Genomic DNA, 57671 nt, shown 5'->3' on the forward strand with positions numbered 1-57671 from the left:
AGCTCCTGCCTCGCTAAGCGTTGCTGTCTGCCGTCTCAGTGGGGTCGCATTATAGGGCGCGGCGAATTTTACGCAAGCGTTTTTTAAAGAAAACTTGAAATAAAGTACTGTTCGTTCAATTTACACGCTAAACAGCTCAAAAGTGCTAGTTTAGTATACAGCACAGATCCTAGCTGGCCATTTTATAGGCTCTACTGCTACACTATTTACCTCTTACTGTTGAACTTATTCTTAATTTATTAGGTGTTTTATGGCAATCCGTTCTTATAAAGGAATTACTCCTCGTTTTAACCAATCTGTTTATATAGATGAGTCGGCTGTTTTAGTTGGTGATATCACATTAGGTGAAGATAGTAGTGTTTGGCCATTAGTAGCAGCACGAGGGGACGTTAACTATATACGCATTGGTAAACGTACTAACGTGCAAGACGGCAGCGTGTTACATCTAACGCGTGCCAGTAAAAGTAACCCAGATGGTTATCCATTAATTATTGGTGATGATGTTACCGTTGGTCACAAGGTTATGTTGCACGGCTGTTGTTTGGGTAATCGTATTTTAGTCGGCATGGGCGCGATTGTAATGGATAATGCCATTGTTGAAGATGATGTGATAATTGGTGGCGGTTCATTAGTTCCACCAAACAAGCGCTTGGAATCGGGCTTTCTCTATGTGGGTAGTCCAGTAAAGCAGGCGCGCCCTTTAACCGAGCAAGAGCTGAGTTTTTTAAAAATATCAGCAACTAATTATGTTGAGCTTAAAGATGAGTATCTAGCTGAGGATTAACTCAGCACTGAAACAATGATTTGTCCTGCCGAGTTATATTCTTCATTCTCGATTAGTTGCTCGGCTATATCTTCATAGTCAAAACGCGCCTGTTCAAAATGTAACTTTGCAGCTTGTTGGTCTGCCAATGCTAGCGTGTGTGTGTCAATGACACATTCAACCATTAAGCCACTTACTTGAGCAAAAAACGTTAACTGCTGGGATTGTACGTTAAATTCAAATCGGTCGATAAATTGGATTGCTTGGTTCATGCAAGCTCTCCGGTTTTTAATGCCCGAACAACAGGGAGTATTTCAGGCATATTATTGCGCCACACAAAATAGGCTTGTGCAGCTTGCCCTACTAGCATGCCACTTCCATCAAGTACGTTAATATTAGCCTTATAGCCCTGAGCCCATTGCATAAACAGCGTATTTTGCTGTGAATAAAACATATCATAAACATGTTCACAGCCATCAAGGTGTTTTTTATCAAGTGCAGGCAATTCACCAAGCATACTGCTAGATGTAGAGTTTACAATTAGCGAGTAATCACTTACTGGTAAATCATCAAAACCATAGCCAGTTACATTACCGTATTGGGCAAATAATTCAGCCAGTTCCTTAGCTTTTGCTGCCGTACGATTAACTATGATGATTTCACTCGGCTGTTGTGCCAATAGCGGCAAAACCACGCCACGTGCAGCGCCTCCTGCACCTATTAGTAAGACCCGTTTATCTTTAATGGTAACCTGATTCGCAAGCAGATCGTTCACAAAACCGATGCCATCGGTGTTGTCACCTAGTAAGCGCCCATCATCTAATAACTTAATAGTATTTACTGCTCCGGCAATGGTTGCCAATTCAGTTCGCTCATCAACTAGCGCAAATGCTTGCTCTTTAAATGGCACTGTAACATTAGCCCCTTTACCGCCTGTGGCAAAAAAATCGGCCACGGCTTTTTTAAAACCATCAATCGGTGCTAATATTGCGCTGTATTCGATTTGTTCGCCCAATGAGGTTGCAAATTGCTGATGTATCGCAGGGGATTTTGAGTGTTTAATAGGATTTCCAAAAACTGCATATTTGTCCATATTTGAGCAACCTCTTTGTGCAGTAACATTACCTCGTAACTTACTGCTAATTAATGATGATAAAACTATGATTAAACGATTATTTTCAAAATCGAAACCACCAGAACAACAGCAAGCACCAACGCCAGAAAAAACACCTTATCAACTGATGGGTGGAGAAGCTGGTGCTTTAGCACTTGCGAATCGATTCTACGACATTATGGCCAGCGATGAATACGCTAAACCGTTATATGATATGCATCCTCAACCATTAGACCGTATTCGCCAAGTGTTTTTTGAGTTTTTATCAGGGTGGTTAGGCGGCCCAGACTTGTTTGTTGAAAAACATGGTCACCCTATGCTACGTAAACGCCATATGCCTTTTCCAATTGATCAAGATTTACGAGATCAATGGATGTATTGCATGAATAAAGCGTTAGACGCGGAAATTGATAATCCCTTATTACGAGAAGGGTTACGTAAATCTTTGGCACAACTTGCCAGTCATATGATTAATCAGCACTAGCACTGCTCTTTAACTGCACGTTATTTGCGCCAAGTCAAAACGGCCTTTTTTTTAATATAGATAATACGTGATCAAATATTTAGAAAAAGCGTCGTGCGTGTGAAATCAATCCAACATAAGATTTATGCCTTATTGGCCCTAACAGGTATTATTGTGTTAATTGCCAGTATTCTTAGTAGCTCAAGCCAACAACGAACGCTTGCGCAAGACACTGTTGCAGAAAATATTAAGCTTCTTGCTGATAACTACTTTGACTCTATCAATACTTTGATGATCACAGGCACCATGGCAAATAGAGAGCTATTAAGCCAAAAACTACGCAAACACCCAAATATTGAAGATGCGCATATTATTCGCTCCCCAATTGTTAATAAACTTTATGGGCCGGGCAATAAAAATCAAGCGCCGAGCAACGATATTGAACGTGAGGCTTTAAAAGGCAAGGAAACATTGCTAATTGATCAGCAAAATAATAGTCGCAGTATGACTTTTCTGCGCCCTATGTTTGCCAGTAGCGATTATAAAGGCACTAATTGCCTTGGCTGTCATCAAGCACAAGAAGGTGATGTACTCGGCGTAGTTAAAATTAGTTACTCATTAGCTGATATTGATAATGCGGTGACTTACAACACCCTAGTAAATACCGCATTACTCTCTATAATTTTTATTATTGCCTTTGTATTACTGGGCATTATGTTTAGACAAATTTTTATTGTACGCCTTAAAAAACTTGGTCATGCTATGCATTTAGCTACAACCAACAAAGATTTAAGCCTGCGAATTGACGATAGCGCTGAAGATGAACTGGGTTGGCTCGCCACCAGCTTTAATAAGATGATCGCCACCTTTAAAGATAATATTGCTCAAGTATCTCATTCATCAAGAGTATTGATCCACTCAGCAGAAAAAATTTATACCTCAGCGGATACTACTGAGCGCGCTATTTTAGAGCAAAAGAAAAATACCGACTCCGTGGCAGCTGCTATAAACGAACTAGAGAGCTCCTCTAATGAAGTAAAAAACACCACTCACTTTGCCTCTGAAAAATCAGAGAACAGTAATGAACTGGCACAACAAAGTATGCATGTTGCTGAACAAACAGAACTCAGTATTAATCAATTGGCAGACGATGTTCGCCAAGCTGCAGCACAAGTAAGTCAACTACAAGTACAAACACTTGAGGTAGGAAAAGTACTCGAAGTGATTAGCAGTATTGCTGAACAGACTAACTTGTTAGCTCTTAATGCTGCGATTGAAGCCGCACGTGCAGGTGAAGCTGGTCGGGGCTTTGCTGTGGTGGCTGATGAAGTACGTACGTTGGCAACTCGTACTCATGCATCCACCGATGAAATTCGTCGCACAATCGACAAACTACAATCCGAAGCAGCGCAAACAGTTAAAACCATGGGTGAATCGTGTGAGGAGGCTGATGCTAGAGCGCAACAAGTAAAAAATGTTGCTCAAGCTTTAAAAGATATTTCTATGCAGATGAATGAAATAAATCAACTTAATATTCAAATAGCCGACGCGACAGAACAACAAAACTTAGCCGCAGAGGAAATAAATAGGAGTGTTATTGGTATTAGTGATAACGCTGAGCGGTCATTAGTGGATGCTAACGATAACCAAAAAGTAAGTGAGGAGCTGTTAAATCTAGCGCGCTCACTGGATGAGCAAGTAAGAAGCTTTAAATTGATGTAATACTTAAAGTTGCCAATCAATAAAGCAGATATTGACTGGCAGCCTGCTTACTATGCTAGCCCTAACCAGTCTCTTGGTTTTAAAAAGTCAGCGTATAGCTTATTTTCAGCACTGCCTTCTTCGGGTGTATAGTTATATTCCCAACGCGCTAGCGGCGGCATCGACATTAATATTGATTCTGTACGTCCGCCACTTTGCAAGCCAAATAAAGTGCCACGATCCCACACTAAGTTAAACTCAACATAACGGCCACGACGATAAAGTTGGAAGTCTCGTTGCTGCTCAGTAAATGGGGTTGCTTTTCTACGTTCAATAATAGGTAAATAAGCACCTAAAAAGCCATTGCCTACTGCTTGCATAAAGGCAAAGCTTTGCTCAAACCCTTGCTCATTTAAGTCATCAAAGAACAAACCGCCGACACCGCGCGTTTCATCGCGATGTTTAAGGTAAAAATACTCGTCACACCATTTTTTATATTTAGGGTAAACCTCATCTCCAAACGGCACACATAAATCATGCGCGACCTGATGCCAATGTTGAACATCTTCAAGCTCAGGATAAAATGGCGTTAAGTCAAAACCACCACCAAACCACCAAATAGGCTCCTCACCTTGCTTTTCTGCAATGAAAAAGCGTACGTTAGCATGGCTCGTTGGAATATGTGGATTGTTTGGGTGGATCACTAGCGAGACACCACAGGCATGGAAGCTACGACCAGCAAGTTCTGGACGATGCGCAGTTGCCGATGCCGGCATTGAAGCACCAAACACATGCGAGTAGTTCACCCCACCTTGCTCGATCACATTGCCACCACGAATAACACGAGTTCGCCCACCACCGCCTTCTTCGCGCTGCCAACTGTCTTCTACAAACTTGGCTTGGCCATCAGCTTGCTCTAAACCTTGGCAAATTGTGTCTTGCAATGCCATCAGGTAGGTTTTTACTTGTTCGAGTAAATTGCTGTGCATGGTTATCCTCTAAATACTTTGCCGGTCATTACATCTTTAATAGTGCTAGGCTGCGTGTTACCACCAAGTGGTTCATCTACATAAAATGTCACCAGCTCGCCAAACTCACATTTAGCCATTGCAATACTAGTGAGCGTATCATGTCCTGATAAGTTAGCACTAGTAGACACTAGAGGTTTGCCTAATTCTTGGCATAAGCGCTTTACTGTTGGGTGATTAGTTACACGCACAGCAATACTATCAAATTGCCCTGTTAACCATTTAGGCGTACCTTTAGCTGCAGGCATAACCCAAGTAATTGCGCCGGGCCAGCTGGAAAAAATGTCAGCGCGTTTATCCATCGGAATTTTTGCATCATCAACATACTTTAATAATTGCCCATAATTATCGGCAATTAAAATTAAGCCTTTCTCAACGGGCCGCTGCTTTATTGCCAGTAAGCGCTCTACAGCTTGCTGATTATCGGGGTCACAGCCTAAGCCATAAACAGCTTCGGTTGGGTAAACAATAACCCCGCCTTGCGACACAGCAGCAAGGGCAGTTAAAGGAACTGAGGTAGTATCAGTCACTGAAAATCTCCAAATACAATAAAATTAAAGCCGGTAATTATTCGCTCACCGTGAATTTATGCGAGCAACTTTTCTGAGGGCATTGTAGCACAACACTATTGGTCATTTGCTTTTGCATCATTACTGGCCATTGGCACGCGGGGCAGATATGGCTAACTGGTTTGTGATTGAGTGTGTATTTACAACTTGGATAGCTATTACATGAATAAAATGTTTTACCAAATTTATTACTACGCGCCACTAACTGGCCTTTTTTACACTTAGGGCAAGCAGGTAAAACTTCTTCATTTGGCTCAGGCTCATCATGAGCAATATAGTGACACTCAGGATAACCCGTACAGCCAATAAACATACCATAGCGGCCATTCTTCACTACTAGCGGATTACCACACTCTGGACAAGGGCTATCATCAAGTACTTTGATTTGTTGAGTATCATGTTGAGCAAGCGAGCGAATAAAATCACATTCGGGGTAACTCGCACAGCCAAGGAAAGGACCTGATTTACTGTTGCGGATCACAAGCTCCGAACCGCATTTAGGGCACACTTCGTATTCTTTTTCTAAGGCATGTTGATTTGCAGAAAAAAGCGATTGGTCGATTTTACTCATGTGTTCCCTAAGCAGCTGACTAATTTTCGCCTAATATACCCAAACTAATTAAAGATACAAGCGCAGCACTTGCTTAATGTAGTACCTCTGCCGGCTCATCAAAAATAAGTTCTTCCATTTGTGCATAAGCTTGCTCTGAGCCTGGCACATTAAACAACACCATAAGTACCACCCATTTTAAATCATCAAGTGATATATAAGATTTATCTAATGCGAACAAACGATCCATAACCATTTCACGCGTTGCGCTGTTGATCACTCCGACTTGTTCAACAAACATTAAAAAGCCCCGACACTCTACGCTCAGCATTTGGCATTCACTGTCGGTAAAAATACGTATCGCATGTTGTGGGAGGCGGTTTAAATAAGGGAATTCATCACTGTGCTGCAAATCAGCAAGCTGCTCAAGCCAATCAAGTGCTTTGTATATTTCGGGCTTATTGAAGCCAGCACGTAATAATTCATCAGTGAGTTCATTATGCTCAACAAAGACTTCAGCTTCGCTGTGAATATAGTTTTCAAACAGATACATGAGGATATCGAACATGTTACTTTCCTCCACACTAAAGCTTATCGAACTCTAATATAGCCATCTAATACACGCTCGACTCTATCTTCTAATTCAAGATCAAGTAAACGCGCTTGTACTTTGTCTATTGGCCACTGACTACGCTGAGCAATTATATCCACCGCAGTTACTTCAAAACCAACACTATTTAGTATTTCGCAGGCAGGTTCATCAACTGTTGCTTCTTCTATAGTATATAGACTGTTTTCGCAGAAAAAGCTCACTTCGTCGAGAATATCACTAACATTTCCCACCAGCTTTGCACCTTGTTTAATTAAAAAGTGACTGGCTTCGGAGAGCGGATTTTTAATTGAACCCGGCACTGCAAAAACTTCTTTATTTTGCTCCAGCGCATAACGCACGGTGATAAGCGAGCCGCTTTTTATTTCAGCCTCGACAATCAGCACACCTAATGACAAACCGGATATTATACGGTTACGCCTTGGGAAGTTATTAGCATTAGCGGCTGTACCGGGTAAAAACTCGCTCACCAATAGTCCCTGTTCAGATACTTGATCGGTAAGTAACTTATGTCGTTTAGGATAATAAACATCCACTCCAGTACCAAGCACTCCAATGGTTTTACCATTGCCCGCCAGTGCTCCTTTGTGGGCAGCACCATCGATACCTAGTGCCATTCCGGAAGTTACCGTTAATCCCGCTAAAGTGAGTTGATAAGCAAATTCAGCAGCGATCTCTAAGCCGATTGGCGTGGCATTGCGGCTTCCAACAATAGCAATTTGCGGACTGTTCAATAACTCCATATTACCTCGGCAAAATAGCAACAAAGGCGCACTAGCTATTTCTTTTAATAATGGTGGATAGTGAGGATCGAAGTAATCAATTGTGGTTATCTGTAGGTCGCTTAGTACCTTTTGATAGTAATCGACTTGCTGCCAATCGGTTGCCAGTAAATTAGTGGCTACCTGCTGGCTCAAACCGTGTTTTGTGAGCTGTTCATGAGTTAGCTCAAACAAATCATCTAATGGCAGTTTTTGTGCCAATGCTAATAAGCTTTTAACACCTAAGCCTTTACATAAATAAAAGGCAAGCCAATGGGTTAGCTTGCCTGATGAATCTTTCATGCTCCCTCCTTAGAGCGCTCAAACCTGAATTAATTTATAACTGCAAAATCACCGACTCGGATTGGGTGCTGGTTTTTTACGATTAAGGCATAACTAACGTTTTTATAAACTTTAAACACCATTAGTTGCCCAACCTGTTCTTTTGGCATATGCCACACAGTAGTGTCGGCATCGGCCTCAACGCCAAAAAATTCGCTAGCGTTTGTTATTAACTTTTCGAGACTATTTGAATCTTCTTTGTACCGTGGGCCATTGCGACCATCAAAAACAGTCGGTGATTGGCGCTCAATATCTAAAATGTGGCCTTCTTTAACTTGCTGCTCTGACCCTAAGTTTAGCACTACTATATCCATTGTGCTGAATTCTCGTAACCCTGTCACTGATGCGATGATTTCACCCTGCACTGGCTGCTCAGAACGATGCATATTAAAGTACGCAGGTAATAGCTGACCTTCTATCGCAGGCATTAAAAAATCACCCGCTTTGATCTCTCTCTTTACCTGTTCAATTTTAACTGAAGCAGGTATACCATTCGTAATATCACCTTTTCTAAATACACGCCCCACCGCCACTAATTGTGCTTTATTAGCCAACTCTTCGTTCGTTTGCGGATCAACGTATGCATCCCCTTTGCGGTAAATAGCGTATGACTCGTGTAATTTCAGCTCACCTTTAACATAAACTATATGACCTTCAGTATTCATTTTAGTATTAACATTGGCACCTAAAATATAGGGTTTATCGGCAATGTCATCAACATTTAGTGCTTGCTCAAAGGTTAAGTAAGGGCGCAGCAGCTCAAGGGGTAAAGTAGGGATCGCATTTTTACCTTTTGACGTAATACGACCATATGGAGAAAGCTTTTTATAACCCTGATTAATCACCAAGCGTGGATTACCGTACTCATCATAGATTAAAGACAGCGCATCCCCAGGATAAATTAGGTGTGGATTATTAATTTGCGGGTTCATTTTCCAAAGTTCTGGCCACTGCCAAGGCTCTTGCAAATAAATCCCAGAAATATCCCAAAGTGTATCGCCTTTTTTTACAACGTATTGTTTAGGAGCATCTTTTTTTATTGTCAATACATCAGCTAACGATGGAAAAGTTGCACTTAATGCCAACATTGCCGCGAATAATGGGTATCTCATTGAGCTTCCTTTTGGTGTTTTTTCATTATTATCAACCAAAACCTGTTAAAGGTGAACGCGAATGGCTAAAATAAGAGCATACAATACCCTAAATTAAGCACAAGTGAAAAAGGTTACTATGGCTAGGTTAGAAGTTTTAAGATTTCCAGATGAGCGTTTACGTACAATAGCAAAAGAAGTGATGCAAGTTGACGACCAAATTCGCCAAATTGTAAAAGACATGCTGGAAACTATGTATGATGAAAACGGCATTGGATTAGCTGCGACTCAAGTCGATATTCATCAACGTATTGTGGTCATTGACGTATCAGAAGAACGTGATGAACCGTTAGTGTTGATCAACCCAACAATCACTAAACAAGATGGCACCACGGTAAGTGAGGAAGGCTGTTTATCTGTGCCACACTCTTATGCAAAAGTTGACCGCGCAGAAACAGTCACAGTGAACGCATTAAACGAAAATGGCGAAGAGTTTAGCTTAGATGCCGATGAGTTATTAGCAATTTGTATTCAACACGAATTAGATCACTTAAAAGGCAAATTATTTATCGATTATTTATCGCCACTAAAGCGCCAACGTATTCGTAAAAAGCTTGAAAAAGAAGCTAAGTTATCAGCACAATAATAAGCACCTTAGGAAAACTCAGTGACACAACCATTACGCATTATTTTTGCCGGTACGCCAGACTTTGCAGCGCGCCATTTACAAGCTCTTATCGACTCTGAGCATCAAATTGTTGGCGTGTATAGCCAACCCGACCGTCCAGCAGGACGCGGTAAAAAACTCAAAGCCAGTGAAGTGAAAGAGCTCGCACTGGCCAATGAGTTAGCAGTGTTTCAACCTGCCTCATTAAAAAGTGACGACGCTCTGGCTGAACTAAGCAGCTTAAATGCTGACCTTATGATCGTGGTCGCTTATGGATTACTGTTACCAAAAGCAATTTTAGAGGCGCCACGGTTTGGTTGTTTAAATGTACACGGCTCAATTTTACCGCGCTGGCGTGGTGCTGCGCCAATTCAACGCGCTATCTGGGCCGGCGATGAAGAAACTGGCGTGACCATAATGCAAATGGATGAAGGCCTAGATACCGGCGACATGCTACATATTAGCCGCTGCCCTATTACCGCCACTGAAACAAGTGCAAGTTTATACGCTAAGCTTGCCGATTTAGGCCCAAGCGCACTAATAGACACCATTACTAAGTTAGCTAATGGCGAAATTACCCCGCAAGTACAAAATGACGAACTTGCCAATTACGCTAAAAAACTATCGAAAGACGAAGCAAATATTGATTGGTCGATGGACGCAGCGCAAATAGAGCGTAATATCCGCTCATTCAATCCATGGCCGGTCTGTTTTACCCAAATGGGCGAACACACTGTAAAAGTTTATCAAGCCAATGTTGTTGAGCAGCAAGGCACGGCCGGCACGGTATTACAAAGCGATAAACACGGTATTATGATTGCCTGTGGTACTAACGCACTTAATATCACTCAAGTACAACCACAAGGTAAAAAGCCAATGGCCATTACTGACTTTTTAAATGGTCGAGCAGACTGGGTAACTCCTGGCACACGAATAGGCGAACACAATGAGTAATGTCAGGGCGCTTGCCGCCGAAACTTTATATAACGTGGTTGATAAAGGCGCCTCATTAAATCAAGAGCTACCTTTTGCCAGCCAAGGTTTACCACCTAAAGATAAAGCGTTATTGCAGCAAATTTGTTACGGCGTACTGCGTTATTTACCAAGTTTAGAAAATTATTGTCAACATTTAGTTGAGCAGCCACTTAAAGGTAAGCGCCGCATATTCCAGTTCTTGCTGTATGTGGGCATTTACCAACTACAACATATGCGGGTTCCACCGCATGCAGCCATTAGCGAAACGGTTAATGCATTAGAGCAACTGCGTGCACTGGGTTTAAAAGGCTTGATCAACGCTATTTTACGCAGCTTTCAGCGCCAGCAAGCAGAGCTTGAAGAAAAAGCCAAACAAATACCTGTGTGTTTATACAACCACCCAAACTGGTTTATCAAACAAGTAACAGAAGCTTACCCTGACTCTTGGCAAGCTCTACTAGCAGCGAACCAGCAGCAAGCACCAATGTGGTTGCGTGTTAACCAAGCGCAATATAGCACCGCTGAATATAGCGAAATGCTCACTGCTAATGACATTGAACATACACTCAATCCTGATTTCCCTGATGGTATTAAGCTGGATAAACCCCGCGATGTGTTTTCCTTGCCAGAATTCGACACCGGCGCATGTTCAGTACAAGATGCAGCAGCACAGCTTGCGGCACGCTTGTTAGATCCAAAAGCTGACGAGCATATTTTAGATGCCTGCGCAGCACCCGGTGGTAAAACCTGTCACATTCTAGAACTCGCAGATGCTGATGTGCTGGCACTTGATAGCGATGCCACCCGCCTTGAACGTGTAAAGCAAAACCTTGAAAGAATTGGTTTAGGTGCCGACTTACAATGTGCCGATGCTTCGCAGCCACACAAATGGTGGGATGAGCAACAGTTTGACCGCATTCTATTAGACGTTCCTTGCTCTGCAACGGGTGTTATTCGTCGTCACCCAGATATCAAATGGCTACGTCGAGCATCAGATATCAATGATCTGGCGACACTCCAAGGCGATATCCTCAATAGCATTTGGCCATTATTGAAACTAGGTGGCACGCTAATTTATGCAACCTGCTCGGTATTACCACAAGAGAACCAACAGCAAGTCGCTAAGTTTTTAGCAAATAATAATGATGTTGAACATATCCCGCTACATGATAACGATACCCCAAGCAACCCTGGGCTGCAGTTACTGCCTGGTGAGAGTGACGGATTTTATTATGCCAAGCTTATAAAAACACACTCATAAGAAGCTTTTAGTAAATCATGAAAATAATCATACTCGGTGCAGGACAAGTAGGCGGTACACTCGCTGAAAATCTGGTAGGTGAACAAAACGAAATCACGGTTGTTGATATTGATGGCAACCGATTACGTGAGTTACAAGATAAATACGATCTACAGGGTGTTACAGGTCATAGTGCCCACCCTGATGTATTACGCCGCGCCGGTGCAGAAGACGCCGATATGATCATCGCAGTGACCAGTTCAGATGAAGTGAACATGGTCGCTTGCCAAGTCGCGTATAGTATTTTTAATACTCCGACTAAAATTGCTCGGATCCGCTCAGAACAATACTTAAAATACCGAGAGAAGCTATTTCAAAACAACGACCTACCAGTTGATCACTACATTGCTCCAGAGCAACTAGTGACCAAATATATCCGTCGTTTAATTGATTACCCTGGTGCGTTGCAAGTTTTAGAGTTTGGCGATGGCATGCTCTCGCTGGTTGCAGTAAAGGCTTATTATGGCGGCCTATTGGTAGGGTATGCGCTATCAGCATTAAAAGAACACATACCCAACGTTGAAACCCGTGTTGCTGCAATTTACCGCCAAGGTAAAGCCATCAAGCCGCTTGGCACAACGGTTATTGAAGCGGATGATGAGGTATTCTTCCTTGCGGCCACCAAACATATTCGCGCAGTAATGAATGAGCTACAAAAATTAGAGCGTTCATACAAAAAGATTATGATTGCTGGTGGCGGTAACATTGGCTCTGGACTCGCCCGCTCCCTTGAAAAAAACCACAGTGTAAAATTACTTGAACGTAATAAAGAGCGTGCCGAACAATTATCAGAAATGCTTGATAATACAGTGGTGTTTTGTGGTGATGCATCTGATCAAGAGTTGTTATCAGAAGAACATATCGAGCAAGTTGATGTATTCATCGCAGTAACTAATGATGATGAAGCCAATATTATGTCAGCCATGCTTGCCAAACGCATGGGTGCACAAAAAACCATGGTGCTTATTCAGCGCGGTGCATATGTTGATTTAGTACAAGGTGGCGAAATTGATATTGCCATTTCACCACAGCAAGCAACTATTTCAGCCTTACTTACCCATGTTCGCCGCGGCGACATTGTTAATGTGTATTCATTACGTAAAGGTGCAGCAGAAGCCATTGAGGCGGTAGCCCATGGCGACGAACACACCTCAAAAGTGGTTGGCCGTGCAATTGCTGATATTAAGCTGCCGGCTGGTACTACCATAGGCGCGATTGTTCGTAACGATGACGTGCTCATTGCTCACGACGATACCATTATCCACTCTGGCGACCACGTTATTATGTTTTTGATTGATAAAAAACATATCAATGTAGTTGAAAAACTATTCCAAGTTAGTGCAATCTTTCTCTAAATCACTCCTCACCTTTCGAAACAAACCAAATGTATCGAAAGGTGAATTTCACATCCATATATGCAAACGCCGAAGAAAAAAGCAGCTTAATTAAGCTGCTTTTTGTATAACCATATAATTTATATAAGCTTATTGCACTCTGGCAAACTCTTCTTTTGATAACTCACCATTTTGATCGGTATCTAAGTCAGCAAAAATTTCAACTAACTGTGCATTTACTGACGCTTCTTGTTGGCTGATCACGCCATCGCCATTGGTATCAAAGGTGTCAAAATTAACTGCTGCAAACGCAGTTGATGAAGCCGCCAAGGCAAAAATAGCAAGTGCTGTATTAATATGTTTCATAGTGTTATTCCTAATAATTTAAAAGAAAGAAATCCTTTTCAGAGATCCCTGTTTGTGGAAACTGAAATTACGCTTTTGAAAACTCTTCTTTTGATAACTCACCGTTTTGATCAGTATCAAGCTCTGCAAACTGGCTCATCAGCTTAGCATCAACGGCCGCTTCACTTTGGCTTATAGTGCCACTACCATCAACGTCTAACGTATCAAAATCAGTGCCAGCGAATGCTGCAGAAGAAGATGCTAATGCGATAAGTGCTAATGTTTTATTTAATGTGTTCATAATAAATATTCCTTCAAAGTTTATGGTGGTGAACGTTGTAGTGATAATCACCTTTTCGTTAAATACAACTAGAGTACTACAACTTCGATGCCAACATTTTATTATTAATATAAATCAATGCCTTACAGTGTTTGCTGGTGGTTTTTTGAAATTCCTGCGGCTTTACTTGTTGCAATTTAGCAACGCAGATTTCATGAGGATTAATAAACAATTTAAAATCAAATAGTTAAAATTAATTAAAATGACACATAAACAGCGGTACTAGCAAAAACAGTTGAATTTTCTACCCCAGCGACCCAAACCACAACTGAACAGCAAATTTAGTTGATAAAAAATAAATATTTTTAATTTATAACCAATTGAAAGATAATAAAAATAAAATGAATTTCGCGAAACAAATAAGAAAAGCAGGCTTTTTATTTAAAAAGTGGGAATTGTTGCCATTATGCGAAAACAATAGCAACGATATGACAGGAGTTAGTTAAGGTTGGACAATTTCAATCACAATAGCGGTTTTCACTGAATTGGCGATAAAACACAATTCATGAGCCTGATGATGCATGGCCTCCAAATTCACTATGCTAGGTTGCTCATTATTAGCAAATTGCACACAGGGTTTTAAAGTGATTTGCGTCATCGACATACGGCCATCACTAGTGTGCTGCATTAAACCAACCGCGTCATCCTGATAGCTATCAACCGTAAGTTTATTTTTCGCTGCAATAGATAAAAAGAACAACATATGACAACTGGATAGCGAAGCAATAAACGCTTCTTCTGGATCAACATTTTCTGCAACCGAATACGGCAATGGCACTATATCTGGAGCAGAAGATGCATCAATCCTTGCCCCACCATCAAATTGCCACTGGTGAGCTCGGCTATATTTATTATCGATAAACAACTCTTCCGCTTGGCGAGACCAGACAACACTTGCTACATATTCAGACATTGAAATTTTTCATCCTAAGTAAATTTACACAGCCCAGAGCTTTATCCGGCCTACTTAAATATCCGTAACGAGCATAAAAAGATTCTTTACCTTTAGCTGAGAGCAGTCCGATGGTTGCATCTTTTTTGCTGCCCCAGCCAAATATATTTCTATATTATCCATAATCAACGCACCAATACCTTGACTTTGAAAGTCAGGATCGACAACAACTGCACACCATAAGATAATCGTGATAAGCCTGCACTGCCTTTTTGCTTAAATGCTTGCGTCAACAAAACTAAAAGTAGCAGGTAATACACACAAAATTGAAAAAAGCCGAAATGAAATACTGGTATATGAACTTACAGCAATAAGAATTGCCGCTAATAAGCGGGGATAGTTTTACCGCGGGACTGTCAGCAGCACCGAGCTCGCTGCAAAATTGCTTTGCATGACTATAGTTTGGATAACACCTACCAGCGATATACACCCCAGCAACAATCCATATACCCGTGCTTAGTACTAAATATAAACTAATACCACGATAATAAGCTGATGTATTTATATTGTAAATAATATACGAAACCGCACAGGAAGCACACAGGCATAAAAAAAGCAGCCCGGGGGTATTGGCTGCTTTTGAACGTAATCAATGTAAAATCCTTTTCGAGATTCCTTGTGCGCGAAGGTTGAATTACGCGTTTGAAAACTCTTCTTTTGATAACTCACCGTTACCATCAGTATCAAGTTCAGTAAACTTGCTCATAAGCTCAGCATCAACAGACGCTTCACTTTGGCTAATTGCACCACTGCCATCAATATCTAACGTGTCAAAGTCAGTACCTGCAAATGCTGCTGATGAAGATGCTAGTGCGATAAGTGCTAATGTTTTATTTAATGTGTTCATAATTAATATTCCTTCAATGTTTATGGTTTTGAACGATGTGTTAATCACATTTTCGTTCTGTGCAACTAGTGTATTACAACTTCGATGCCACACCTTAAAAAACCCTTAAAATCAAAAGCTTAGAAATAAAATTCACTTTTAACTGGTTATTTATGGTGTTTTTTGTTGCTTTTTAGCAACACGTAAACCACCTATAAAATATAGTTTATAAAAATCAGTTGATTAGGTTTAATAGAAAAGACACAGATCCGTACTTACAGTGTTCGTATTTATATTTTTATAGGCAAGAAAAGTGACAGGCGCTGAAATTAACCAGCTGAAAATTAGCAACTGAAATAAATAAAAAATCTATGTTACTGATAATTAATAACAATAAAAATAAATTTAGAGTTCTTTAAGGTGAATTACAGTATATTCGCTATTTTGTCGCAAAATAGCGAATATACTCAAATTTATACAAGCGGCTCAAGTACTGAAAGGTCAATAAAGTGGTCTTTCATGAAAGTTTTCATCTCTTCTTCACTTGCCGTTAGTTGAATACCAAACTGCGTGCTAGCGGCATGGCTTTTAACACTGCATATTTGTCCACTAAACTCAGTAACACCTGTATTGTTTTTATCGAGCATAATATGACACTGAGCATTCTTTAATTCACTGAGATCGGCTTTGCTTTTTACATCAAACATCACCCCTGTCACTGAGATATCTTTAATAACTCCTTGCATCTCGCGTTCATCATTAAACTTTATTTTTGCAGCTAATAATGTAGGAATACGGGTTTGTGAGCGTAAACTAAATAATTGCACTTGAGTTGGGAAATTTAAATAAATAAGTCGTGCTGGATGCGACGACACGGACATGATCTGCTGACGAAATGCTATAATTTGCCCACCACCGCTTTCAAGCACCGCTCTGACGATCACCACGGCGCCATCTTTTAAGTATTCACCAGCATTACCTAAACGCTTTGCTGAGGGGTAATTTAAGATCACAAAACGCTCATGTAATAAACCAACAAATTCAGTTTTAATTCGTTTGCTGGCTGTGGGTGTTAAGATTTCGACATCAACAATGCTACCAGCACTAATATAGGCAAGGTTTTCTAGGTTTAATTGTTGTCTTGTTTTTGCCATTTCCTTTCCAATTATAAATAACCTTGTACAAGTGCTCGCTTTTATAAAAATTAACCACGCCAAAAGGTCGGTGTAAACAACACTAATAAGGTGAATATCTCTAATCGCCCGAACACCATCGCAATGGTTAATAACCACTTAGCGCCATCACTAATAGCGCCATAATGCGACGCAACATCCCCCAAACCAGGGCCGAGGTTATTTAAGCAAGCTGCGGTGGCTGAGAACGCCGTTATATTATCCATACCGGTGCCCATTAACGCTAACATAATAATGACAAATACCAGCGCATAAGCAGAGAAAAATCCCCAGACGGCTTCAACTACTTTATCTGGCAATGCTTTACGGCCAAGTTTAATAGAGTAAATAGCACGAGGATGCACTAGCCGATTAAGCTCACGTATTCCTTGTAGATAAAGTAAAAACACCCTAACGACTTTCATACCGCCGCCTGTAGAACCCGCACAACCACCAATAAAACTCGAAAATATCAGTAAAATAGGCAAGAACAACGGCCATGCTGAAAAATTATCGGTGGCAAAACCCGCAGTAGTACTAATCGATACCGCTTGAAATAGCGCCTGATCAAGCGTTTCGTCACCGTTTGCATATATATTATTGGACGATAGTACCGTAAAACACACTATCACTAGCGCCAATTGAATAAACAAAAACACTTTAAACTCAGGGTCGCGGATATACACTCTGAGATTTCTACTCGAAACGGCCGCATAATGCAAAGTGAAATTGACTGCAGCGATAATTAAAAATACCACACAAATAAAGTTAATTAATGGACTATCAAAGTGCCCCATAGACGCATCGTAAGTAGAGAATCCACCTATTGCAACAGTAGAAAATGAATGACAAATAGCATCAAACCAATTCATTCCGGCAGCCCAATACGCCAAAGTACACGCGATAGTTAATGACACATAAATATACCAAAGATGTTTTGCGGTATCAGCGATACGTGGCGTCATTTTGGAATCTTTCACAGGCCCTGGAGTTTCAGCTCGATACAACTGCATACCACCAACGCCAAGCATGGGTAGCACTGCAACCGCTAATACGATTATCCCCATACCGCCTAACCATTGCAGTTGTTGGCGATAAAACAATACCGATTTAGGGAGATATTCAATGCCTGTTAACACTGTAGCACCAGTTGTAGTTAGCCCTGAAAACGCTTCGAATACCGCATCCGCTAAGGATAAATTAGGTTCTTGTAAAAAAATCAGCGGTAAAGATGCGAATGCCCCTAGAACTAACCAAAATAGCACCACAATTAAAAAACCTTCGCGAGCTTTTAAATCTCCCTGCTCGCGTCTATTTGGATAGTATGCAAGTAAGCCAATAATCACACTGAATATAAATGCGAGGACAAATGGCACGCCACCACCATCTTTATAAATGAGCGATACAATTGCCGGCGGCACCATAGTGATACTGAACAGTACAACCAGTTGGCCGAGAATTTTTATAATGGTACGAAATTGCATTGAGCTATCGCTTTTTTATTAAGTAATGATTAGTGCGTAAATGCTATTGTCTTACTGTTTAATACTTAACTCAACCGCGCCATGGCTCAAATCATAAATATCTTTTATGGCCTGTGTGGCTTGGCGGCTATCTATAGTAATAACCCATTCAATATTAGCAGTAAATTGCTTTTCTATGTTAAGTACTTGAAATTGCGTTTTTAGTAACTGCTCTATCGCTCCTTGCCCGCTGTAATCACTGCAACCCACCAGCTCAACACTAGGAACTTTTAATGTAGTTGTTAAATGTGCCAAGGCATTATTTAGCGAGCCGCCATATGCTCTAACTAATCCGCCAGTGCCTAATTTTATACCGCCAAAGTAACGAGTAACTACTGCGGTGACTTCTCCAAGCCCCGAGCCCATTAGCACATTAAGCATAGGCTTGCCTGCCGTACCATTTGGCTCACCATCATCAGAGAAACCATAAACATGACTACCACCAGGATTGCCTGCAACATGCGCCCAACAGTTATGACGAGCATCACTGTATTTACTTTCAATCTCACGGATAAACGCTTTTGCCGAGGCTAAATCTGGCGTATGAGCGATATGCACAATAAAGGTGCTTTTTTTTATTTCTTCTTGATGAAAAACGGTTGCTGCTGGGTACTTATATTCTGACATTCTTTGATAAACCCAAATAATGAAGCAAAAAATGGGGCCATATGGCCCCAACTTTTAACACCTGATAATTAATCTAACGATAAATCACGGGTCATATTTTCTAAGCTATCTTCGTGAACAATAATGTTGTCCTCTATACGAATACCACCAAACGGTTTAAACGCTTCAACCTTTTCCCAGTTAATAAACTGCTTATTGTCAGTTTGCGTTAAATCGCCAAGCAATGAATCGATAAAGTATAAACCAGGTTCAATCGTGAATACTTGGTTTTTCTCAATCAAGCGCGTACAACGCAAGAATGGATGACCTTCAGGTGGCGCTTGATGCGCGCCCTTCTCATCGGCCATAAAGCCACCCATATCATGTACTTGTAAACCAAGATGATGACCAAGTCCATGCGGGAAGAAAGTCGACGTAATGCCGCGCTCAACAATATCAGCGGCTGGTAACTTAACAATATTAAAATCACTAAGCACCTGAGCAATACGTTGATGACAATCTAAATGCAGTTCACCGTATAGCATGCCTGGCTTTAATGCTTGACCCAATGCAATTTGATGTTGTGTCATTGCAGCAATTAATTCGGCAAACTCACCCGACTTTTTAAAATCATAAGTACGGGTTATATCTGCAGCATAGCCATTAAAGTTAGCGCCAGCATCAATTAAAAACGAATGATGTGCTTTTGGGGCTTGAGGCTCAAAATAAGTGTAGTGCAAGATAGCGCAATTTTCGTTAAGCGCAACAATATTACCATACGGCATTTCGTTTTCGCTTTGGCGAGTAGCCATTAAATACGCTTGCTGAATATCAAATTCAGAGCCACCGTTTAAAAAGGTATCACGCGCCGCTTTATGGCCATCAACCGCAATACGGTTAGCTTGGCGTAAGCATTCAAGTTCGTATTGAGTTTTATAAGCGCGGTGGTAATTAAAGTAATTGAGCACCGGCTCTGGGTTCATAATGCTAAAGCCTAGCGCTTGAGCTACTTCTAAGTATTCACCGATATAAGCGTACTTCGCTTTATCGTACGGTAATAGTTTTTCAACTTGATCAGGCTGTAATAATAGCTCGATATCAAAGTAATCAGCCCAAAAATCTCTTGGCTCATCAGGCACTTTGTGCCAAAAGTCGACAGGGCGATAAAAAATTAGTTTTGGTTTATCACTGCCATTTACAACAATCCAACAATGCGGATTATCGATGACCGGTAACCAAGCTTTAAAATGCGGGTTAACTTTAAACGGATAATACATATCGTCTAAAAACTGACGTTTAGCTTGTCCTGAATGGATCACTAAACCTTCTAATCCTTCACGTTCAATAATAGTACGAGTACGCTGCTGCAATGTTGCAATATGTTCGGCATATAAAACGGCTAATTTATCCATAGAAAACCCATCTGTTAAATTTAACTTATTTCAAGTCTAACATAGACCCTGTTTAACCCCAATGCAGATGCGCTAAAGCACTTGCGCCTTAGCCACCCATCTTCATATCCAATATTGGTGCCAATATGTTTCCTTCGCGCCCTAAACGCGTGTGATAAACCTGACGATAAGCAAATACATTTTTTACGTATTCCCGAGTTTCACGGTACGGGATAAGTTCAATCCATAGTTCAGCCGGTATGGCTTCATCTGGTAGCCACTTTTTGATTCTATGGTAACCGGCGTTATACGAGGCAGTTGCTAGTATTTCGTTGCCATGGTTTTTCTTTTTTAAATATTCTAAATACTCTGTGCCTAACCGTATATTTGTTCTCGGCTGATTTAAACGGGTTCCAGAAACAGTGCTTTTATTTACATACTTTGCTGTACTTGGTAATAACTGCATTAAGCCACGCGCATTTGCATGAGAACGTGCATCAGGTGCAAAAGAGCTTTCACGGCGCGAAATAGCAATGCTCCAAGTAACATCTATATGATTACGTTTACTATAACGCTCAAATAAATCTTGAAAAGCAAATGGGAAACGTAACTCTACATAATCCCATGCCTTAATTTGCGCTAAAGTATAAATAGTACTGTCGTACCAATCTAATTCTGCTGCCAGTTTTGAAGCCGCAAGCTTTTCTTCATCGCTAGAAGTGCTTGTTAAATAATTCCATTCGCGACGAGCCGACGTAAACCGCTCAAGTTCATACATCGCTTTAGCACGTTTAAAACCTGGGGCATTAGCGACCTCATTCATTAATTTTTCGCTCACCAACAAAGGTTGGTTATTGAGCTCAATTGGTAACCCCAACCGCGCAGCAGCCAAAAAACCATAATAATCACGCTCTTTTGCCACAGCTTGCCAAATAACTTTAGCCCGCTCAATGTCACCTCGTTGCGCTAAACTGTATGCCAACCAATATTGTTGACCTAGACTTAAGTTTTCTTTGCCGGTAAAAAACGCAATGATCCCTGGCCAATCTTGAGTTTTTAGCATATTGCCTAATTGCCATTGCATTAATTTACGGTCTTGGCGATCTTTGGGCACTTTACTCAACCAAAAACGTGCCTCTGGGTGACCTCTTGATGCCAACGCTAAAGCAAAGCTATAATACACATCAGCCTTTTGTTCGTCAGAATAGTTAAACATTTTGTCTAACTTTTCCCAAGCCTTGAGCGCTAAAGTTTTATCTCGCCAAATTAAGCGTTTAATTCCATAGTGCGCAATTTCACTTTCTTTCACTGTTTTATGCTTATAACGATACATTCCAGCTACTGCACTAGGATCACTGCGAGCTTTTCGGTAAAAGTCAGCCAAGTATTGCTCATTTTTCGGCAATAAAGTTTTTAAGTATGGCAGTAACCTTTGCGAGCCACCTTGTGCCGATAACGTAATGCGTTGCCATACCTGCTTTTGGCTCATATAACCTTTCTTACGCCAAGTATTAAATAGTGAGTCGCATTCTTCTGGCTGTGATTTCCCGACAGTCCATAAATTTGTTACTTGTCTCATTATCGCTTGTTCTGGCGCCCCTAAATCAAGCTGATACTGCAAGTAAGTACAAGTCAGTTCACTATTTGTAGTCTCACGATAATTATTAATAAAAGCGGCTTTGCGGTTTTGCTTTTGCAAATGTTGTAACCATGCTTTACGTACTGGCCACTCTAAAGGTGTACTTTGATAAATAGTTAAATAACGTTCAATTTCAGATTGGTGCTCAATATCCGGATGGCGCTGCCAATATACTTGCTCTACATAAGGCTTTAATGGATGGTCTAGCTGTGCCGTAACTTCTTTAAACTCTTGATAACTAGCATACTTCACTTTTTTTTCAGCATCTAAAAATGCGTCATGCTCCGTATTAGCGTAGGCAGAAAATAAAGGGAATAATAATGCTGCTGCCGTTACACTTAAAAATTGTTTTTTCATAATGACCTTAAATATTCAAAGGTAAATAAAAGACAAACACTTCGTCTACACCTTAGCACCAAACAAGCTATATTTTAACCAGTAGTAAGACTCCACAGTAAATTTTTCGTTGCATTTTTAATTTAAAGCAAGCACACTGATTGAAATGCAAACTCATCGTACCAGTCTTAGTTCACTAACTAGGGAGAATAATAATGTTATATAAAAGCGATTCCTTTGAAGTTGCTTTCATCAAGGATAATATCGCCGAGTTCAAATTTTGTGTTGCAGGTTCTGTAAACACTTTGTCTCAGCAAACCTTGAAAGATTGCGCCTCTGCATTAAAAGAATTAGCCACAATCAGCGATATCAAAGGCATGATTTTTACCAGTGATAAAGACCACTTTATTATTGGCGCCGATATTTTCGAGTTTTTACCAACATTTACTAAACCAGAAGCTGAATTAGTAGCCTGGATCAAAGATGCCACTGATGTTTTTGACGCGCTAGAAGATTTACCATTCCCAACTTTAAGCGCTATCAATGGCTTAGCACTTGGCGGCGGGTGTGAGTGGGTACTTGCTACCGATTATCGCGTTGCAAGCTCTAACGCTAAAATTGGCCTTCCAGAAGTAAAACTTGGCATAATGCCTGGCTTTGGTGGCACAGTTCGCTTGCCACGCATCGTTGGCGCCGATAATGCTATGCTTTGGATCACATCAGGTGCTGAAAACCGCGCTGCAGATGCCCTTAAAGTAGGTGCAGTTGATGCGGTAGTTAGTGCTGACAAACTTTTAGAGTCAGGTATTTCAACACTTGAATTAGCCATTGCTGGCAAGCTGGATTGGCAAGCAAAACGTAACGTTAAACTACAACCACTTAAATTGAACCGTGTTGAGCAAGGTATGAGCTTTGCAATGGCTGAAGGTATGGTTATGGGTAAAACCAAAGGCCACTATCCTGCTCCTATTATGGCAGTTCGTACTATTAAAGCAGCAGCAAACTGTACTCGAGATGAAGCAATGGCAATCGAAAATGCCAACTTTGCTGAACTTGCTCGTACTCCAGAAGCTGCCGCACAAACAGGTATATTCCTTGCTGATCAGTTCATCAAAGGTAAAGCACGTAAGCAAGCTAAAGGCAGTGATGTAACAATTAATCAAGCCGCTGTACTTGGCGCAGGTATCATGGGCGGCGGTATCGCTTACCAATCTGCGTATAAAGGCACACCTATTATCATGAAAGACATCCAACAAGATGCGCTTGATTTAGGTATGGGTGAAGCCTCTAAGCTGCTTGGTCAAAAAGTACAACGTGGCCATATGGCTATGGAAAAAATGGTTGCCACGTTAGGTAAAATCAAACCGACTCTAAATGATAGCGACTTACAAAGTGCTGATATTATCGTTGAAGCGGTTGTTGAAAACCCTAAAGTTAAGCAATCAGTGTTAGCACAGCTAGAAAAAGACATGCCAGCAGGCACTATTTTAACCTCTAACACTTCGACTATTCGTATTGACGAGCTGGCAACGGCGCTAGAAAAGCCTGAAAACTTCTGTGGTATGCACTTCTTTAACCCAGTGCCAAAAATGCCATTAGTTGAAATTATCCGCGGCGAGAAAACGTCTGAAAAAACCATTAATGCAGTTGTTGATTACGCATTAAAACTAGGTAAGTCGCCAATTGTTGTGAACGACTGCCCTGGCTTCTTTGTAAACCGCGTTTTATTCCCATATTTTGCAGGCTTTAGTAAATTAGTTGTTGAAGGCGCTAACTTTGCCAAAGTAGATAAAGTAATGGAAAACGTATTTGGTTGGCCAATGGGCCCGGCTTACCTACTTGATGTTGTAGGTATTGATACTGCTTACCATTGTACTGGTGTAATGGCAGATGGTTTCCCTGAGCGTATGTCTCGTGCAGAGAAAGATCCTGTTACTGTTTTTGCTAACGAAAAACGTTTTGGTCAAAAGAACAAAGCGGGTTTCTATCAATATGCGCCAGATCGTCGTGGTCGCTTGAAAAAAGCCCAAGACCCGCAAGCAGTTGAATTACTTAGCTCAATCACAGATGCTCCAAAAGAGTTTGATAAACAAGAAATTATCGACCGTTGTATGATACCAATGATCAACGAAGTGCTACTGTGTTTACAAGAAAACATTGTTGCTTCTCCACAAGAAGCTGATATGGCGCTTATTTACGGTATTGGTTTCCCTCCATTTAGAGGCGGCGCGTTCCGTTACTTAGATCAAACAGGACTGGCTAACTTTGTTGCAACAGCTGACAAATACGCTCATCTAGGTGCGATTTACCAAGTATCTGAACAAACTCGCAAATGGGCTGAAGAAGGCCGTATTTTCTATAAGGTGGAAGGATAAGACCATGAATACTCCAGTAATTGTAGATTGTATCCGCACGCCAATGGGCCGTTCTAAAAACGGCGTATTCAAACACAAGCGTGCCGAAGATTTAAGCGCCCACTTAATGAAGGGCTTACTTGATCGCAACCCAGCCGTTGATCCTGCATCGATTGACGATATCTATTGGGGTTGTGTACAACAAACCTTAGAGCAAGGTTTTAACGTTGCACGTAACGCATCATTACTTGCGGGCATTCCGCACTCAGTACCTGCAACCACAGTTAACCGTTTATGTGGCTCATCAATGCAAGCATTGCATGATGCCGCTCGCGCTATTATGACCGGCGCTGGCGACACTTACTTAATAGGTGGTGTTGAGCACATGGGTCACGTACCTATGACTCACGGTAATGATTTTCACCCAGGCCTAGCTACATCAATTGCACAAGCCTCAGGCTCTATGGGTTTAACCGCTGAGTACCTTGCTACTATTCATGGCATTAGCCGTGAGCAGCAAGACCAGTTTGCTTACCGTTCGCATCAACGTGCACATGCTGCCACGGTTGAAGGACGTTTTCGCCGTGAAATTCTTGCGATGGAAGGTCACGATGCAGATGGTTCACTAATTTTAGTTGAAGACGACGAAGTAATTCGCCCAGAAACAACGGTAGAAGGCCTATCGCAGCTTCGTCCTGTGTTTAATCCTGCTACGGGTTCTGTTACTGCGGGTACTTCTTCTGCACTTTCTGACGGCGCATCAGCCATGTTAGTAATGAGCGAAGAAAAAGCCAAAGCTTTAGGCTTACCAATTCGTGCACGTGTTAAAGCCATGGCGGTTGCAGGTTGCGATCCATCAATCATGGGTTACGGCCCAGTACCAGCGAGTAAAAAAGCACTTGCACAAGCCGGTATCACTATTGATGACATCGATGTTGCTGAACTTAACGAAGCATTCGCAGCACAATCACTACCTGTGTTAAAAGACTTAGGTCTTGCAGATGTGGTTGATGAAAAAGTGAATCTAAATGGTGGCGCAATTGCCCTTGGACACCCACTTGGTTGTTCAGGCTCGCGTATTAGCACTTCACTTATTCACTTAATGGAAGACAAAAACGCAAAATATGGTTTAGCAACTATGTGTATTGGTCTAGGCCAAGGCATTGCAACTGTATTTGAACGTGTACAAGACTAATTAGCCTCATACACGTTACCAACTCTTGGTGATAAAAAGCCGCGTTGATAAAATCAACGCGGCTTTTTTATAGTTTGGGTAGCGACGCTTTAAGTTAAGCCTTCAAAGCATTATTTGAAGTGACTTTATTTATCACGCAGAGGCCGTTAAACTAGCAGCCTTAAATTAATCGTTAAGCGCCACTATATTTAAGGTCACCGCCATGAGTTTTGATAACCCCGATCACCAATTAGACGCCATCGGCCTACGTTGCCCAGAGCCTGTAATGATGATCAGAAGCGCGGTACGCAAAATGGCAGAAGGCGAAACCTTGCTCATCATCGCAGACGACCCTTCCACCACCCGCGACATCCCCAGCTTCTGCACATTTATGGATCACACGTTGGTGGCAAAAGAAGTAGATGAAATGCCGTATCGATACTTGGTGAGGAAAGGGCTAGCCTAAACCTTTTGTTGCATTTTCATTTTATTTAAAACTTTAACCAAGGCTTCAATGAGCTGATTGATCATTCCAATTTTTATTCCACTCTTTTGAAATGTGACTTTACTAAGCTCGTTTTTCAACCTCTGTAAAAAGTCAAATTCATCCATTAACCAATCGGTAAGGTTTGCTTTATATCTATCAGTAATGAAATCGCTGTAAAGGTGAATTTGCTCAACAGTCCAGTTTTCTGATACAGCTTTAACAAAGCATTCATGATCTTTTAAGGTGGAAAATATACTAATAGTTCGATACTCATTATATATTTTCATATCAACTTCCTTTGTCCAGCCCTTGTGGATCTCCTTTTCAATAGCATCAATGGCTTTCAATTCATTAGTTTTCTTAACTTCAGCCAATATACTTTCAAACTTTTGGTTTAACTCATCACTATGAAATTGTCCAGGCTGATATCCTCTGTGTGTAATATGTATACTTGATGTTTTAAAATTACTAGGTATATATTCTTCAAAAATGCTTTCAATAAGGGGTTTATTTTCGGTTGATATTTCCTCAACATTTCCGATAAAGTTATATTTATGAAGTTCATTTAGAACATCAACAGCACAGAACCAACGTAATAACTCTGGCTCTCCTTGTTTTATTATATTTAATAGATCTTTTACATATTCATTTATTTTAGAATCATCCGTATCTGTTAAAGCAGAAGCACCTCTCTGGAGCAATAAATCTAAAGTTAAAATTTTTATTGGATAATAAACTCTCAAGACTTCTCTAAAATCTAGTGACTGACTTGAAGCTATATGATCAACTAAAATCTCTGATGCAATATCAGGTAGTTTCAACTCACCTTCTTCGGTAACACCCTCTTTGCTAGTAGGAGTAAGGCCGGGTAAATTGTAATTTTGAGAACCTCTAGATTGAGATTTAATTTTGTCTACATCACAACCTAACCCCATTAGCATAAAGTAAATTTTCATCACATCACGTAATAGCGATACTTTGCCTTTCAGCAGATCCAAGTTATCTATTAAACCGCCTTTTTCTACCTCCTTCATTAGAGATAAATACTTATTCTTCGCACGCTTTATTATTCTTATATTTTTTAACTCTAACTCTTCAACCACTCTAGTTATATCTGCTCTCAGCTCCGGCTCAAGGTTTTCATGTACAATTTCTAAAAAGTTATCCCTACTAAGTTCAAACTCAACTATACCCGCAAAATTTTTTTCAATTAATGAGTGTTTATCATCGAACTTTAACTCTCTGATATTCGTTGCAAATATAAACTTTAAATTTTCATTTTTTTCAGAAAGGTTTTGACAGATTCCTACTATTTCTTTTGCAAAATTAGAGCTAACTATTCTCTCCAAGTCATCTAAAACAATTATTTTATTCTTTATTGATGAAATGGCTTTTGTTACAGCAGCCCCTTTAAAGCCTGATACTAACCCTGAGATTAACCCTTTGTTTTCCCCATTAAAGTTACCTAGTATTTTTTGAAAACCATCAAGAAGTGAGCTTGAATCTGTCGCACTTATATTTTTATTTAGGAAAAATTTTGAAATTAAATTAGAATAAAAGTCATCTATTGAGGCTAAACCATTTAAAGATAAATAAATATAGCCTTCGGACTCTATTAAATTATTTTCGATCCAATATGTTTTACCTGAACCCCATGCCCCATTTAACAACACCATCTTAGGCATAGAATTATCGTCGAATAGTTGTTCTATTTTCTTTTTCATTTAACGTCCTTGTTACAAATCTATCAATTCACTCGGGCAACTGAAAGCTGACGGCTTATAGCTTACAGCTCTTACTTCTTCGTTATCGTCACTTTTGGTTGATCATAGTCACTATAATCAATGCTAACGATGTAGCTGCCTTTTATTGCGGGGGTGAAGCTGAAGTAGTTATAGGTAGTGTCACAATCAGCTTTGACGCTTTGCCCTAACGTCAGTGATTGACCGGTTGGATCTTGTTCACTGAATCCGCAATTATAACCTGCGCTCCAATCCATATCGGCAATTTTAAATTCGTATACTTTGCCTGGTGTTGAGAATTTCACATTTGCTTGGTATAGCGCGGGAGCCACTTGGGCAAATTCGTATTGCGTTTCAGCATCCCATAAATTGAAGTCACCACGTAAGTACATGCTGCGATCAAGCTCTTGATCTGGCAGTACGTCGCTAATATCTGGTAATTGTATTTGGCTTGAACAAGCACTTAATAGCGCCACCATAGCCACTGTTAATATACGTTTCATCGGTTATCCCTTATACAAAAAAGCCAGCATAGCTGCTGGCTTTTTAAGCTAAGCTGAACTTACTTTTGCAATACAGAAATATCAGCAATATCTAAAAATAGACCACTAAGTTGACTTAGTAATGCTAAACGGTTTTGCTTAACGGCTTCATCGTCTGCCATTACCATCACGTTGTCGAAGAAGTTATCAACACTTTCACGAATACCCGCAAGTTGGGCAAGCGCTTCTTGATAGTCGCCTACGGCGTATAACGGGGCTAATTCAGTGGCAAACTTAGCAACTTGTGCCGCTAATGCCTTTTCGGCATCATCGCTTAATAAGCTCTGGTCAACAGTGCCTTGCGTTGTGATGTCATTTTTAGCAAGAATATTACTTACCCGTTTATTAGCTGCTGCAAGCGCTTCTGCGGCGTCTAATGTGCGGAAGTGACTTACCGCTTTAACACGACGGTCAAAATCAACAGGCTTAGTTGGGCGACGCACTAGTACAGCTTGAATAACATCTACTTCAATGCCTTCGTCTTGATACCAAGCGCGGAAGCGCCCTAGCATAAATTCAAATACATCTGCTGATACATTTAAGTTAGTTAGCTTATCGCCAAACAGGGTTTGTGATTTTGCTACTAGATCTAAAATATCAAGTGGTAGTTCTTTTTCTACCATGATACGCAGTGCACCAATGGCAGCACGACGAAGCGCAAACGGATCTTTATCACCTTTTGGTGCTTGGCCAATACCAAAAATACCTACCAGTGTGTCAAACTTATCAGCAATCGCTACTGCGCAGCTAATTAAGTTTGTAGGTAAATTATCACCGGCAAAACGCGGCATGTATTGCTCGTTTTGAGCAATGGCAACCTCTTCGGCTTCACCGTCATGGCGTGCATAGTGCATCCCCATCACACCTTGTACGTCAGTAAACTCCATCACCATTTCGGTCATTAGATCGGTTTTACTTAATAAGCCTGCACGCTTAGCAAGTGTTTTATCGGCACCTAGTTGCTCAGCAATGTAACCAGCAAGTTCACTAATACGCTCTGACTTATCTTTAAGCGTACCCAATTGCTGTTGGAACAATACGCTATTAAGTGATTCTAAACGGCTTTCAAGAGTTTTCTTTTTATCTGTTTCAAAGAAGAACTGCGCATCAGCTAAACGCGGACGCACTACTTTCTCGTTACCAGAGATAACCACGCTTGGGTTTTTGCTTTCGATGTTTGAAACAAATAAAAACTTATTAAGTAGCTTGCCGTTTTGATCTAATAACGGGAAGTATTTTTGGTCGTCTTTCATGGTGTAGATCAGCGCTTCGGCTGGCACATCTAAAAACGCTTCTTCAAATGTTGCAGTAAGAGTTACCGGCCATTCAACCAATGAAGTTACTTCTTCAAGTAAATCTTCATCCATAGCTACTACTGCATTAACGGCTGTTGCTGCAGCTTCGATTTGGCTACGAATTTGTGCTTTACGCTCCTCGTAATCAGCAACAACATGTGCAGATTTAAGCACTTCAAAAACATCATCAGCATGGTTAATGCTAATTTTTTCTGAGTGATGAAAACGATGGCCTTGTAGTTGGTTACTAATTACTTTACCAAGCACTTCGCCTTCGATTAATTGATCACCAAACAAAATAGTTGCAGTATGAACCGGACGAATAAATTGTGTTTTATTCGCTCCCCAACGCATTGGTTTCGGTATAGGTAATTTAGCCAATGCTTTATTTACTACATCATTCATTAATGCAGTAGTGTCTTTACCTGCTACTTTGGCAATATGTAGTAACCATGCGCCTTTATCGGTCTCGAGTGTTTGCGCTTCACTTACTTCAATACCACAACCACGAGCCCAACCCATTGCCGCTTTAGTTGGGTTACCTTCTGCATCAAATGCAGCTTTAGTTGCAGGGCCGCGTTTTTCTACTTCTTTGTCTTGTTGTTTAGCTTCAAGTGCTGTTACTTGTAAACCTAAACGACGAGGAGATGCATACCAGCTTACGCCTTGGTGATTAAGCTCTAAGCTCGCAAGTTCAGAGGTTAAGTTTGCTGCAAATGCTTCGGCAAGTTTACGCAATGACTTTGGTGGCAACTCTTCGGTGCCAATTTCTACTAATAAATTTTGTGCTGACATGCTTACTTATCCTTACACAACGGGAAACCAAGCGCTTCGCGTTTGTCATAATAACTTTGTGCACACGCTTTAGATAATGCACGAACGCGCAAGATATAACGCTGGCGCTCTGTCACCGAAATAGCGTGACGTGCATCCAATAAGTTAAATGCGTGTGATGCTTTCATTACTTGCTCATAAGCAGGTAATGGTAAGCTTGCTTCAATCAGCTTTTGGCTCTCAGCTTCGCATTTATCAAACTGGGAAAATAAATCGTCAACATTTGCATGCTCAAAGTTATAAGTTGATTGCTCAACTTCGTTCTGATGAAATACGTCACCGTAAGTAACTCGGCCCATTGGGCCATCAGCCCATACAAGATCGTAGATACTATCTACGCCTTGAATATACATAGCTAAACGCTCAAGACCATAAGTGATCTCGCCAGTAACTGGTGAGCATTCTAAGCCCCCTACTTGTTGGAAGTAGGTAAACTGGGTTACTTCCATACCGTTTAACCAGATCTCCCAACCTAAGCCCCATGCACCTAGCGTAGGTGATTCCCAGTTGTCTTCTACAAAGCGTACTTCGTCAGTTAGTGTATCAATGCCAACAGCCGCTAATGAGCCTAAATACAGCTCTTGGATGTTCTCTGGCGATGGTTTTAATACAACTTGGAATTGATAGTAATGTTGCAGGCGATTTGGGTTTTCACCATAACGGCCATCGGTAGGACGACGACATGGTTGCACATACGCGCTCGACATTGGTTCAGGACCAATAGACTTTAAAAATGTTTGCGGATGAAATGTGCCTGCGCCAACTTCCATATCAAGTGGCTGAATAATGACACAACCTTGCTGTGCCCAGTAATCCTGTAAAGCCAGGATCAAACCTTGAAAGGTTTTAACGTCATATTTTTGCATATTTGGCTTTTAGTATCTGCTGTGATGTAGCGTGAAAATTACCCTCAGTATACCTTGTGCGTAGTCATGTTTTAAGCAGTTTGTGCTATTGCAGTCAATAAAAAAGGAGCCCTTGGCTCCTTTTTTATAATTACGATAATGTTTTATACGTCTAAGTTAACTACACGTAGTGCGTTAGTTTCGATAAATTCACGACGCGGCTCAACTTGGTCACCCATCAAGGTTGCGAATAATTGGTCTGCACCAACAGCATCTTCAATGGTTACTTGTAACATGCGACGCGCTGAAGGATCCATGGTAGTTTCCCACAGCTGACTTGGATTCATCTCACCTAGTCCTTTATAGCGCTGGATATATAGCCCACGCTTAGATTCTGCGATCAACCATTCCAATGCATCCACAAAGTTATCAACAGCTAGGGTCTTCTCACCACGTTGAACATAAGCACCTTCACTTAAAATATTGGCAATGTTAGTACCAGTTACTGCGATGCGTTTATAATCACGTGAAGAGATAAAATCATGGCTAAGTACGTGTGCCTTATCAACACCGTGTTGGCGAATATTGATAACTGGGTAATATAGGTTACGCTCTGTATCATGCTCGGTGGCGGCAGCAAAGATAGTTGCATCTTCATCACGTGCGACTAAGTCATCGACTAACGTTTTGGTCCACTCGATTACTTTAGCTTCATCGGCTAAATCAGTTTCGTTTAGCTCTGTTTGATAGATCAAACGTTCCATAACCGTATTCGGGTATTTACGTTTTAAGCGCTCAATAACTTTAACAGTGTTTTGATAATCATGAACGATAGACTCTAATGCTTCACCTTCAAGTGCAGATGCATCAGCACCGGTATAAAGTGCGGCACCATTTAATGCTAATGAAGTTAGGTATTCGACAAGTGCTGGATCATCTTTAATATAGCGCTCTTGTTTGCCTTTTTTCACTTTATAAAGTGGTGGTTGAGCAATATAGATATAACCACGTTCAACGATTTCTGGCATTTGACGGTAGAAGAAGGTCAATAGTAGCGTACGAATGTGCGAACCATCGACGTCAGCATCGGTCATTATAATGATGCGGTGATAGCGTAATTTTTCAGGGTTATACTCATCGCGGCCAATACCACAACCAAGGGCTGTTATTAACGTGGCAACTTCTTGTGAAGATAACATCTTATCAAAACGTGCTTTCTCTACGTTTAGTATTTTACCTTTAAGCGGAAGAATCGCTTGATTCTTACGGTTACGACCCTGCTTGGCTGATCCGCCAGCAGAGTCCCCTTCCACTATATATAGTTCAGACAGGGCTGGATCTTTTTCTTGGCAATCCGCTAACTTACCAGGTAAACCTGCTAAGTCCATTGCGCCTTTACGACGAGTCATTTCACGGGCTTTACGCGCCGCTTCACGAGCACGAGAAGCATCAATGATTTTACCAACAACTATTTTTGCATCTACTGGATTTTCTAATAAGAATTCAGTGAATTTCTCAGCCATTGCTTGTTCTACAGCTGATTTAACTTCGCTTGAAACTAGCTTATCTTTGGTTTGTGATGAGAACTTAGGATCAGGAACTTTAACACTAACAACTGCAGTTAAGCCTTCACGGGCATCATCGCCGGTAGCATTACTGGTAGTTTTAGCTTTTTTGTTAAAGCCTTCTTTTTCCATATAGTTGTTAAGTGTACGAGTTAGCGCAGATCTAAAACCGGCTAAGTGAGTACCACCATCCCGTTGTGGAATGTTGTTTGTAAAACAGTAAATATTTTCTTGGTAAGCATCATTCCACTGCATTGATACTTCAACGCTAATACCATCTTCTTCACGTTCATGAGTAAAGTGGAATACACCTTTATGAATAGGTGTTTTATTACGGTTTAAATACTCAACGAAGGCACGAATACCCCCTTCATATTTAAAGTGGTCAGTTTTATTTTCTTCGCGTTCATCATTTAAAATAATACTCACACCTGAATTCAGGAATGATAACTCGCGTAAGCGCTTAGCTAAAATATCGTAATGGAAATCTAAGTTTGTGAAAGTCTCAGCACTTGGCCAAAAACGAAGTTCAGTACCTGTGGTTTCTGATTCGCCAATTACAGCTAGTGGCGCATCAGGAACCCCCATAGTGTAAAATTGCTCATGTAGCTTGCCTTCACGGCGAACTGTTAGCTTTAATTTTTCTGAAAGCGCATTTACTACTGAAACACCAACACCGTGTAAGCCGCCTGATACTTTATATGAGTTATCATCAAACTTACCACCAGCATGCAGTACTGTCATAATTACTTCAGCAGCTGACACGCCTTCTTCTTCATGAATTGAAGTTGGAATACCACGGCCGTTATCTCGAACAGAGACAGAACCATCTAAATGAATTGTGACATAGATGTCATCACAGTGACCTGCTAAGGCTTCATCGATAGAGTTATCAACGACCTCAAACACCATATGGTGTAAGCCTGTGCCATCATCGGTGTCCCCTATATACATTCCAGGACGCTTTCTTACTGCGTCTAATCCTTTTAGTACTTTAATACTCGACGAATCGTAATTCTCAGACATGGTTAATCCCACTTATCTTGTTATTAGGTTGCCATGTTTCACGTGGAACATTTGTAGTTCTCGTTGCATGGGTTCCACCACAGCAGAAATACTTTCAGATTGAATTGTAGAGATAAATATTTGAGAGCTACAGTGCGACAATAACTGTCCTACTTTCTCTTTCGTATCTTCCCCTAACTCTGAAGGTAGATCATCTATTAGCAATATTGATTGCTTTTCTGTCTCTGACTCAATCAAACTATTTTGCGTTACTTTTAACGCATAAAGCAATAGTTTCAATTGACCGCGTGAAAAGGTGTTTTCCACACTGTTGCCAGCGACACTAAAACTGAAATCAGCTTTATGCGGCCCTTTATTTGTAAAACCTTGGCGACTATCACGCTCAAAGCTTTGTTCGAGAGCATCGGCTAGAGATTCATTCTCTTTCCAACCAGCATAAAAACTTATTTCTAAATCGCGTATAAGCGTTAATTCTGCACACATTTTATCAAAAAATTGCTGCTTAAACCTACTTATATACGCAATTCGCAAATTATTTATTTGGTCAGCCAGTCTAACAAATTCTTTATCCCAAAACTTGATTTGATCAAAATAATTCTTAGGCTTACTTTTCAATAATGCATTACGTTGCTTTAATACTTTATTGAAAGATTGCCACAAATAAAAAAAGTCTTGTTCCACGTGGAACAATCCTAAATCTAAAAATTTTCGGCGTTCTTTTGGACCTCCAAAAAACAACGAATAGCTTTCTGGCGTGATCACTTGTACTGGCATTAATTGGGCAAGTTCAGACACTCGACGACTAGACTTACCCTGTATTTTTAATTCTGTCTCACCACTTAAAGTCTTACTAATACCGATTGGAATTGATAAGTTATAAAGTGATTTACGACCATGAATGGTGAATTTTTCTTTATGGTGCGTAATGATACTTTTGTGTTTTGGAGTGCGGAAAGACTTGCCATGAGAAAGGTAATAAATAGCCTCAAGAAGGCTGGTTTTGCCACTGCCATTTTCACCATAAATTATGTTAATACCATTCACTGGCTCTACAGTGAGCGCCTCAATATTCCGAAAATTATTGAGGCTCAAATGACTTAAACTCATAGTGCCTTATAAGCGCATTGGCATAACAACGTACATGGCTTCTTCATCGCCAGCACCTTCTATCAATGCACTACTATTTGAATCAGCAAGCGTAAATAAAACGTCTTCTGTTTTTAATGTATTTAATACATCTAAAACATACGATACGTTAAAGCCAATTTCTAAGTCATCGCCTTGATAGCTCACTTCAACCACTTCCTCAGCTTGCTCTTGCTCTGGGTTGTTAGCGGTAATTTTTAATAGCCCGTTCGATAAGTTTAACCGTACACCTCTAAACTTCTCGTTCGATAAAATAGATACCCGTTGAAACGCACTGCGTAACCATTCACGATTTGCGGTAATCACTTTATCACCACCACGTGGCAATACTCGGCGGTAATCAGGAAAACGCCCATCCACTAATTTACTAGTAAAAGTAAACTCTGTATCTAAAATACGAATATGATTTGCACCAAATTGAATTGTCACCAACTCATCATCAGCAACCATTAGACGCATAATTTCTTGTACGCCTTTACGCGGAATTATTAGCTGACGTTGAGTGTTTAACGATTGCGTTAATTGTTTTTGCGCAATTGCTAAACGGTGACCATCAGTAGCCACTGTTTTTATATCAGTATTATCTACTTCAAACGACATACCATTTAAGTAATAGCGTACGTCTTGATTGGCCATCGAAAAGTGAGTGCTTTCAAGTAACTTTCGCAGTTCTAAGCGCGTTAGTTGAAATTCAACTTCACCGTCCCACTGCTCAAGATTAGGAAAGTCTTCCGCAGCGAGTGTAGTTAATGAAAAGCGACTTTTTCCACTGGTCAGTAATAGTTGGTGATCTTGACTGCTCAACGTTAAATCTGAACCGTCTGGCAGACTTTTACAAATATCGAGTAATTTTTTAGCTGGCAAAGTCAATTTTGCATCAGCGGTATCATCGCCAACAAAAACCTTTGCGACAAGTTCAATTTCAAGGTCTGTGCCTGTCATTGAAAGTTCGCCATTTTCAACCTCTAACAAAACGTTAGATAAGATAGGCAAGGTATGTTTGCGCTCAATTGCGCCAGATACTTGCACCAAAGGTTTTAAAAATTGTTCTCTTGATATAGTTATTTGCATAATAAAGTCAGCCCTAAGATGACAATGTTCTTATTAGGTTTTGGTAATCTTCTTTCACTTCGTGGCTTTCATCACGTAGTGATTTAATCTTTCTGCACGCATGCAATACTGTAGTGTGGTCGCGGCCACCAAAGGCATCACCAATCTCAGGCAAGCTGTGATTGGTAAGTTCTTTAGACAATGCCATAGCAACTTGACGAGGTCTTGCGATAGAGCGGCTACGGCGCTTAGATAGCAGGTCTGAGACGCGAATACGATAATATTCAGCAACCGTACGTTGAATATTGTCTATCGTGACCAGTTTGTCCTGCAAAGCGAGCAAGTCACGTAATGCTTCTTTTACAAAGTCGATCGAAATTGGTCGACCAGTAAAGTTTGCATTAGCAATCACACGATTAAGCGCGCCCTCTAACTCACGCACATTTGAACGTAATTTTTTAGCGATAAAAAAGGCCACTTCGTGAGGTAAATTTATTTTACTCTGCTGGGCTTTTTTCATCAAAATAGCCACTCGCGTTTCAAGCTCTGGCGGCTCAATCGCGATGGTTAAACCCCAACCAAAACGTGATTTAAGGCGATCTTCAACCCCTTCAATCTCTTTTGGATAACGATCTGAGGTTAAAATAATTTGTTGGTTACCTTCAAGTAATGCATTGAAAGTATGAAAGAATTCTTCTTGAGAGCGTTCTTTGTTAGCAAAAAACTGAATATCATCGATCATTAAAGCATCAACACTGCGGTAATAACGCTTAAATTCTTCAATAGCATTATTTTGCAGGGCTTTAACCATATCTTGCACAAAGCGTTCGGAGTGCATATAAACAATTTTTGCATCTGGCTTATTTGCCATAATGCCATTGCCAACCGCATGTAATAAATGCGTTTTACCTAAACCCGTTCCACCATATATAAATACCGGGTTAAAAGCAGCACCAGGGTTATCCGCAACTTGCGTCGCAGCAGCTTTTGCTAACTGGTTAGATTTACCTTCAACAAAACTATCAAAGGTGTAGTTTTCTTTTATGTTTGATTTATAACCAGACTTAGGAGCAGGCTCAACCACAGCTTTAGCTGCTTTTGGTTGCTGCTTTGCTGCCGGCTGATTCATCGGGGTCGCAGAGCCAGTTGTTGCAGGCGCGATCACTTGCGCATTGTGAATTGGCTTGCTACCTACATCAAAGCGTAACTCTGGCGCTTCATCCTTACAAATCTCAACAAGTAATTCATTAATTCGGTTTAAGTACTTTTCTCTTACCCAATCAAGCACAAAGCGATTAGGTGCATAAATCGTCAGGGTATCTTCGGTACTTTCTGCTTGTAGTGGTCTTACCCACATACTGAACTGCTGCGAAGGCAGTTCATCTTGCAATACATATAAACAACTTTGCCAAACCGACAGATACACAGTTAAACTCCCAAAGACTTAGTATTTATTCCCGGTCATCTTTAGTGGCCGGAAATCATACATTTATTACTATTATTTAGGCAATTTATTAACCCAAGACCGAGTATTATGAATGCACTTTATCCACAAGTACAAGATTGATTTTTTTGAAAAATATGATCTGGCTAAAAAAAACAAGCAAGACGTTGATTTTTAATAGCAATTATTTTTAACTTCAAAGTATGATCATAGCAAAAAAGGGCTTGGATCGCGATCAAATTATGTGATCTATTTTACTTACCCCAAGCTTTTATGCACTTTTTATACAGAGCCTGTGGAAAACTTCTTTAATATAAGGATCCTAGCAGATCCTGCCAACAGATCTATTATAACCCCTCTATTATAAATGCGATTATGGTTGACTTTAAGGCGCTTCATCGATAATATCTCGCGCTCGCAATGGCACCTGTGCCAGGATCGCGACCTGCATAGGATGTTTTAACCTTTAACCGATCGGATGGAATTGTTATGAAAAGAACTTTTCAACCTAGCGTTTTAAAACGCAAACGTGCACACGGTTTCCGTGCTCGCATGGCAACTGTAAATGGCCGTAAAGTATTAGCTCGTCGCCGCGCTAAAGGCCGCAAAGTTCTTTCTGCTTAATATATAAGTGGAAGACTTTAACTTTGGCAGGGAGTTACGTCTGTTAACTCCCTCGCATTACTCTCGCATCTTTAATGAACCCGCTCGGGCCGCAACTCCTTTCTTTACCTTATTAGCAAAACCCAATGACCAAGCAAAACCTCGCTTAGGACTCACTGTCGCTAAAAAACGGGTTAAAAAAGCTTGCCAACGAAACCGTATTAAACGTCTTGCTCGCGAAAGTTTTCGTTTAAACCAACACACTATTGATAATATTGATATTGTGCTGATGGTTAAAAGTGGTATTGATGAACAGTCAAATGAAGAGCTAACTAAACAACTCACTAAATTATGGCGCAAGATTAACGAACGCTGTAAACCTGGTGCACCAAAACCACCGCCGTTTAAAAAACGCCCCAACAAATCGGCTAAATCCAATAAACAGAGCCAATAGCAATAGAATTATAGGGTTAATTAAGGTATCTTTAGCTCACCTTTTAATCATGCATTTAAAATTCCAAATTGGGCGTTTAAATTCATGGTATCCATTCACTAAATATTACGCAGAGGCTTGAACATCATGAGGTTACTAAAACCACTTGTTGCTTTTCCTAAGCGCTGTTTAGTGTTATTAATTCGTGGTTATCAAAAGTGGATTAGTCCACTGTTAGGTCCGCATTGTCGCTTTAATCCAACCTGCTCTAGTTATGCTATTCAAGCAATTAATTTGCATGGATCTGTAAAAGGGAGTTGGTTAGCGGTTAAACGCATATTAAAATGTCATCCTTTACATTCAGGTGGGGATGATCCCGTACCTGAAAAATTAACCCATATTAACCACCAACACGAGAAATAAGAGCTGTTATGGAATCGCAACGCACGTTTTTATTCATCGGCCTGATGCTTGTATCGTTTTTATTGTTCCAAGAGTGGAATAAAGACTACAACGCACCAAAAGTCGATCCTAGTGCCAACACACAAACACTACAAACTAATTCCCCTGACTCTGATGATTATGTTCCATCATCAACCGATGGTGAATTACCAACTGCAGCAACAACCGCGAAACGTTCAGTTATTGAAATTACCACTGACGTATTCAAAGTTAAAATTGACACCCGTGGTGGTGATATTGTTGAAGCTGACTTACTGCAATACGAAGAAACAAAAGGCAGCGAAACGCCTTATATGTTACTTGGTGAGTTTGATGGTAAACAATACTTCTCTCAGAGTGGTTTAATAGGCTTAAATGGCCCTGATGCATCAGCAGAAGGTCGCCCGGTTTATCACACTGAGCAAAAAACATTTGCTTTAACAGGTGACGAACTTCGCGTACCACTTACATTTACTGATAGCAAAGGTGTTAGTTTTACTAAAACGTATGTATTCAAAAAAGGTCAATACGATGTTGCTTTAGAATACTCAGTAAATAACACCACCGCAGAGCCAATTCAAGTACAGCTGTATACGCAAGTAAAACGCACAGTACAAGATAAAGGCAGCTTAGTTGACCAAAACTACTTAGGTGCTGCCTATGGTTCTGCTGAGGAAAAGTACGAGAAATATAGCTTTTCTGATATGGCCGACAAAAACCTTAGCATTAATACCCAAGGTGGTTATATTGCTTTTATTCAGCACTACTTTGTAAGTGCTTGGGTTCCTTCGCAAGAACAGCAAAATACCCTTTACAGCTTAATTGCAAAAGGCAACGCAGCAATTATTGGTGCTAAAGGTGAGCCGATAAATGTACAAGCGAACCAACAAGCAACTCTTGGTGCAACTTACTATATGGGCCCTAAAGAATCGGATATACTTGAAGCTATTCATCCGAACTTAGATTTAACTGTCGATTACGGTTGGTTATGGTTTATCTCACAGCCGTTATTTATACTATTAAAATGGCTACATAGCATACTAGGTAACTGGGGTGTGGCAATTATCGCCATTACTGTGATTGTTAAATCAGCAATGTACCCACTTACCAAAGCGCAATATACGTCAATGGCGAAGATGCGTGCCCTACAGCCTAAAATGGCTGCATTAAAAGAAAAGTTTGGTGATGACCGTCAAAAATTCGGCCAAGCAACCATGGAAATGTACCGCAAAGAGAAAGTAAACCCTATGGGTGGCTGTTTCCCTATTTTGCTGCAAATGCCAATTTTCTTAGCGCTATTTTATGTATTCTTAGAATCAACAGAACTGCGTCATGCAGAGTTTTTCTTATGGTTAACTGATTTATCTGCGAAAGACCCATACTACGTATTACCAATTTTATTTGGCTTAAGTATGTTTGTTACTCAGAAACTACAACCAATGACGGTAACCGATCCAATGCAACAAAAGATGATGACCTTTATGCCGGTTATCTTCTCAGTGTTCTTCCTTTGGTTCCCATCTGGTCTAGTACTTTACTGGTTAGTATCAAACCTTATCTCTATCGCACAGATGCTAATCATCTATCGCGGTATGGAAAAGCAAGGAATAAAAGTCAGGGGCTAATTTGCTCAGTTAATTAAATTAAGGCGACCATTGGTCGCCTTTTTTATTGGCTGTTTTTAGCCACAGCTATTCGCTACAAATAACGGCATAGGTTACAATACGCACATATCGTTATTCATAAAGTTGGTAAATTACTAGCATGATCAATCAAGACACAATTGCAGCACAAGCAACCGCACCTGGTCGTGGTGGCGTTGGTATTATTCGCGTTTCTGGCAGTTTAGTAAAAACCGTCGCCGAACAGATTATTGGTCGTTGTCCTAAGGTGCGTTACGCCGATTACGTGCCATTTAACAGTCTTGCTGGCGAGCAACTTGATCAAGGTATTGCTATTTATTTTGCCGGGCCAAACTCCTTCACTGGCGAAGATGTACTTGAACTACAAGGCCACGGTGGCCCTGTAGTACTGGATATGCTACTTAAAGAAATTAGCCAAATTGAAGGTGTGCGATTAGCAAAGCCAGGCGAGTTTTCTGAGCGCGCCTTTATGAACGACAAAATGGACTTAACCCAAGCAGAAGCAATTGCTGACTTAATTAATGCCACTTCAGAACAAGCAGCCAAAAGCGCCTTACAATCACTCCAGGGCGAGTTCTCTAAGCACATTGATACCTTAGTTGAAAAAGTCATTCACTTGCGTATGTACGTAGAAGCGGCCATTGATTTTCCCGATGAGGAAATAGACTTTTTATCTGACGGTAAAGTCTCAGGTGATCTAAATGCCATTATCACCCAGCTAAGCAATGTGACCAATCAAGCAAAACAAGGCAGCATTATGCGTGAAGGTATGCGCGTGGTGATTGCTGGGCGCCCTAACGCAGGAAAATCTAGTTTACTAAATGCACTTGCAGGGCGTGAAGCCGCTATTGTTACTGAAATTGCCGGCACCACCCGTGACGTACTACGAGAACACATTCACATTGATGGCATGCCGCTACATATTATTGATACTGCAGGCCTGCGCGAAAGCCCAGACCGCGTTGAGCAAATAGGCATTGAACGCGCATGGGATGAAATAAAACAAGCCGATCGCGTGTTGTTTATGCTTGATGGCACTGATACCAAATACACTGACCCACATGCTATTTGGCCAGAGTTTATGGCCAAACTGCCTGCCGGTATGGGCGTAACCGTGATCAGAAATAAAGCCGACTTATCGGGTGACGAAGTAGGTATGAGCGAAAACCAGCAATATCCAGTGATCAGCTTAAGTGCTAAAAATGCTGATGGTATAGAGTTAGTTCGTACTCACTTAAAAGCATGTATAGGTTTTCAGGGAGCTACCGAAGGCGGTTTTATGGCCCGTCGTCGTCACTTGGATGCACTCGATAGCGCAGCTCATCATTTACAAACTGGCAAAGACCAATTAGAGATGCATATTGCCGGTGAGATCCTAGCTGAAGAACTACGTTTAACACAAAACTACTTAAACGAGATCACCGGTGAATTTACCTCTGACGATCTACTTGGCAAAATTTTCAGCTCATTTTGTATCGGTAAATAACAAGGTAAACCAAAGGAAGGAAACAAACATCCAACGAAAGTTAAAATACCAATATATTAATAAATTTAATAACTTATCAATCTTTCAATAGTTTCCTTTAGTTACATAATATGGGTCTTGAACGGCCCACCTACTTATTTGATGTGGGCCACTATTGGTCCACCAAAGACGAAGTTATTATAGATCGTAAACGAAAAGAGGCGATGACCACCCTACCAAGTCTATTTCAATAAGGGATATTAGGTTGGGAAATATGGGAAACTGGGAAAATATAATAAAAACATATAAACATAAATTTATTTAACTTCCCTCTTTCCCGCTTTTATTTGAAAAGCCAGTTGTATCCAGGAGGTGTAAAAGCGTCGAGTGCTTGCCACTCAGAGCACCGCATACCTCTTGGATAACCTTCACTACGCAGAGAAAGGCCAGTCAAGCTAGAAATCGCCCGCAGGGTTGCGAAGCAAGGGGGCCCCGCTTGCGGGGTTCCGATTTATAGCTTTACGGGACTTGAATTCAAGAGTGGTTTAGTTCAATAAATGAGAGGAAATTGTTTAATAATAATAGAAGCGACTGAGTGAGTTTGCTATGTTATTGACATACTTAAATTTTGCTCTTTGAAGAAGATAATATATATGGATGTTCCAAAAAAAATAAGAGATAGCAGTGCGATAGCTTCATGGAGTGGTTTTATATATCAAGGAAAAGTTGCTCTCTATCATTGTATTCACTTACTCAACAATGAAAGTTATAGACCATGCAACTTAAAGGTAGAGTCTCTTGATGATTTTGTTATTTATAGTCAGGAAGATAAGGCTTTAAGTCTTCATCAAGTAAAAGCTAGAGTAGATAGTAAACGCTCTGCATATAATTCAGCAGTTCAACAGGCAGCAGAGATTGCAGCATATGGAATTGATAAAAATACTAAACGCTGGTTTCATGTTGCTCGTGAACTAGATGACTTTTCTCCATTTAATCCAACCAACACTACGCAAAACAAAGTTGAGTTTTATCGCTATAATGATGGCAACCAATACCTTCAGCTGGACCAAGTTAACGCCAAACTTGAGAAAGTAACCTCGGACTATTTAGCAAAAGCTAAACTAAACAGCTCTCCACTACTAATACAGTATAAGCTTGCCTTGCTCTATACGTTACTTGATACAAAAGTTATATCAGCTCATTCCAAAATTCACAATGAGGGTGAAATAAAGTTTAACGCAGCGAATAAAACTCCAATTTTATTTACTGAGATTGAGGAATGTTTAAAATCAGAAGTCCTAGATGATACCGATGAACGCATGGTTTTGAACAGATTTAAGCGCAACTTACTCGAAAGAACGGATCTTCTTATCGAAAGTAATGAAACTTCATCACAAATATCACTTATAGATATATTAGCTTGCCGAAACGCTATTGCCCATATGGATCTGTCAAAGCTGAAGAGGCTCTATTATGCTAAAAAGCCAAATATAGCCTCTGTTACCGTTGAAGGATTTAGTCATGACAGTGTAGAAAACTATATGGATATAATTGCACTTATTAGGAAATTAGTAGTTGCCTCTGATCTTCCTCATTATCACCAACAAATATTTGGCACATATCTACCAACAGCTATTCAATTAAAAAAAATCAATGAGAAGCTATCTTTATCAGAAATACAAAACAATGTTGAAGCATTACGAGAAAACTCAATAATTCAGGATATTTTGTACGAATATAACAATTTAATTGTTGAAATGAAGCATCCCCCTTTCCCACTCAGTGAAGCTTCAAAAATAACGGGAAAGTTTATAGATGTTTCAGAAGATGATGAAGACAAGAACCGACTCACAAAAATTCATAACGTAAGATTCATCTCAACGGAAGATGCTCAAGGGGAACTAAATGATTAAACAGATTATTCAACAAGTAGCGGAAAAGTCACCTTGTCAATTTCAACAGTTGGAATCTCCATTTGAAGAATTAGATTTTTATGAAGCAAAAGATTCTCGCTTCCAGCGCTTCCTTGTTGTTCTAGAAGTCAATCAGCTATGCTCTCCATCTAAGCTAAATGCTCAAGTGCAAGATAAAACCCCTGAAAGCCTTCTAACAAAACCATCTTTTGCTAAGAATACTGACTTGGTTATCTTATTCAAGTTGGACGAGCTTACAGAGCTTCCGCAGCAGGAGCATAGTATTTTTGATATTGAAGAAAATGCCTATAGCCTCAAAAAACATGTTTTATATTATACAACAAAGGAACTAGACCAGCTAAAACAATACCTTGATAGAGGTGAAGACATAGACTCATTAATATCCAGCTCTGAAGCTTTTACACGCTATAAAGAAAATCCAAGCGAGGAAACTGCTTTTAGCTTGACCTGCCGTCTTTTTGTCAAACTTCCTTTTTTAGCTGCTCCAATACAAGAGTCAACTTTAGAAGACGCAAATAAAATTGCGGATCAGCTGCTAAGCAAGAAGCAACTTTTAACCTTCTTCCAATCAATAGAGCTACAACTTGATAAAGGTAGTGAATATAAAAAAGTCATGGAGACACTAATCGATGAACAAATGGCGAATTAATCGACTAAAAATAAATGGCTTCAAAGTATTCTCTTCCTTCGAAGAGCATTATGAAAGTGACCTAATCATCTATGATGGACCAAATGGATTTGGTAAAACATCTCTATTTGATGCTAAACAGCTACTTTTCCGTGGGAAGCTACCTAGAATTACAGCTCGATTAAAACCAGTTACCCCTAATAAACATAGCTTTAAAAGTAATCTTTATAGGCATAATGGTTATACTGGTGATATCTGTATTGTGGCTGAGCTAACTAATGGCAGCGAATCAATAAGCATTATGCGTAAGGCTGAAGCTAATGAAATGAAGTCCAAAAAGAACAAGCCTAGTGAGTTCTCTATTTTTAAGTTATATCAGCTAGTAAGCTTCAATGACTGGACATCTGCAAAAGCAATTAACGATGAGAATGCGTTCTGGCAGCAACACTTAGGGAGTAACTTTCAAAAAAACTTCGACGTATTAAACTACCTTCAGCAAGATAGCAAAGCATTGGTCATTCCAGATGGTTGCTGCGGAGATACAACTCGAACCAAGCAAATTGAACATCTTATCAATTTAGATGAACTTGAGGCTAGAAGGGAAAATATTAATAACCTAAAAGAAGCTCGAAAATCAGCTTACGACCTAGAAGTAAAAAACAAAGACTTATTAGATAAAGAAATTAATCAACTAAAGCAGCAGTTATCTGCACCTGGAGAAGCAGCAGAGTATTGCCGACTGACTACTATGGAGCCAACTCCAATCTGGGATTCAGAGGCACCTCTAACAATTGAGCGCGTGGCTGATTACCCGAATCAACTTGCACAGGTGAATCTTATTAAAACACTTCTCGAGCACTCTAGCGAGATCGAGTTGCGAGAAAGAAACAGGAAGAAAAGAGCTTTCTTACAGACAAAAGAGTTTGCTTTAGCCATAAACCTTGCTCCGCATTTTCATAAACTACAAAAGTTAAAAAACTTACGTGAACAAAGAAAACCATTGAATCAAGCAATAAACATTGCCAAAAAGAACGCAACTGCACTAAAAGAAATTGACTTACCACCACTCAAACAATCATTGACAGATCAGTTCGATGACTTTTGTGAGCTAGTTAAGGCTAAAGAACAATTCCAAGCTTACCAAGGCAAAATAGAGGAAACAAAAAACAAAACTCTAGAGTTAAGAAGTCGATTAAAAGCGGCTATTAATCAGGATGAGGCTCACTGTCCTCTGTGTGGTTTTGATTACAATGAGCAAAAATTGCTCATTGATGCGATAGATACTCGAACAAAAACAATTGAAAGAGAGCTTGATGAAAATGGACAAAAAGTTGCTAGCTATACGCAAAAAATTAGTATAACCCTACAAACACTAATTCCAAAACTTGAACAACAACTAGTAAAAATAGATACAGAGTTCAACCCTGTGCTACTTCGTGAATTGGAGTTGAATGAGCATCAATCACTGCGTCTAATCAAAATCGCAGAGCGTGTTCAAAACATAAATATTACACTACCAACTGAATACTTAGAAACTCCAGAGCAAAAAGCAGAACAAGTTGAGATTGTGCGTCAACAAATACAATCGTCATTTGAAGCTGAAAGCGACTTACTTTCAGAGCAGGCTTTCGCTTTCTATCATAGTACTTTTAGTAACTCTGAAGAGCTTAAGGTCATTACTCAATATTTAATTAAAAAGAAACTCGCTTATCTACATAACGAGTACAACAACCTTATCAGCAAAACACATGAAATAAAGCTAATAGCTTTCAACCAATCCCAAGCAAGGTTAGAGGCTATTAGCAAGGTAGATAATAAGTTAAAAGAAACTGAAAAGCAGCTCAATTTAGCTCGTAATACGTATATAAACAAAACACTTGGTGAGATTGAATTACTGTTCCACATATACAGTGGACGCTTATTACAAAATATGCAGACTGGATTAGGAATTTTTTTAGAGCGAACTGAGGGAACTCAAAAAGATACTCCTTTGCAGTTTAAAACAGCAAAGGGAAATGAACACGATGCTGTTCTCTCTATGAGCAGCGGGCAAATCAGCGCCTTAGCACTGGCCTTATTTCTTGCTCTTAACAAAAAATATGCAGAAACAGCTTTTGTTTTCATTGATGATCCTACGCAGTGTATGGATGAAATCAATATCGCATCTCTCAGTGATTTATTAAGAGTAGAATTTCGAGATCGACAAGTAATAATGTCAACCCATGAACAAGACATAGCTAATTATTTGATATACCGCTACGGTAAAGCAGGATTATCACATAAAAAGATAAATCTTTTAAAGAAACATAGAGATGAACATATAAATAATTAGCCCCACAAAAAAATAAACTTTTAAGGCGGATTGGCGACGAGTCGTCCCTACTCGAAAGAGGTAGGGACGACTCGAAGAGTCGCCCGTCGAGGCCACTGCTCATGATGCCTCGACATCCGATCCGCCTTGAATAATTGCAGGGCCAGAAGAAGGATAGAGATTTGAGCTCACCAAAAGGTGTTGCAATCTCTGATCACTGTGATAATTTTAATGTTGAACTCGCTCGTAATGAGCATAAAGAAAAAGGGCGTATTAAATGCCCGTAACACGTTCCTGAGGAGCTGCACTCGCAGCATTATGGGTCACCCGACCACCCCCCTATAAATAACACAAATATAAACCACAGTAGTTCGCGCTGTATTTCAACATAAATCACACTAAAATTTATGTTCAGTGCCGAATTTGGCCAGCGTAGTCACCGTAATCTTTTTATAGTCATAATGAAATTTACTTTTGAGATCATTATGAACAAATACCAAACCTTTCATCAATTACATAAACAAGACCAATTATTTGTATTACCAAATGCGTGGGATCCATTAAGCGCTCGTATATTAGCGGATGCTGGTTTTGCTGCTATCGCCACAACAAGTTGGGGGATGGCCCAATCTCGTGGTCAAGAAGATGGCGAACAATGCTCATTTGAGGAGTTTATAAGTCAGCTAAAACCAATAATCGATGCTGTTAATATTGCTGTTTCTGTGGATATTGAATCAGGTTACAGTAATGACGTAAACACTATTTGTCAGCATGTTTTAGCCGTAGCCAAATTAGGTGCTGTCGGTATTAATATTGAGGATTCAGATAAAAAAACAGCTCAGTTACGCTCCCTAGAACACCAAGTAGAGATCCTTAAAGCGATTAAAAACACACTTAAAAAGTATGGTTTTTCACAGCTATTTATCAATGCTAGAACTGATTGCTACAGCCAAAATATGGATTCTCTTGAACATGTAATAACTCGATCTTTGGCTTATCAAGACGCTGGCGTTGATGGTATTTTTATCCCTGGATTATCCGATTTAACAGCAATAAAGCAAATAACAACGACACTTAAGGTGCCACTTAACGTGATGGCACAGCCATTAAAAAGTGATTTCTTTTGCGATAATATTAGTAATAGCAGCTCATTATTTGCACATGGCGTGCAAAGATATACGCTTGGCAATGCACTATTTGATGCCACAAAAGCCTATATTTTTACCGCTAGCAGTACTTTTAATAGCACAAAAAGTAGCGATCATTTATTCTAATCGGAGTTTTAAAAGCTATTTATACAAAATTAAAATCATAATTAGTGATAAAAATAGCAACTAATTTAGAAATTGATCAGCACAAGCTCAAATTGTTATCCACAATTTGGGCTTTTTTGATCATTTTTAACTGAGAGGCATATAAAAAGTACTCAATTTATTAGCTAAAACAGTATAAATCGAGCAATAAACCCACTAAATCAACTTTAATTGCCATTAATTACTTATTTAGCACCCTACTTGAAATATTTTTTGGCATTTCATAAATTAATTTATAGCCAAAACGATCGTTATCAACAGGCGAGCTATCCACATTCTGATCACTCGTTTTAAAACTCTTAATGAAACGAAAATTCACCACTCATAAAACGTAAAATCAATAGCTTAGTAAAATAAAAATAAGATCTTATGTTGTTACTACCCAGCTTTCCCACTTTTTATCAACAGCTTGATCAGAAGATTACATATTGGAATACTTTATTTTATTTATATATATCAAATGATTACGAATTAAAAATAAGAAACATCAAAAATCGTACTTTAAATACTTATACAAACTTCCATTCAAGGCTTTACTGCTGAGTAAACTCAGTTATCATAAGCCTATAAGTAAGCAGTTGTGTGATCAAATAGAATTATGAACTCCGTTAATATCATTATAGGCAGCCAAATGGGATCTGCTGAGTATGTAGGTGAGCAACTAGCAGAGCAGTTAGTTACTCAAGGGATCACTACAGAAGTTCATGATCAACCTAACTTTTCACAGATAAACCAAGAAAATACTATCTGGTTATTGTGTACTTCTACTTATGGTGCTGGTGATTACCCTGAGAACCTTTTATCCTTTGTTGAAGATATTAATCAAGTCAATGATTTAAAAGGATTAAAGTTTAGTGTTATTGGCTTAGGTGACACCAGTTATGATACCTATAACCTCGCTGGCCGTAATCTAGAACAACTTTTAGTAAGTAAAGGCGCGCAATGTATAGCAGAGCGCTTAGAGTTGAATATTCTTGATGAAGAACTACCAGAAGACACCGCATTAGCTTGGTTACCAAGCTGGATCGAGCAAATAAACCGTATTTAATTAAGATCACAGTTTAGATCCAAATTTAAAGTTACCCACAATTTACTGAGTATTTAGATCAGATTGTGGATAAGCTATGATCTAACTGCGTTTTAAGACTATGTTATCCATTGGATAAGATCTGATCCAATACCCCCTGTGCATAAAGAGCCTTTTTGATCAGAGCTTATAATCAGTTAGATCCGATCATATTAACACCTTTAGATCCGATCTAACTTTATGTTTTAATAAGTAAACTAAACCTTATCAACAGAAATCATGCTCAGTAGTAGTAACAGTAATAAAAGATCTCTTTAAAAGATCCTTTATATTATTAGAGATCATTTACTTAGATCTTGGCCACAGTTTAATCATTTATCTTCTGTAAATTTATAGGTAGAATACGCTCCCCCTTGAAAGTTTGCTGGTTGATTAAGTAGGATCCCGAAATGATTTTTCACGAAAATTTTGATGTTATTGTTGTTGGTGGTGGACATGCAGGTACAGAAGCTGCGTTAGCTGCTGCACGTATGGGTATGAATACCCTACTGCTGACTCACAATATGGATACCCTTGGTCAGATGTCATGTAACCCAGCAATTGGTGGTATTGGCAAAGGTCATTTGGTTAAAGAAATTGATGCACTAGGTGGTGCAATGGCCCAAGCAATTGATAAAGGCGGTATTCAATTCCGTACTTTAAATTCTTCAAAGGGGCCTGCAGTAAGAGCTACTCGTGCACAAGCAGATCGCGCTTTATATAAAGCTGCTATTCAAGATATTTTACAACACCAAGATAACCTGAAGATCTTTCAGCAATCATGTGATGATCTGATTGTTGAAAATAATAAAGTAACAGGTGTTGTTACTCAAATGGGACTGCGTTTTAGCGCACCTTCTGTGGTATTAACCGTAGGCACTTTCCTTGGTGGCCAAATTCACATTGGCTTAGAAAACTTTAAAGGTGGTCGCGCTGGTGATCCACCTTCAATTGCATTAGCAAATCGTTTACGTGAATTACCATTTCGTGTTGATCGCTTAAAAACTGGAACGCCACCACGTATTGATGCCCGTACAGTTGATTTTAGTAAAATGGAACAACAACCTGGTGATGCTATAACACCGGTGTTTTCATTTATGGGTAAGCAGTTAGATCATCCACAACAAATTTCTTGCTTCATCACATACACCAATGAAAAAACTCATGATGTGATCCGCAATAATTTACATCGTTCACCTATGTACTCAGGTGTTATTGAAGGGATTGGTCCACGTTACTGTCCTTCTATTGAAGATAAAATTGTTCGCTTTGCAGATAAAGACAAACATCAAATTTTTGTTGAGCCTGAAGGCCTAACATCTTATGAGCTTTATCCAAATGGTATTTCAACTAGTTTGCCATTTGATGTGCAATTAGAGATTGTGCAATCAATCACTGGCTTTGAAAATGCACATATTTGCCGTCCAGGCTATGCTATCGAGTACGACTTTTTTGATCCACGCGATTTAAAGAAATCATTAGAGACCAAATTTATTGATGGTTTGTTCTTTGCTGGACAGATCAATGGCACTACAGGCTATGAAGAAGCCGGTGCACAAGGCTTAATTGCCGGTATGAATGCAGCATTGCAAGTGCAAGGTAAAGAGCCTTGGACACCACGCCGTGATGAAGCTTATGTAGGTGTATTAATCGACGATTTAACTACACTAGGTACCAAAGAACCGTACCGTATGTTTACTAGTCGTGCTGAATTCCGTTTGTTACTACGTGAAGACAACGCTGATATTCGTTTAACAGCAAAAGGTCGTGAACTTGGTTTAGTTAACGATGAACGCTGGCAAGCATTTAATGAAAAAATGGATATCATTGCAAAAGAATCTCAACGGATCAAAGAAACTTGGATCCATAAAGATCACGCTGTAATTGATCAAGTTAATAGCTTACTTAAAACACCATTAACCCGAGAAGCAAGTTTAGAAGAATTATTACGTCGCCCTGAGATCCGTTATAACGATCTAATGGCGATCGAAGGATTAGGATCTGAGTTTGATCATGCAACAGCGTTAGAGCAAGTTGAGATCCACACTAAGTACGCAGGTTATATTGCTCGTCAGCAAGAAGAGATCAATAAGCAACTTCGTCATGAGTTAACTATTTTGCCTAAAGATTATGATTACTCGATCGTATCGGGTCTATCAAATGAAGTGGTTGCTAAATTAACTGAGGCGCGTCCTGATACAATCGGTCAAGCATCACGTATTTCAGGTATCACGCCTGCTGCTATTTCGCTATTATTAGTTTATCTGAAGAAGCAAGGCTTACTACGTAAAATTGCGTAGTCATTAAGGAATACTGTGTTACAGCAACAATTAACTACTTTGTTAGCGCAAACTGATATTGCGCTAACTGAAAAACAACAGCAACAATTGGTTCACTATGTTGAGTTACTCAATAAATGGAACAAAGCTTATAATTTGACCTCCGTACGTTTACCTGAGGATATGATGATTAAGCATATTATGGATAGCTTAGTTGTTGCACCTCACCTACCCGGTCATCATTATATTGATGTTGGTACGGGTCCTGGTCTTCCGGGTATCGTATTAGCTATTGCATTACCTGAGACACAATTTATTTTATTAGATAGTTTAGGTAAACGCGTGCGTTTTTTAATGCAGGTAAAACATGAGCTAGGTTTGAAAAATGTAACCCCGGTGCAGTCTAGAGTTGAAGATTATCAACCAAGTGTTAAATTAGATGGTGTATTAAGTCGTGCTTTTGCATCTTTACAAGATATGGTTGACTGGTGTTCGCACTTGATTGATCATTCAGGTAAGTTTATTGCCTTAAAAGGCGTATTTCCAAGTGAAGAACTAGAATCTTTACCAGCAGGTGTTAAGTTCGAGCAAAAAATCACCTTGGAAGTACCAAAATTAGATGCGCAAAGACATTTAATTATTCTTTCTAAAGACTAGGGATCAGAGATACTGTGGCAAAAGTCATCGCAATAGCAAACCAAAAAGGTGGTGTGGGTAAAACCACCACAGCAGTTAATCTCGCGGCATCAATGGCTGCAACTAAACGTAAAGTGTTGCTTATTGATCTCGATCCGCAAGGCAATGCAACCATGGGCAGCGGTGTAGACAAATACGGCGATGTGGCAACAATTTATGATTTATTAATCGAAGATAAACCAATTGAAGAAGTTGTTACTAAAGAAACCTCTGGTGAATATCATTTAATTGCCGCTAATGGTGATGTTACCGCCGCCGAAGTTAAACTGATGGAGCTTTATGCTCGAGAAGTACGACTACGTAACGCCCTTGAAAAAATATCTGATCAATATGAATTTATTTTTATCGACTGCCCACCATCACTGAACATGCTTACGGTGAATGCAATGGCGGCAGCAGATTCAATTTTAGTGCCTATGCAATGTGAATATTATGCGCTTGAAGGCTTAACCGCATTAATGGACACAATTACGCAATTAGCCAAGTTAGTTAATCCGAAACTACAGATTGAAGGGATTTTACGTACTATGTACGATCCGCGTAATCGTTTGGCCAATGATGTATCTGAGCAGCTTAAACAACATTTTGGCGATAAAGTATACCGCACCGTGATCCCACGTAATGTACGTTTAGCTGAAGCGCCGAGTTTTGGTGCACCCGCAATGTATTATGACCGGGCATCAAGTGGCGCTAAAGCGTATTTAGCACTTGCCGGTGAAATGTTACGCAGAAAAGAAAAAATATCCCCAATCGTCGCCTAACTTGAGGTAAAAAGAACATGTCTGCTAAAAAACGCGGTTTAGGCCGAGGACTCGATGCTTTATTAAGCTCGTCAAAACCAGCACCGAGTGCCCGCACTGAACAACCCAACGTGAGTGAGCAGGATGTAATTGTTCAGCCAACCAGTAGTGAACTGCAAAAGCTACCGATTGAATTTTTACACTCAGGTAAATATCAGCCACGTAAAGACATGTCCGAAGAAGCGCTTGAAGAGCTAGCAAGCTCAATTCGATCGCAAGGGATTATTCAGCCCATTGTAGTTCGTCCAGTAGCAGAAAACAGTTATGAGATTATAGCTGGTGAACGTCGCTGGCGTGCTGCACAAATAGCTAAGCTAGACGTAGTACCATGTATCATTAAAGATGTGCCTGATGAAGCTGCTGTGGCCATCGCATTGATTGAAAATATTCAACGCGAAGATCTAAATGCCATGGAAGAAGCGGTTGCATTGCACCGTTTGTTAACTGAGTTTGAATTAACTCACCAACAAGTGGCAGATGCCGTAGGCAAATCACGCACCACGGTAACTAATTTATTACGACTAAATAACCTTAATGATGATGTTAAAATATTGTTGGAACATGGCGATATTGAAATGGGTCATGCGCGTTGTTTATTAGCCCTTGAAGGTGAAGCACAATCTGATGCTGCTCGACTGGCTGTAGCAAAGGCTTTAACTGTACGCGAAACAGAAAAATTAGTTCGTTCAATTATTGAACCTGTCCCTAAAAAAGAAATTTTCGAAAAAGATCCAGATGTCAAGCAGTTAGAACAACAATTAGCCGAAAACTTGGGTGCTAAAGTTGAAATTAACTACAACAAAAAAGGCAAAGGAAACTTAGTTATTTCATATACTAACTTAGCAGAGTTAGATGGAATTTTAAGCCGTATAAATGCAGAGAATTCCGAGCATTAATAAATATCATGTCCAAAAAGAGACATTCGTCGCAAATTTGCACCACAATACACCGACTCAAGTTGCAAAACTGGTAGGAATCAGTATAATTTCGCCAGTTTTCATGCCCTGACAATTAGATTGCCACTAAGGTTAACTAAACGTGACAAATAAGTTAGCGAGGCCATATCGGCTTGCCGCATTAAAATTAATATGTCTTCAGGGTGTTGTAGCATTAGTTGCTGCTGTAATCATTTTTGTTGGTTGGGGAGTAGATGCCGGCCTTTCAGCTATCGCTGGAGGCACTGTAGCGGCGCTCCCTAATTTTGTATTTGTTATCTATGCATTCCGTTATATGGGTGCTAGTAAAGCAAAACAAGTGTTTGCCTCGTTTAAACGCGGCAACGGATTAAAATTTTTGCTAACAATCTTTTTGTTTACGCTGATATTTAAACTGTATCCGGTAATCTTTTTGCCATTTTTTTGCAGTTTTATATTAGTGATGTTCGTTGGATTGTTCGCGCCAGTTTTTTTTAATCATTAACTTTTGGGATATAACATGGCTGCAGGTGAAGAGCTAACTCTAACGGGTTACATCAAGCACCACCTAACCAACGGTCAGGTGCGTCTATCCGACGACCCTAACAATTGGTGGATGGTACTTAATGTCGATACCCTCGCATGGTCTATCGGTTTAGGATTGATCTTTCTATGGATTTTTAAGCGCGCTGCGAATAAAGCAACGCTTGGTGTTCCTGGTAAATTTCAGTGCTTTATCGAGATGGTCGTAGAATTCGTTGACTCTAACGTGAAAGATACCTTTCACGGTAAAAGTAAACTAATTGCCCCTCTTGCTCTGACAATTTTTGTCTGGGTATTCTTGATGAACTTAATGGATTTAATACCTGTTGATTTCCTACCAACTGCTGCGGCATTGATTAGTGGTGAGTCTTGGGATGTTATTTCAAGCGGTCAATCGCATACTTATATGAAAGTGGTACCTACAACCGATCTTAACTTAACGTTAGCAATGGGTTTAGGTGTATTCGCACTTATCATCTTTTATTCGATTCGCGTTAAAGGCGTTATGGGTTTTGTTAAAGAACTTACATTACAACCATTTAACGTTAAGAACCCAGTGGTTCAAGCACTATTTATTCCAGTAAACTTGTTACTAGAGCTAGTAACCTTGTTTGCTAAGCCAATTTCATTGGCACTACGTTTATTTGGTAACTTATACGCAGGTGAATTGATCTTCATTCTGATTGCAGCGATTGGCTTATTCCAATTACCACTGCACTTCGTATGGGCTGTGTTCCACATTCTCGTAATCGTATTGCAAGCATTCATCTTCATGATGCTAACAATTGTATACCTGAGCATGGCGTCAACTGATCATTAATCAGGCGTCAGTTCAATAAAGATTTTTTTACTTAAACTTTAAACTTTGAAAATTAATCGGAGAAAAAAATGGAAATCGTACTAGGTCTTAAATATATCGCTGTAGCGTTACTTATCGGTTTTGGTGCTTTAGGTACTGCTATCGGTTTTGGTAACTTAGGTGGTAAATTCCTTGAGTCTGCTGCTCGTCAACCTGAGCTTGCACCACAACTACAAGTTAAAATGTTCATCGTAGCGGGTCTTATCGATGCTATCGCAATGATCGGTGTAGGTATTGGTCTATACATGTTGTTCGCACTTTAATATTGAAAAAATACTTTATCCGCGATCAACTATTGACTAAGGAGGAGTGGTTGTGAGTTTAAACCTTACTCTACTCGGCGAATTAATAGCATTTATCGTTTTTGTTTGGTTCTGCATGAAGTTTGTGTGGCCACCACTTAACGGTGCTATTGAAGCTCGCCAGAAAAAAATTGAAGATGGTTTAGCGGCCTCTGATAAAGCTGAAAAAGATCTTGAACTTGCTCGTAAAAAAGCAACTGCAGAACTTAAAGATGCTAAATCACAAGCTGCTGAAATCATCGAGCAAGCTAAGAAGCGTGCAACGCAAATCGTAGACGAAGAGACATCTCGTGGTCACGACGAGCGCGAAAACATCATTGCTCAAGGTCATTCTGAAATTGAAGCCGAGCGTAACCGTGTTAAAGAAGAGCTGCGTAAGCAAGTTGCTACTTTAGCGGTTATCGGCGCACAGAAGATTCTAGAGCGCGAAATCAATGAAGCCGCGCACAGCGACATTGTTGAAAAACTTGTAGCTGAGCTTTAATAGGAGGGTCTGAGCATGTCTGAATTGACTACAATCGCTCGCCCATACGCTAAAGCGGCCTTTGAATTTGCCGTTGAAAAAGGCGTAGTTGAGAGTTGGAATGATATGTTGTTTTTTGCTTCAGAAGTGGCGAAAAATGAACAAGTCGCTCAATTCCTAACTGGAAGCGCCTCTGCTGATAAGCAATCAGAAATTGTTATTTCTGTTTGTGCAGAGCAACTCAACGAATACGGTCAAAACCTTGTAAAGGTGATGGCTGAAAATGGACGTTTGACCGCCCTACCAGCTGTTGCACAATTGTTCTCTGCTTTTAAAGCAGATTACGATAAAGAGATTGATGTTGACATCACCTCTGCAACAATCCTTGCTGCAACGCAGCAAGAAACACTGGTAGCGGCACTTGAAAAACGTTTCGCACGCAAAGTTAAGCTGAATTGTAGTGTTGACGAATCACTTGTTGGTGGCCTTATGATTAAGGCAGGAGACACAGTAATCGACGGCACTGTTCGCGGTAAATTAAACCGTTTAGCCACTACACTACAATCGTAATTGGGAAGAAGAGCATGCAACTTAATTCCACTGAAATTTCTGATCTGATCAAACAACGTATTGAGAAGTTCGAAGTTGTAAGTGAAGCTCGTAACGAAGGTACAATTGTATCTGTTACTGACGGTATCATTCGCATCCACGGTCTTGCTGACTGTATGCAAGGTGAAATGATTGAGCTTCCAGGCAACCGTTATGCTATCGCACTAAACCTTGAGCGTGACTCAATTGGTGCAGTAGTAATGGGTCCATACGCTGACCTTACAGAAGGCGTAAAAGTATACACAACTGGTCGTATCTTAGAAGTTCCTGTTGGTGCTGGTTTACTTGGTCGTGTTGTAAACACACTAGGTGCACCTATCGACGGTAAAGGCGCTTTAGATAACGACGGTTTTGAACCTGTAGAAAAAATTGCACCGGGTGTAATCGAACGTAAATCAGTAGATGAGCCAGTACAAACTGGTTATAAATCTATCGATGCGATGATCCCAGTGGGTCGTGGTCAACGT

General features: G+C 40.1%; 55 protein-coding genes (1 of these 55 running past the window's edge). 30 read left to right on the top strand and 25 right to left on the bottom strand.

Going from position 1 to position 57671, the window contains the following annotated elements; all coding sequences use genetic code 11:
• Positions 1-250: 250 nt before the first annotated feature.
• Positions 251-784: a gamma carbonic anhydrase family protein gene (locus J7338_RS16680; RefSeq protein ID WP_210798091.1), complete on the top strand. Its 534-nt coding sequence runs from the start codon at positions 251-253 to the stop codon at positions 782-784.
• On the opposite strand, the gene J7338_RS16685 is transcribed toward J7338_RS16680, so the two are convergent.
• Both J7338_RS16685 and aroE read right to left on the bottom strand, forming a co-directional pair.
• On the bottom strand, positions 781-1035 hold the full coding sequence (locus J7338_RS16685) for a DUF1488 family protein (RefSeq protein WP_149983192.1): 255 nt from the start codon (positions 1033-1035) through the stop codon (positions 781-783). The genes J7338_RS16680 and J7338_RS16685 overlap by 4 nt on opposite strands.
• Positions 1032-1856 (bottom strand): shikimate dehydrogenase, encoded by an 825-nt coding sequence (gene aroE, locus J7338_RS16690; protein ID WP_210798092.1) that lies wholly within the window; start codon positions 1854-1856, stop codon positions 1032-1034. The genes J7338_RS16685 and aroE overlap by 4 nt, the downstream gene beginning before the upstream one ends.
• A 67-nt stretch (positions 1857-1923) precedes the next feature.
• On the opposite strand from aroE, the gene J7338_RS16695 reads away from it, so the two are divergent.
• The gene (locus J7338_RS16695; RefSeq protein ID WP_210798093.1) at positions 1924-2361 is read left to right on the top strand and encodes a group II truncated hemoglobin; all 438 of its coding nucleotides are present in this window, start codon (positions 1924-1926) and stop codon (positions 2359-2361) included.
• Positions 2362-2460: 99 nt separating this feature from the next.
• Positions 2461-4062: a methyl-accepting chemotaxis protein gene (locus J7338_RS16700; protein WP_210798094.1), complete on the top strand. Its 1602-nt coding sequence runs from the start codon at positions 2461-2463 to the stop codon at positions 4060-4062.
• A 50-nt stretch (positions 4063-4112) separates the two neighbouring features.
• Here J7338_RS16700 and hemF read toward each other — a convergent pair whose 3' ends face one another.
• The 6 genes from hemF to J7338_RS16730 form a co-directional block, all read right to left on the bottom strand.
• Complete coding sequence (gene hemF / locus J7338_RS16705) at positions 4113-5030, bottom strand: oxygen-dependent coproporphyrinogen oxidase (protein ID WP_210798095.1); 918 nt, start codon at positions 5028-5030, stop codon at positions 4113-4115.
• Between the two features lie 2 nt (positions 5031-5032).
• The gene (tsaC, locus tag J7338_RS16710) at positions 5033-5599 is read right to left on the bottom strand and encodes an L-threonylcarbamoyladenylate synthase type 1 TsaC (RefSeq protein ID WP_210798096.1); all 567 of its coding nucleotides are present in this window, start codon (positions 5597-5599) and stop codon (positions 5033-5035) included.
• Positions 5600-5636: 37 nt separating this feature from the next.
• A complete protein-coding gene (locus J7338_RS16715; RefSeq protein ID WP_182718494.1) occupies positions 5637-6209 on the bottom strand; it encodes a DNA topoisomerase family protein in 573 nt (190 codons plus the stop codon).
• A gap of 73 nt (positions 6210-6282) precedes the next feature.
• Positions 6283-6756, bottom strand: a complete 474-nt coding sequence (locus J7338_RS16720) for a DUF494 family protein (protein WP_210798097.1) — start codon at positions 6754-6756, stop codon at positions 6283-6285.
• A gap of 23 nt (positions 6757-6779) precedes the next feature.
• Complete coding sequence (gene dprA, locus J7338_RS16725; protein WP_210798098.1) at positions 6780-7862, bottom strand: DNA-processing protein DprA; 1083 nt, start codon at positions 7860-7862, stop codon at positions 6780-6782.
• A gap of 29 nt (positions 7863-7891) precedes the next feature.
• A complete protein-coding gene (locus J7338_RS16730) occupies positions 7892-9013 on the bottom strand; it encodes a LysM peptidoglycan-binding domain-containing protein (RefSeq protein ID WP_210798099.1) in 1122 nt (373 codons plus the stop codon).
• A gap of 118 nt (positions 9014-9131) precedes the next feature.
• Between J7338_RS16730 and def the strand changes: the two genes are divergently transcribed.
• Genes def through trkA form a run of 4 tightly spaced genes read left to right on the top strand, consistent with a single transcriptional unit; the run spans position 9132 to position 13289 of the window.
• Positions 9132-9638 (top strand): peptide deformylase, encoded by a 507-nt coding sequence (gene def / locus J7338_RS16735; RefSeq protein ID WP_210798100.1) that lies wholly within the window; start codon positions 9132-9134, stop codon positions 9636-9638.
• Between the two features lie 21 nt (positions 9639-9659).
• Complete coding sequence (gene fmt, locus J7338_RS16740; RefSeq protein WP_210798101.1) at positions 9660-10613, top strand: methionyl-tRNA formyltransferase; 954 nt, start codon at positions 9660-9662, stop codon at positions 10611-10613.
• On the top strand, positions 10606-11895 hold the full coding sequence (gene rsmB / locus J7338_RS16745; RefSeq protein ID WP_210798102.1) for a 16S rRNA (cytosine(967)-C(5))-methyltransferase RsmB: 1290 nt from the start codon (positions 10606-10608) through the stop codon (positions 11893-11895). The genes fmt and rsmB overlap by 8 nt, the downstream gene beginning before the upstream one ends.
• Before the next feature lie 17 nt (positions 11896-11912).
• Complete coding sequence (trkA, locus tag J7338_RS16750) at positions 11913-13289, top strand: Trk system potassium transporter TrkA (RefSeq protein ID WP_210798103.1); 1377 nt, start codon at positions 11913-11915, stop codon at positions 13287-13289.
• Positions 13290-13418: 129 nt separating this feature from the next.
• On the opposite strand, the gene J7338_RS16755 is transcribed toward trkA, so the two are convergent.
• The 9 genes from J7338_RS16755 to J7338_RS16795 form a co-directional block, all read right to left on the bottom strand.
• A complete protein-coding gene (locus tag J7338_RS16755) occupies positions 13419-13634 on the bottom strand; it encodes an EF-hand domain-containing protein (RefSeq protein WP_210798104.1) in 216 nt (71 codons plus the stop codon).
• A gap of 67 nt (positions 13635-13701) precedes the next feature.
• A complete protein-coding gene (locus J7338_RS16760; protein ID WP_064668277.1) occupies positions 13702-13914 on the bottom strand; it encodes an EF-hand domain-containing protein in 213 nt (70 codons plus the stop codon).
• 481 nt (positions 13915-14395) lie between these two features.
• Complete coding sequence (locus J7338_RS16765; protein ID WP_210798105.1) at positions 14396-14866, bottom strand: OsmC family protein; 471 nt, start codon at positions 14864-14866, stop codon at positions 14396-14398.
• A 673-nt stretch (positions 14867-15539) separates the two neighbouring features.
• Positions 15540-15752 (bottom strand): EF-hand domain-containing protein, encoded by a 213-nt coding sequence (locus J7338_RS16770; protein ID WP_210798106.1) that lies wholly within the window; start codon positions 15750-15752, stop codon positions 15540-15542.
• A gap of 452 nt (positions 15753-16204) precedes the next feature.
• Entirely contained in the window at positions 16205-16885 is a 681-nt protein-coding gene (locus J7338_RS16775) for a flagellar brake domain-containing protein (RefSeq protein WP_210798107.1), read from the bottom strand.
• 50 nt (positions 16886-16935) lie between these two features.
• Positions 16936-18387: a TrkH family potassium uptake protein gene (locus tag J7338_RS16780; RefSeq protein ID WP_210798108.1), complete on the bottom strand. Its 1452-nt coding sequence runs from the start codon at positions 18385-18387 to the stop codon at positions 16936-16938.
• Positions 18388-18438: 51 nt separating this feature from the next.
• On the bottom strand, positions 18439-19053 hold the full coding sequence (locus J7338_RS16785; RefSeq protein ID WP_210798109.1) for a YigZ family protein: 615 nt from the start codon (positions 19051-19053) through the stop codon (positions 18439-18441).
• A 68-nt stretch (positions 19054-19121) separates the two neighbouring features.
• Positions 19122-20444, bottom strand: coding sequence for a Xaa-Pro dipeptidase (pepQ, locus tag J7338_RS16790; protein ID WP_210798110.1), 1323 nt, complete (start codon positions 20442-20444; stop codon positions 19122-19124).
• 88 nt (positions 20445-20532) lie between these two features.
• Complete coding sequence (locus J7338_RS16795; protein WP_210798111.1) at positions 20533-22419, bottom strand: transglycosylase SLT domain-containing protein; 1887 nt, start codon at positions 22417-22419, stop codon at positions 20533-20535.
• A gap of 194 nt (positions 22420-22613) precedes the next feature.
• Here J7338_RS16795 and fadB point away from each other — a divergent pair, with 194 nt between their 5' ends.
• From fadB to tusA, 3 genes are all read left to right on the top strand, one after another.
• A complete protein-coding gene (fadB, locus tag J7338_RS16800; protein ID WP_210798112.1) occupies positions 22614-24773 on the top strand; it encodes a fatty acid oxidation complex subunit alpha FadB in 2160 nt (719 codons plus the stop codon).
• 4 nt (positions 24774-24777) lie between these two features.
• Entirely contained in the window at positions 24778-25947 is a 1170-nt protein-coding gene (gene fadA / locus J7338_RS16805; RefSeq protein ID WP_210798113.1) for an acetyl-CoA C-acyltransferase FadA, read from the top strand.
• A 202-nt stretch (positions 25948-26149) separates the two neighbouring features.
• Positions 26150-26392 carry a sulfurtransferase TusA gene (gene tusA / locus J7338_RS16810; RefSeq protein ID WP_210798114.1) on the top strand — a complete coding sequence of 81 codons (243 nt, stop codon included), beginning with the start codon at positions 26150-26152 and terminating at the stop codon, positions 26390-26392.
• Here the strand turns inward: tusA and J7338_RS16815 are convergent.
• The 8 genes from J7338_RS16815 to dnaA form a co-directional block, all read right to left on the bottom strand.
• Entirely contained in the window at positions 26389-28137 is a 1749-nt protein-coding gene (locus J7338_RS16815; RefSeq protein ID WP_210798115.1) for a hypothetical protein, read from the bottom strand. The genes tusA and J7338_RS16815 overlap by 4 nt on opposite strands.
• 71 nt (positions 28138-28208) lie before the next feature.
• The gene (locus J7338_RS16820; RefSeq protein WP_210798116.1) at positions 28209-28658 is read right to left on the bottom strand and encodes an early set domain-containing protein; all 450 of its coding nucleotides are present in this window, start codon (positions 28656-28658) and stop codon (positions 28209-28211) included.
• Positions 28659-28717: 59 nt separating this feature from the next.
• Positions 28718-30787 (bottom strand): glycine--tRNA ligase subunit beta, encoded by a 2070-nt coding sequence (gene glyS, locus J7338_RS16825; protein ID WP_210798117.1) that lies wholly within the window; start codon positions 30785-30787, stop codon positions 28718-28720.
• A 2-nt stretch (positions 30788-30789) separates the two neighbouring features.
• Positions 30790-31692: a glycine--tRNA ligase subunit alpha gene (gene glyQ, locus J7338_RS16830; protein WP_210798118.1), complete on the bottom strand. Its 903-nt coding sequence runs from the start codon at positions 31690-31692 to the stop codon at positions 30790-30792.
• Positions 31693-31835: 143 nt separating this feature from the next.
• A complete protein-coding gene (gene gyrB, locus J7338_RS16835) occupies positions 31836-34262 on the bottom strand; it encodes a DNA topoisomerase (ATP-hydrolyzing) subunit B (protein ID WP_210798119.1) in 2427 nt (808 codons plus the stop codon).
• 12 nt (positions 34263-34274) lie between these two features.
• On the bottom strand, positions 34275-35369 hold the full coding sequence (recF, locus tag J7338_RS16840) for a DNA replication/repair protein RecF (RefSeq protein ID WP_145241717.1): 1095 nt from the start codon (positions 35367-35369) through the stop codon (positions 34275-34277).
• Positions 35370-35375: 6 nt separating this feature from the next.
• Positions 35376-36479, bottom strand: coding sequence for a DNA polymerase III subunit beta (gene dnaN, locus J7338_RS16845; RefSeq protein ID WP_149983170.1), 1104 nt, complete (start codon positions 36477-36479; stop codon positions 35376-35378).
• 13 nt (positions 36480-36492) lie between these two features.
• On the bottom strand, positions 36493-37884 hold the full coding sequence (dnaA, locus tag J7338_RS16850) for a chromosomal replication initiator protein DnaA (RefSeq protein WP_145241713.1): 1392 nt from the start codon (positions 37882-37884) through the stop codon (positions 36493-36495).
• Positions 37885-38391: 507 nt separating this feature from the next.
• On the opposite strand from dnaA, the gene rpmH reads away from it, so the two are divergent.
• The 20 genes from rpmH to atpA form a co-directional block, all read left to right on the top strand.
• Positions 38392-38526: a 50S ribosomal protein L34 gene (gene rpmH / locus J7338_RS16855; RefSeq protein WP_004335215.1), complete on the top strand. Its 135-nt coding sequence runs from the start codon at positions 38392-38394 to the stop codon at positions 38524-38526.
• Positions 38527-38533: 7 nt separating this feature from the next.
• Positions 38534-38959, top strand: coding sequence for a ribonuclease P protein component (gene rnpA / locus J7338_RS16860; RefSeq protein ID WP_016710423.1), 426 nt, complete (start codon positions 38534-38536; stop codon positions 38957-38959).
• Positions 38960-39085: 126 nt separating this feature from the next.
• The gene (yidD, locus tag J7338_RS16865) at positions 39086-39361 is read left to right on the top strand and encodes a membrane protein insertion efficiency factor YidD (protein ID WP_064668255.1); all 276 of its coding nucleotides are present in this window, start codon (positions 39086-39088) and stop codon (positions 39359-39361) included.
• Between the two features lie 8 nt (positions 39362-39369).
• Positions 39370-41004 (top strand): membrane protein insertase YidC, encoded by a 1635-nt coding sequence (yidC, locus tag J7338_RS16870; RefSeq protein ID WP_210798120.1) that lies wholly within the window; start codon positions 39370-39372, stop codon positions 41002-41004.
• 139 nt (positions 41005-41143) lie between these two features.
• Positions 41144-42508 carry a tRNA uridine-5-carboxymethylaminomethyl(34) synthesis GTPase MnmE gene (gene mnmE, locus J7338_RS16875; protein WP_210798121.1) on the top strand — a complete coding sequence of 455 codons (1365 nt, stop codon included), beginning with the start codon at positions 41144-41146 and terminating at the stop codon, positions 42506-42508.
• A gap of 632 nt (positions 42509-43140) precedes the next feature.
• A complete protein-coding gene (locus J7338_RS16880) occupies positions 43141-44400 on the top strand; it encodes an ABC-three component system protein (RefSeq protein WP_210798122.1) in 1260 nt (419 codons plus the stop codon).
• On the top strand, positions 44393-45070 hold the full coding sequence (locus tag J7338_RS16885) for an ABC-three component system middle component 1 (protein ID WP_210798123.1): 678 nt from the start codon (positions 44393-44395) through the stop codon (positions 45068-45070). The genes J7338_RS16880 and J7338_RS16885 overlap by 8 nt, the downstream gene beginning before the upstream one ends.
• A complete protein-coding gene (locus J7338_RS16890; RefSeq protein WP_210798124.1) occupies positions 45051-47381 on the top strand; it encodes an AAA family ATPase in 2331 nt (776 codons plus the stop codon). Before J7338_RS16885 ends, J7338_RS16890 begins: the two co-directional genes overlap by 20 nt.
• A gap of 464 nt (positions 47382-47845) precedes the next feature.
• On the top strand, positions 47846-48634 hold the full coding sequence (locus J7338_RS16895) for an isocitrate lyase/PEP mutase family protein (protein ID WP_210798125.1): 789 nt from the start codon (positions 47846-47848) through the stop codon (positions 48632-48634).
• A 637-nt stretch (positions 48635-49271) separates the two neighbouring features.
• On the top strand, positions 49272-49721 hold the full coding sequence (mioC, locus tag J7338_RS16900; RefSeq protein ID WP_182718516.1) for an FMN-binding protein MioC: 450 nt from the start codon (positions 49272-49274) through the stop codon (positions 49719-49721).
• Positions 49722-50149: 428 nt separating this feature from the next.
• The gene (mnmG, locus tag J7338_RS16905) at positions 50150-52039 is read left to right on the top strand and encodes a tRNA uridine-5-carboxymethylaminomethyl(34) synthesis enzyme MnmG (protein ID WP_210798126.1); all 1890 of its coding nucleotides are present in this window, start codon (positions 50150-50152) and stop codon (positions 52037-52039) included.
• A 15-nt stretch (positions 52040-52054) separates the two neighbouring features.
• Entirely contained in the window at positions 52055-52675 is a 621-nt protein-coding gene (gene rsmG / locus J7338_RS16910; protein WP_210798127.1) for a 16S rRNA (guanine(527)-N(7))-methyltransferase RsmG, read from the top strand.
• Positions 52676-52689: 14 nt separating this feature from the next.
• Positions 52690-53475 (top strand): ParA family protein, encoded by a 786-nt coding sequence (locus J7338_RS16915; RefSeq protein WP_145241697.1) that lies wholly within the window; start codon positions 52690-52692, stop codon positions 53473-53475.
• A 17-nt stretch (positions 53476-53492) separates the two neighbouring features.
• Positions 53493-54410: a ParB/RepB/Spo0J family partition protein gene (locus J7338_RS16920; RefSeq protein WP_210798128.1), complete on the top strand. Its 918-nt coding sequence runs from the start codon at positions 53493-53495 to the stop codon at positions 54408-54410.
• A 142-nt stretch (positions 54411-54552) separates the two neighbouring features.
• The gene (locus J7338_RS16925; RefSeq protein WP_210798129.1) at positions 54553-54933 is read left to right on the top strand and encodes an ATP synthase subunit I; all 381 of its coding nucleotides are present in this window, start codon (positions 54553-54555) and stop codon (positions 54931-54933) included.
• A gap of 15 nt (positions 54934-54948) precedes the next feature.
• Positions 54949-55791, top strand: coding sequence for a F0F1 ATP synthase subunit A (gene atpB / locus J7338_RS16930; RefSeq protein ID WP_145241691.1), 843 nt, complete (start codon positions 54949-54951; stop codon positions 55789-55791).
• Positions 55792-55859: 68 nt separating this feature from the next.
• Positions 55860-56093, top strand: a complete 234-nt coding sequence (gene atpE, locus J7338_RS16935; RefSeq protein WP_009838908.1) for a F0F1 ATP synthase subunit C — start codon at positions 55860-55862, stop codon at positions 56091-56093.
• Positions 56094-56145: 52 nt separating this feature from the next.
• Positions 56146-56616, top strand: a complete 471-nt coding sequence (gene atpF, locus J7338_RS16940; protein WP_210798130.1) for a F0F1 ATP synthase subunit B — start codon at positions 56146-56148, stop codon at positions 56614-56616.
• A gap of 15 nt (positions 56617-56631) precedes the next feature.
• Positions 56632-57165, top strand: a complete 534-nt coding sequence (atpH, locus tag J7338_RS16945) for a F0F1 ATP synthase subunit delta (protein ID WP_210798131.1) — start codon at positions 56632-56634, stop codon at positions 57163-57165.
• Between the two features lie 14 nt (positions 57166-57179).
• Positions 57180-57671 carry the 5' portion of a F0F1 ATP synthase subunit alpha gene (atpA, locus tag J7338_RS16950; protein WP_145241685.1) on the top strand. It continues 1050 nt past the right edge of the window, so the window shows 492 of its 1542 coding nt (coding positions 1-492); it begins with the start codon at positions 57180-57182; the stop codon falls past the right edge of the window.

The organism is Pseudoalteromonas ostreae (assembly GCF_018069805.1).
Taxonomy (GTDB): Bacteria; Pseudomonadota; Gammaproteobacteria; order Enterobacterales; family Alteromonadaceae; genus Pseudoalteromonas; species Pseudoalteromonas ostreae.

Excerpts from the sequence above, each read along its gene's own strand:
- J7338_RS16680 (WP_210798091.1), top strand. The coding sequence starts at position 251 with ATGGCAATCCGTTCTTATAAAGGAATTACTCCTCGTTTTAACCAATCT.
- J7338_RS16685 (WP_149983192.1), bottom strand. The coding sequence starts at position 1,035 with ATGAACCAAGCAATCCAATTTATCGACCGATTTGAATTTAACGTACAA.
- aroE (WP_210798092.1), bottom strand. The coding sequence starts at position 1,856 with ATGGACAAATATGCAGTTTTTGGAAATCCTATTAAACACTCAAAATCC.
- J7338_RS16695 (WP_210798093.1), top strand. The coding sequence starts at position 1,924 with ATGATTAAACGATTATTTTCAAAATCGAAACCACCAGAACAACAGCAA.
- hemF (WP_210798095.1), bottom strand. The coding sequence starts at position 5,030 with ATGCACAGCAATTTACTCGAACAAGTAAAAACCTACCTGATGGCATTG.
- J7338_RS16715 (WP_182718494.1), bottom strand. The coding sequence starts at position 6,209 with ATGAGTAAAATCGACCAATCGCTTTTTTCTGCAAATCAACATGCCTTA.
- J7338_RS16720 (WP_210798097.1), bottom strand. The coding sequence starts at position 6,756 with ATGTTCGATATCCTCATGTATCTGTTTGAAAACTATATTCACAGCGAA.
- dprA (WP_210798098.1), bottom strand. The coding sequence starts at position 7,862 with ATGAAAGATTCATCAGGCAAGCTAACCCATTGGCTTGCCTTTTATTTA.
- J7338_RS16730 (WP_210798099.1), bottom strand. The coding sequence starts at position 9,013 with ATGAGATACCCATTATTCGCGGCAATGTTGGCATTAAGTGCAACTTTT.
- def (WP_210798100.1), top strand. The coding sequence starts at position 9,132 with ATGGCTAGGTTAGAAGTTTTAAGATTTCCAGATGAGCGTTTACGTACA.
- rsmB (WP_210798102.1), top strand. The coding sequence starts at position 10,606 with ATGAGTAATGTCAGGGCGCTTGCCGCCGAAACTTTATATAACGTGGTT.
- trkA (WP_210798103.1), top strand. The coding sequence starts at position 11,913 with ATGAAAATAATCATACTCGGTGCAGGACAAGTAGGCGGTACACTCGCT.
- J7338_RS16755 (WP_210798104.1), bottom strand. The coding sequence starts at position 13,634 with ATGAAACATATTAATACAGCACTTGCTATTTTTGCCTTGGCGGCTTCA.
- J7338_RS16760 (WP_064668277.1), bottom strand. The coding sequence starts at position 13,914 with ATGAACACATTAAATAAAACATTAGCACTTATCGCATTAGCATCTTCT.
- J7338_RS16765 (WP_210798105.1), bottom strand. The coding sequence starts at position 14,866 with ATGTCTGAATATGTAGCAAGTGTTGTCTGGTCTCGCCAAGCGGAAGAG.
- J7338_RS16770 (WP_210798106.1), bottom strand. The coding sequence starts at position 15,752 with ATGAACACATTAAATAAAACATTAGCACTTATCGCACTAGCATCTTCA.
- J7338_RS16775 (WP_210798107.1), bottom strand. The coding sequence starts at position 16,885 with ATGGCAAAAACAAGACAACAATTAAACCTAGAAAACCTTGCCTATATT.
- J7338_RS16780 (WP_210798108.1), bottom strand. The coding sequence starts at position 18,387 with ATGCAATTTCGTACCATTATAAAAATTCTCGGCCAACTGGTTGTACTG.
- J7338_RS16785 (WP_210798109.1), bottom strand. The coding sequence starts at position 19,053 with ATGTCAGAATATAAGTACCCAGCAGCAACCGTTTTTCATCAAGAAGAA.
- pepQ (WP_210798110.1), bottom strand. The coding sequence starts at position 20,444 with ATGGATAAATTAGCCGTTTTATATGCCGAACATATTGCAACATTGCAG.
- J7338_RS16795 (WP_210798111.1), bottom strand. The coding sequence starts at position 22,419 with ATGAAAAAACAATTTTTAAGTGTAACGGCAGCAGCATTATTATTCCCT.
- fadB (WP_210798112.1), top strand. The coding sequence starts at position 22,614 with ATGTTATATAAAAGCGATTCCTTTGAAGTTGCTTTCATCAAGGATAAT.
- fadA (WP_210798113.1), top strand. The coding sequence starts at position 24,778 with ATGAATACTCCAGTAATTGTAGATTGTATCCGCACGCCAATGGGCCGT.
- tusA (WP_210798114.1), top strand. The coding sequence starts at position 26,150 with ATGAGTTTTGATAACCCCGATCACCAATTAGACGCCATCGGCCTACGT.
- J7338_RS16815 (WP_210798115.1), bottom strand. The coding sequence starts at position 28,137 with ATGAAAAAGAAAATAGAACAACTATTCGACGATAATTCTATGCCTAAG.
- J7338_RS16820 (WP_210798116.1), bottom strand. The coding sequence starts at position 28,658 with ATGAAACGTATATTAACAGTGGCTATGGTGGCGCTATTAAGTGCTTGT.
- glyS (WP_210798117.1), bottom strand. The coding sequence starts at position 30,787 with ATGTCAGCACAAAATTTATTAGTAGAAATTGGCACCGAAGAGTTGCCA.
- glyQ (WP_210798118.1), bottom strand. The coding sequence starts at position 31,692 with ATGCAAAAATATGACGTTAAAACCTTTCAAGGTTTGATCCTGGCTTTA.
- gyrB (WP_210798119.1), bottom strand. The coding sequence starts at position 34,262 with ATGTCTGAGAATTACGATTCGTCGAGTATTAAAGTACTAAAAGGATTA.
- recF (WP_145241717.1), bottom strand. The coding sequence starts at position 35,369 with ATGAGTTTAAGTCATTTGAGCCTCAATAATTTTCGGAATATTGAGGCG.
- dnaN (WP_149983170.1), bottom strand. The coding sequence starts at position 36,479 with ATGCAAATAACTATATCAAGAGAACAATTTTTAAAACCTTTGGTGCAA.
- rpmH (WP_004335215.1), top strand. The coding sequence starts at position 38,392 with ATGAAAAGAACTTTTCAACCTAGCGTTTTAAAACGCAAACGTGCACAC.
- yidD (WP_064668255.1), top strand. The coding sequence starts at position 39,086 with ATGAGGTTACTAAAACCACTTGTTGCTTTTCCTAAGCGCTGTTTAGTG.
- yidC (WP_210798120.1), top strand. The coding sequence starts at position 39,370 with ATGGAATCGCAACGCACGTTTTTATTCATCGGCCTGATGCTTGTATCG.
- mnmE (WP_210798121.1), top strand. The coding sequence starts at position 41,144 with ATGATCAATCAAGACACAATTGCAGCACAAGCAACCGCACCTGGTCGT.
- J7338_RS16880 (WP_210798122.1), top strand. The coding sequence starts at position 43,141 with ATGGATGTTCCAAAAAAAATAAGAGATAGCAGTGCGATAGCTTCATGG.
- J7338_RS16885 (WP_210798123.1), top strand. The coding sequence starts at position 44,393 with ATGATTAAACAGATTATTCAACAAGTAGCGGAAAAGTCACCTTGTCAA.
- J7338_RS16890 (WP_210798124.1), top strand. The coding sequence starts at position 45,051 with ATGAACAAATGGCGAATTAATCGACTAAAAATAAATGGCTTCAAAGTA.
- J7338_RS16895 (WP_210798125.1), top strand. The coding sequence starts at position 47,846 with ATGAACAAATACCAAACCTTTCATCAATTACATAAACAAGACCAATTA.
- mioC (WP_182718516.1), top strand. The coding sequence starts at position 49,272 with ATGAACTCCGTTAATATCATTATAGGCAGCCAAATGGGATCTGCTGAG.
- mnmG (WP_210798126.1), top strand. The coding sequence starts at position 50,150 with ATGATTTTTCACGAAAATTTTGATGTTATTGTTGTTGGTGGTGGACAT.
- J7338_RS16920 (WP_210798128.1), top strand. The coding sequence starts at position 53,493 with ATGTCTGCTAAAAAACGCGGTTTAGGCCGAGGACTCGATGCTTTATTA.
- atpB (WP_145241691.1), top strand. The coding sequence starts at position 54,949 with ATGGCTGCAGGTGAAGAGCTAACTCTAACGGGTTACATCAAGCACCAC.
- atpE (WP_009838908.1), top strand. The coding sequence starts at position 55,860 with ATGGAAATCGTACTAGGTCTTAAATATATCGCTGTAGCGTTACTTATC.
- atpH (WP_210798131.1), top strand. The coding sequence starts at position 56,632 with ATGTCTGAATTGACTACAATCGCTCGCCCATACGCTAAAGCGGCCTTT.